This window comes from Providencia sp. 2024EL-00732 (assembly GCF_044006275.1).
Lineage (GTDB): Bacteria > Pseudomonadota > Gammaproteobacteria > Enterobacterales > Enterobacteriaceae > Providencia > Providencia huashanensis.
In genome coordinates, this window is record NZ_JBIPDG010000017.1 from 1 (window position 1) to 57,671 (window position 57,671).

Annotated in this window: 62 protein-coding genes (1 of these 62 running past the window's edge); 34 read left to right on the plus strand and 28 right to left on the minus strand. The window is 37.0% G+C overall.

Translation table 11 applies throughout. The features are described 5' to 3' along the window. Positions 1-52 precede the first annotated feature (52 nt). The 3 genes from ACHB7C_RS18860 to ACHB7C_RS18870 all read right to left on the minus strand — a co-directional run bounded on the left by ACHB7C_RS18860 (position 53) and on the right by ACHB7C_RS18870 (position 4,532). On the minus strand, positions 53-454 hold the full coding sequence (locus ACHB7C_RS18860; RefSeq protein WP_210855359.1) for a hypothetical protein: 402 nt from the start codon (positions 452-454) through the stop codon (positions 53-55). Between the two features lie 1,030 nt (positions 455-1,484). Continuing rightward, complete coding sequence (locus tag ACHB7C_RS18865; protein ID WP_042848593.1) at positions 1,485-1,682, minus strand: hypothetical protein; 198 nt, start codon at positions 1,680-1,682, stop codon at positions 1,485-1,487. Between the two features lie 462 nt (positions 1,683-2,144). Further along, the gene (locus ACHB7C_RS18870; protein WP_395348193.1) at positions 2,145-4,532 is read right to left on the minus strand and encodes a hypothetical protein; all 2,388 of its coding nucleotides are present in this window, start codon (positions 4,530-4,532) and stop codon (positions 2,145-2,147) included. A 515-nt stretch (positions 4,533-5,047) separates the two neighbouring features. Here ACHB7C_RS18870 and ACHB7C_RS18875 point away from each other — a divergent pair. The 5 genes from ACHB7C_RS18875 to ACHB7C_RS18895 are packed head-to-tail and all read left to right on the plus strand — an operon-like array spanning position 5,048 to position 8,784. Further along, positions 5,048-5,419 carry a hypothetical protein gene (locus ACHB7C_RS18875; RefSeq protein WP_042848594.1) on the plus strand — a complete coding sequence of 124 codons (372 nt, stop codon included), beginning with the start codon at positions 5,048-5,050 and terminating at the stop codon, positions 5,417-5,419. Between the two features lie 10 nt (positions 5,420-5,429). Beyond that, positions 5,430-6,923, plus strand: coding sequence for an EscC/YscC/HrcC family type III secretion system outer membrane ring protein (locus tag ACHB7C_RS18880; RefSeq protein WP_129467240.1), 1,494 nt, complete (start codon positions 5,430-5,432; stop codon positions 6,921-6,923). Next, positions 6,920-8,134, plus strand: coding sequence for a type III secretion system inner membrane ring subunit SctD (gene sctD / locus ACHB7C_RS18885; RefSeq protein ID WP_395348196.1), 1,215 nt, complete (start codon positions 6,920-6,922; stop codon positions 8,132-8,134). Before ACHB7C_RS18880 ends, sctD begins: the two co-directional genes overlap by 4 nt. A 10-nt stretch (positions 8,135-8,144) precedes the next feature. Next, positions 8,145-8,384 (plus strand): EscE/YscE/SsaE family type III secretion system needle protein co-chaperone, encoded by a 240-nt coding sequence (locus tag ACHB7C_RS18890; RefSeq protein ID WP_210855395.1) that lies wholly within the window; start codon positions 8,145-8,147, stop codon positions 8,382-8,384. Continuing rightward, positions 8,374-8,784 carry a hypothetical protein gene (locus ACHB7C_RS18895; protein WP_048605565.1) on the plus strand — a complete coding sequence of 137 codons (411 nt, stop codon included), beginning with the start codon at positions 8,374-8,376 and terminating at the stop codon, positions 8,782-8,784. The genes ACHB7C_RS18890 and ACHB7C_RS18895 overlap by 11 nt, the downstream gene beginning before the upstream one ends. Positions 8,785-8,920: 136 nt before the next feature. Here the strand turns inward: ACHB7C_RS18895 and ACHB7C_RS18900 are convergent, their stop codons facing one another. Beyond that, a complete protein-coding gene (locus ACHB7C_RS18900) occupies positions 8,921-10,492 on the minus strand; it encodes an ATP-binding protein (RefSeq protein ID WP_042848598.1) in 1,572 nt (523 codons plus the stop codon). 680 nt (positions 10,493-11,172) lie between these two features. Here ACHB7C_RS18900 and sctR point away from each other — a divergent pair. The 5 genes from sctR to ACHB7C_RS18925 are packed head-to-tail and all read left to right on the plus strand — an operon-like array spanning position 11,173 to position 14,411. After that, positions 11,173-11,823 carry a type III secretion system export apparatus subunit SctR gene (gene sctR / locus ACHB7C_RS18905; RefSeq protein ID WP_042848599.1) on the plus strand — a complete coding sequence of 217 codons (651 nt, stop codon included), beginning with the start codon at positions 11,173-11,175 and terminating at the stop codon, positions 11,821-11,823. A gap of 17 nt (positions 11,824-11,840) precedes the next feature. Beyond that, positions 11,841-12,110 carry a type III secretion system export apparatus subunit SctS gene (gene sctS, locus ACHB7C_RS18910; protein WP_042848600.1) on the plus strand — a complete coding sequence of 90 codons (270 nt, stop codon included), beginning with the start codon at positions 11,841-11,843 and terminating at the stop codon, positions 12,108-12,110. Positions 12,111-12,114: 4 nt separating this feature from the next. Further along, a complete protein-coding gene (gene sctT, locus ACHB7C_RS18915) occupies positions 12,115-12,891 on the plus strand; it encodes a type III secretion system export apparatus subunit SctT (protein WP_042848601.1) in 777 nt (258 codons plus the stop codon). Continuing rightward, positions 12,884-13,948 (plus strand): EscU/YscU/HrcU family type III secretion system export apparatus switch protein, encoded by a 1,065-nt coding sequence (locus ACHB7C_RS18920; RefSeq protein ID WP_042848602.1) that lies wholly within the window; start codon positions 12,884-12,886, stop codon positions 13,946-13,948. Before sctT ends, ACHB7C_RS18920 begins: the two co-directional genes overlap by 8 nt. Beyond that, complete coding sequence (locus ACHB7C_RS18925) at positions 13,917-14,411, plus strand: hypothetical protein (RefSeq protein WP_210815649.1); 495 nt, start codon at positions 13,917-13,919, stop codon at positions 14,409-14,411. Before ACHB7C_RS18920 ends, ACHB7C_RS18925 begins: the two co-directional genes overlap by 32 nt. Positions 14,412-14,479: 68 nt before the next feature. Here the strand turns inward: ACHB7C_RS18925 and ACHB7C_RS18930 are convergent, their stop codons facing one another. From ACHB7C_RS18930 to ACHB7C_RS18995, 14 genes are all read right to left on the minus strand, one after another. After that, positions 14,480-15,445, minus strand: a complete 966-nt coding sequence (locus ACHB7C_RS18930) for a FliM/FliN family flagellar motor switch protein (protein ID WP_131680860.1) — start codon at positions 15,443-15,445, stop codon at positions 14,480-14,482. After that, positions 15,432-15,893: a hypothetical protein gene (locus ACHB7C_RS18935; protein ID WP_048605574.1), complete on the minus strand. Its 462-nt coding sequence runs from the start codon at positions 15,891-15,893 to the stop codon at positions 15,432-15,434. Before ACHB7C_RS18935 ends, ACHB7C_RS18930 begins: the two co-directional genes overlap by 14 nt. Positions 15,894-15,896: 3 nt before the next feature. Then, the gene (locus ACHB7C_RS18940; RefSeq protein WP_048605576.1) at positions 15,897-16,277 is read right to left on the minus strand and encodes a hypothetical protein; all 381 of its coding nucleotides are present in this window, start codon (positions 16,275-16,277) and stop codon (positions 15,897-15,899) included. Beyond that, entirely contained in the window at positions 16,253-17,587 is a 1,335-nt protein-coding gene (gene sctN, locus ACHB7C_RS18945; RefSeq protein ID WP_395348203.1) for a type III secretion system ATPase SctN, read from the minus strand. Before sctN ends, ACHB7C_RS18940 begins: the two co-directional genes overlap by 25 nt. Further along, positions 17,587-19,629: an EscV/YscV/HrcV family type III secretion system export apparatus protein gene (locus ACHB7C_RS18950; RefSeq protein ID WP_395348205.1), complete on the minus strand. Its 2,043-nt coding sequence runs from the start codon at positions 19,627-19,629 to the stop codon at positions 17,587-17,589. The genes sctN and ACHB7C_RS18950 overlap by 1 nt, the downstream gene beginning before the upstream one ends. After that, on the minus strand, positions 19,629-19,994 hold the full coding sequence (locus tag ACHB7C_RS18955; protein WP_042848609.1) for a hypothetical protein: 366 nt from the start codon (positions 19,992-19,994) through the stop codon (positions 19,629-19,631). Before ACHB7C_RS18955 ends, ACHB7C_RS18950 begins: the two co-directional genes overlap by 1 nt. Before the next feature lie 115 nt (positions 19,995-20,109). Continuing rightward, a complete protein-coding gene (locus ACHB7C_RS18960; protein ID WP_071547571.1) occupies positions 20,110-21,228 on the minus strand; it encodes a TyeA family type III secretion system gatekeeper subunit in 1,119 nt (372 codons plus the stop codon). Next, the gene (locus ACHB7C_RS18965; protein WP_395348208.1) at positions 21,218-21,883 is read right to left on the minus strand and encodes an HrpE/YscL family type III secretion apparatus protein; all 666 of its coding nucleotides are present in this window, start codon (positions 21,881-21,883) and stop codon (positions 21,218-21,220) included. Before ACHB7C_RS18965 ends, ACHB7C_RS18960 begins: the two co-directional genes overlap by 11 nt. Beyond that, positions 21,880-22,470, minus strand: coding sequence for a type III secretion system domain-containing protein (locus ACHB7C_RS18970; RefSeq protein ID WP_131680857.1), 591 nt, complete (start codon positions 22,468-22,470; stop codon positions 21,880-21,882). Before ACHB7C_RS18970 ends, ACHB7C_RS18965 begins: the two co-directional genes overlap by 4 nt. Continuing rightward, on the minus strand, positions 22,467-23,180 hold the full coding sequence (gene sctJ / locus ACHB7C_RS18975; RefSeq protein WP_131680856.1) for a type III secretion system inner membrane ring lipoprotein SctJ: 714 nt from the start codon (positions 23,178-23,180) through the stop codon (positions 22,467-22,469). Before sctJ ends, ACHB7C_RS18970 begins: the two co-directional genes overlap by 4 nt. Next, positions 23,180-23,518, minus strand: a complete 339-nt coding sequence (gene sctI, locus ACHB7C_RS18980) for a type III secretion system inner rod subunit SctI (protein WP_210855384.1) — start codon at positions 23,516-23,518, stop codon at positions 23,180-23,182. Before sctI ends, sctJ begins: the two co-directional genes overlap by 1 nt. A 41-nt stretch (positions 23,519-23,559) precedes the next feature. Continuing rightward, a complete protein-coding gene (locus ACHB7C_RS18985) occupies positions 23,560-23,829 on the minus strand; it encodes an EscG/YscG/SsaH family type III secretion system needle protein co-chaperone (protein ID WP_042848613.1) in 270 nt (89 codons plus the stop codon). After that, positions 23,826-24,041, minus strand: coding sequence for a type III secretion system needle filament subunit SctF (gene sctF / locus ACHB7C_RS18990; RefSeq protein WP_042848614.1), 216 nt, complete (start codon positions 24,039-24,041; stop codon positions 23,826-23,828). The genes ACHB7C_RS18985 and sctF overlap by 4 nt, the downstream gene beginning before the upstream one ends. Positions 24,042-24,043: 2 nt before the next feature. Further along, the gene (locus ACHB7C_RS18995; protein ID WP_042848615.1) at positions 24,044-24,772 is read right to left on the minus strand and encodes a helix-turn-helix domain-containing protein; all 729 of its coding nucleotides are present in this window, start codon (positions 24,770-24,772) and stop codon (positions 24,044-24,046) included. 258 nt (positions 24,773-25,030) lie between these two features. On the opposite strand from ACHB7C_RS18995, the gene ACHB7C_RS19000 reads away from it, so the two are divergent. The 9 genes from ACHB7C_RS19000 to ACHB7C_RS19040 all read left to right on the plus strand — a co-directional run bounded on the left by ACHB7C_RS19000 (position 25,031) and on the right by ACHB7C_RS19040 (position 32,038). Then, positions 25,031-25,675 (plus strand): hypothetical protein, encoded by a 645-nt coding sequence (locus tag ACHB7C_RS19000; RefSeq protein WP_080750936.1) that lies wholly within the window; start codon positions 25,031-25,033, stop codon positions 25,673-25,675. A gap of 55 nt (positions 25,676-25,730) precedes the next feature. Continuing rightward, a complete protein-coding gene (locus ACHB7C_RS19005) occupies positions 25,731-26,087 on the plus strand; it encodes a hypothetical protein (protein WP_048605587.1) in 357 nt (118 codons plus the stop codon). Positions 26,088-26,123: 36 nt separating this feature from the next. After that, positions 26,124-26,609: a SycD/LcrH family type III secretion system chaperone gene (locus ACHB7C_RS19010; RefSeq protein ID WP_210831834.1), complete on the plus strand. Its 486-nt coding sequence runs from the start codon at positions 26,124-26,126 to the stop codon at positions 26,607-26,609. Beyond that, positions 26,606-28,111: a type III secretion system translocon subunit SctE gene (gene sctE / locus ACHB7C_RS19015; protein ID WP_210831833.1), complete on the plus strand. Its 1,506-nt coding sequence runs from the start codon at positions 26,606-26,608 to the stop codon at positions 28,109-28,111. Before ACHB7C_RS19010 ends, sctE begins: the two co-directional genes overlap by 4 nt. Before the next feature lie 4 nt (positions 28,112-28,115). Continuing rightward, a complete protein-coding gene (locus tag ACHB7C_RS19020) occupies positions 28,116-29,012 on the plus strand; it encodes a hypothetical protein (protein ID WP_071547568.1) in 897 nt (298 codons plus the stop codon). 26 nt (positions 29,013-29,038) lie between these two features. Then, positions 29,039-29,644, plus strand: a complete 606-nt coding sequence (locus tag ACHB7C_RS19025; RefSeq protein WP_042848618.1) for a hypothetical protein — start codon at positions 29,039-29,041, stop codon at positions 29,642-29,644. 50 nt (positions 29,645-29,694) lie between these two features. Beyond that, positions 29,695-30,105 (plus strand): hypothetical protein, encoded by a 411-nt coding sequence (locus ACHB7C_RS19030; RefSeq protein WP_349483985.1) that lies wholly within the window; start codon positions 29,695-29,697, stop codon positions 30,103-30,105. A 110-nt stretch (positions 30,106-30,215) separates the two neighbouring features. Then, positions 30,216-30,842 carry a two component system response regulator gene (locus ACHB7C_RS19035; RefSeq protein WP_042848619.1) on the plus strand — a complete coding sequence of 209 codons (627 nt, stop codon included), beginning with the start codon at positions 30,216-30,218 and terminating at the stop codon, positions 30,840-30,842. Between the two features lie 497 nt (positions 30,843-31,339). Continuing rightward, on the plus strand, positions 31,340-32,038 hold the full coding sequence (locus tag ACHB7C_RS19040; RefSeq protein ID WP_048605591.1) for a pirin family protein: 699 nt from the start codon (positions 31,340-31,342) through the stop codon (positions 32,036-32,038). Positions 32,039-32,104: 66 nt separating this feature from the next. On the opposite strand, the gene pckA is transcribed toward ACHB7C_RS19040, so the two are convergent. The 4 genes from pckA to ACHB7C_RS19060 form a co-directional block, all read right to left on the minus strand. After that, positions 32,105-33,724, minus strand: coding sequence for a phosphoenolpyruvate carboxykinase (ATP) (gene pckA / locus ACHB7C_RS19045; RefSeq protein ID WP_129467229.1), 1,620 nt, complete (start codon positions 33,722-33,724; stop codon positions 32,105-32,107). Between the two features lie 203 nt (positions 33,725-33,927). Then, positions 33,928-34,800: an Hsp33 family molecular chaperone HslO gene (gene hslO, locus ACHB7C_RS19050; protein WP_395348216.1), complete on the minus strand. Its 873-nt coding sequence runs from the start codon at positions 34,798-34,800 to the stop codon at positions 33,928-33,930. A 27-nt stretch (positions 34,801-34,827) separates the two neighbouring features. Beyond that, a complete protein-coding gene (hslR, locus tag ACHB7C_RS19055; protein WP_042848623.1) occupies positions 34,828-35,238 on the minus strand; it encodes a ribosome-associated heat shock protein Hsp15 in 411 nt (136 codons plus the stop codon). Between the two features lie 64 nt (positions 35,239-35,302). Beyond that, positions 35,303-37,396: an IgaA/UmoB family intracellular growth attenuator gene (locus tag ACHB7C_RS19060; RefSeq protein WP_395348218.1), complete on the minus strand. Its 2,094-nt coding sequence runs from the start codon at positions 37,394-37,396 to the stop codon at positions 35,303-35,305. 303 nt (positions 37,397-37,699) lie between these two features. On the opposite strand from ACHB7C_RS19060, the gene nudE reads away from it, so the two are divergent. Then, the gene (gene nudE, locus ACHB7C_RS19065) at positions 37,700-38,251 is read left to right on the plus strand and encodes an ADP compounds hydrolase NudE (protein WP_071547565.1); all 552 of its coding nucleotides are present in this window, start codon (positions 37,700-37,702) and stop codon (positions 38,249-38,251) included. Positions 38,252-38,357: 106 nt separating this feature from the next. Here nudE and mrcA read toward each other — a convergent pair whose 3' ends face one another. Next, a complete protein-coding gene (gene mrcA / locus ACHB7C_RS19070; protein WP_071547564.1) occupies positions 38,358-40,874 on the minus strand; it encodes a peptidoglycan glycosyltransferase/peptidoglycan DD-transpeptidase MrcA in 2,517 nt (838 codons plus the stop codon). Positions 40,875-40,990: 116 nt separating this feature from the next. On the opposite strand from mrcA, the gene pilM reads away from it, so the two are divergent. From pilM to ACHB7C_RS19130, 12 genes are all read left to right on the plus strand, one after another. Continuing rightward, the gene (gene pilM, locus ACHB7C_RS19075) at positions 40,991-41,836 is read left to right on the plus strand and encodes a pilus assembly protein PilM (RefSeq protein ID WP_048605594.1); all 846 of its coding nucleotides are present in this window, start codon (positions 40,991-40,993) and stop codon (positions 41,834-41,836) included. 3 nt (positions 41,837-41,839) lie between these two features. Next, positions 41,840-42,391: a PilN domain-containing protein gene (locus tag ACHB7C_RS19080; RefSeq protein WP_042848629.1), complete on the plus strand. Its 552-nt coding sequence runs from the start codon at positions 41,840-41,842 to the stop codon at positions 42,389-42,391. Then, positions 42,384-42,932 (plus strand): hypothetical protein, encoded by a 549-nt coding sequence (locus ACHB7C_RS19085; protein ID WP_042848630.1) that lies wholly within the window; start codon positions 42,384-42,386, stop codon positions 42,930-42,932. The genes ACHB7C_RS19080 and ACHB7C_RS19085 overlap by 8 nt, the downstream gene beginning before the upstream one ends. Then, complete coding sequence (locus ACHB7C_RS19090; protein WP_072065726.1) at positions 42,925-43,986, plus strand: secretin N-terminal domain-containing protein; 1,062 nt, start codon at positions 42,925-42,927, stop codon at positions 43,984-43,986. The genes ACHB7C_RS19085 and ACHB7C_RS19090 overlap by 8 nt, the downstream gene beginning before the upstream one ends. Before the next feature lie 507 nt (positions 43,987-44,493). Beyond that, entirely contained in the window at positions 44,494-45,015 is a 522-nt protein-coding gene (aroK, locus tag ACHB7C_RS19095; RefSeq protein WP_004906592.1) for a shikimate kinase AroK, read from the plus strand. A 49-nt stretch (positions 45,016-45,064) separates the two neighbouring features. Next, entirely contained in the window at positions 45,065-46,153 is a 1,089-nt protein-coding gene (gene aroB / locus ACHB7C_RS19100) for a 3-dehydroquinate synthase (protein ID WP_048605596.1), read from the plus strand. A gap of 291 nt (positions 46,154-46,444) precedes the next feature. Further along, on the plus strand, positions 46,445-47,332 hold the full coding sequence (locus tag ACHB7C_RS19105; protein ID WP_042848632.1) for an SPOR domain-containing protein: 888 nt from the start codon (positions 46,445-46,447) through the stop codon (positions 47,330-47,332). An 82-nt stretch (positions 47,333-47,414) separates the two neighbouring features. Next, a complete protein-coding gene (dam, locus tag ACHB7C_RS19110; RefSeq protein WP_048605600.1) occupies positions 47,415-48,314 on the plus strand; it encodes an adenine-specific DNA-methyltransferase in 900 nt (299 codons plus the stop codon). A gap of 15 nt (positions 48,315-48,329) precedes the next feature. Next, complete coding sequence (gene rpe, locus ACHB7C_RS19115) at positions 48,330-49,004, plus strand: ribulose-phosphate 3-epimerase (protein WP_395348224.1); 675 nt, start codon at positions 48,330-48,332, stop codon at positions 49,002-49,004. Beyond that, a complete protein-coding gene (locus ACHB7C_RS19120) occupies positions 49,001-49,693 on the plus strand; it encodes a phosphoglycolate phosphatase (RefSeq protein ID WP_042848634.1) in 693 nt (230 codons plus the stop codon). Before rpe ends, ACHB7C_RS19120 begins: the two co-directional genes overlap by 4 nt. A 17-nt stretch (positions 49,694-49,710) precedes the next feature. After that, the gene (trpS, locus tag ACHB7C_RS19125; RefSeq protein WP_042848635.1) at positions 49,711-50,748 is read left to right on the plus strand and encodes a tryptophan--tRNA ligase; all 1,038 of its coding nucleotides are present in this window, start codon (positions 49,711-49,713) and stop codon (positions 50,746-50,748) included. A 174-nt stretch (positions 50,749-50,922) separates the two neighbouring features. Then, complete coding sequence (locus tag ACHB7C_RS19130; RefSeq protein ID WP_129467224.1) at positions 50,923-51,660, plus strand: 3-oxoacyl-ACP reductase family protein; 738 nt, start codon at positions 50,923-50,925, stop codon at positions 51,658-51,660. A 73-nt stretch (positions 51,661-51,733) separates the two neighbouring features. On the opposite strand, the gene ACHB7C_RS19135 is transcribed toward ACHB7C_RS19130, so the two are convergent. The 3 genes from ACHB7C_RS19135 to ACHB7C_RS19145 all read right to left on the minus strand — a co-directional run bounded on the left by ACHB7C_RS19135 (position 51,734) and on the right by ACHB7C_RS19145 (position 54,307). Then, positions 51,734-52,942 (minus strand): lactate oxidase, encoded by a 1,209-nt coding sequence (locus tag ACHB7C_RS19135; protein ID WP_129467223.1) that lies wholly within the window; start codon positions 52,940-52,942, stop codon positions 51,734-51,736. 24 nt (positions 52,943-52,966) lie between these two features. Next, positions 52,967-53,533, minus strand: coding sequence for a YceI family protein (locus ACHB7C_RS19140; protein ID WP_042848638.1), 567 nt, complete (start codon positions 53,531-53,533; stop codon positions 52,967-52,969). Between the two features lie 96 nt (positions 53,534-53,629). Then, a complete protein-coding gene (locus tag ACHB7C_RS19145) occupies positions 53,630-54,307 on the minus strand; it encodes a hydrolase (RefSeq protein ID WP_042848639.1) in 678 nt (225 codons plus the stop codon). A gap of 264 nt (positions 54,308-54,571) precedes the next feature. Here ACHB7C_RS19145 and ACHB7C_RS19150 point away from each other — a divergent pair, with 264 nt between their 5' ends. Continuing rightward, entirely contained in the window at positions 54,572-55,447 is an 876-nt protein-coding gene (locus ACHB7C_RS19150) for a pirin family protein (RefSeq protein WP_042848640.1), read from the plus strand. 40 nt (positions 55,448-55,487) lie between these two features. Here ACHB7C_RS19150 and ACHB7C_RS19155 read toward each other — a convergent pair whose 3' ends face one another. Further along, positions 55,488-56,393: a LysR substrate-binding domain-containing protein gene (locus tag ACHB7C_RS19155; protein ID WP_042848667.1), complete on the minus strand. Its 906-nt coding sequence runs from the start codon at positions 56,391-56,393 to the stop codon at positions 55,488-55,490. A 232-nt stretch (positions 56,394-56,625) separates the two neighbouring features. On the opposite strand from ACHB7C_RS19155, the gene ACHB7C_RS19160 reads away from it, so the two are divergent. After that, positions 56,626-57,462, plus strand: a complete 837-nt coding sequence (locus ACHB7C_RS19160) for a PCRF domain-containing protein (protein WP_166697012.1) — start codon at positions 56,626-56,628, stop codon at positions 57,460-57,462. A gap of 79 nt (positions 57,463-57,541) precedes the next feature. Here the strand turns inward: ACHB7C_RS19160 and yiiM are convergent, their stop codons facing one another. Further along, positions 57,542-57,671, minus strand: partial view of a 6-hydroxyaminopurine reductase gene (yiiM, locus tag ACHB7C_RS19165; protein WP_042848643.1) — the end only. The gene runs 551 nt beyond the window's last position; 130 of the gene's 681 nt are visible here — the last part of the coding sequence; the start codon falls outside the window, past its right edge; the stop codon is at positions 57,542-57,544.

Here is a 57,671-nt window from a genome sequence, read left to right on the forward strand (position 1 = left end):
AAAAAATGGAGTATGCCAATTCAAAACTGGAAACAGGCGATGAGTCGTTTTATTATTGAGTTTGGTGACCGCCTAGACGGTCACATTTAATGAAAGGCAAATACACAGAATTATTTACAGGGTCTAGCCATCCAGCTATCGACGTATTCAGCAGCGCTCCACAATTAATGAACCAAATCCAAGCTGGCCGCTTATCGTTTTGAATAATATTTAGTAAGTGAGTTGTATACTGGTCTTCATCTAACTTTAGAAGATCAATATAGGCCGTATCTGCACCCAGTTTGTGATTAATCCGATTGTATCTGTCTTGAAAATCTTTACTACAGTTCATAGACAGTGTGTGCAATCTCATCATACCCAACTGCCAATATCCATGGACTAAGCGCTCAGTCGAGCCTACAGGCCAATTTTCAAAGTTTGGCGCGAACGGTAATGAAGTTGTTTCGTATTTCATATGTAACTACTCAATGTCTATAAGCTACCACTGTAATGACTTTTCTTTGAGAGTAGCAAAAGTAGGTGTCGGCCCTTCATAAAACAATGTATTTAGGCTAACAATCTCAATTTATTATGATATCAGTTGAACTGTGGTAGTGTGATTCGCTGGTCAATGGGGACCATGAGCAGAGCTAGCCTACATCTACAAACTTAATACGAGTAGTGTATAAACTTTATTGTTCCAAAATGGCGTTAGTGTACAAACTATATTGTTCCGATACACTTAAGCTGAACACATAAAAATACGGTCATCCGAATTGGTGAGCGTGATATTGCTCACCATCAACCAAAACAATCTGCTCATTGCTTGATTAAAGCCATCACCGAAAAGTCCCAAGCGCGGCCGAGGTCATGATCGAATTAAAATAAGCAATCTTCTCGGAAGACAGAACCGCCGTACACTTAACCCCCAATTTAAATTTTTCGAAATTGAAATTTATAATTAGATAGCTCTAATAATTCTAAACGCTTTAAGGTGGTTAGGTTACGCCATAGAACTCGGTTTTTTAATTCTCACTATACTCAATCAGCACTGTCTAAGACAGCCAATAAAGCCCTTACTTAACAAAGAACCATATTCATAACTATCCTTGAGATTTTCCCATGAAACTCTTTTTTAACCTTTCATGTTAGGAAGTCATGTAAAAAACCATTATCTATATTATTCCTTTATTATATATAACCTATAGACAGTTCTATAAGTTTAGATATTTTTTTATATTCAAACTTTCGTTCATTACTTGGGTGCTTAACCAGCTTTAAACTCACAGCGGTTGAACTATTAAAAATGTGTATTCTAACATACAGTAAAAAACCATTTACACCCTATTTAAATTATAAATAAGAGTGAGATTGCTAGACATTAACTTATTATCAATAATATTTAGTTAGTTTAAAATATGTTTTTTAGATATTAAATTTATATTTTTTATATTAAATGGCCCCTTTCGGGGCTATCGGTGTCATTATAAAATACTGAGATAGTATTATCGAGTTAGAGTAATTCGAGTACGCGATTTTAACATTTCATTTTGATCCTCTACTTTATTTTCATCAAGTGCTTTTCTAGTCGCCTCAATAATGAAGGAACTAAGAGATAAGGAAGTATATCCGTTTTTTTTAAAGTATTGATATTTTTCTATATATTCAATTGGAATATTGATTAACTTTGCTTTTTTTAACATAAAATCACCATTGCGTTGATTTATAACCTTGTATGTATCTGTGTAGGAATGTAACTAACATCATCTAAATTTAAGGTGAAACAATATAAAACGATTAACAGTTCTAAACAAAAAATAAAAAGTAACAAATATTAAATATCAATATTATTCATACATTTAGGAGAAGCCATCCATCTTCCCTAAAATCAACCGAATAGCTAGATTAGATACACACATTACCATAACTGGCTTTACATCTAACTCACTTTTAAAAATAGACCTCAGCCATTAGCAGCAATCATTAAATTATCTTTCATATCATAAGCGAATAGTTAGTGTGCTTGATTTAATATTATAAATATATTTATAACCACTATAGAAATATTGATTTATATCCGAACCCCTTATCGGATATCAATACCGGTTCATTGCCCGCACGGATAGCCCATTTATCAGGCACAGGCCCTCACAAGGTTCCTGCCTTTAGTGCTCCTTTCTGCGGTTTCCTATCTCTCTTAAGATTTCATTAAAGATACGGTCGAAACTATTTCTCATAGTATTAGTTTTTGACTCACTAACTATCTCACCTTTTGGTAAAAAATCGGCTGAGTCAAAATCTATCACAAAGAACTCGCCATTATTATATATGATATTCCCCTTATTTATGTCGTTATGTGAGATCCCATGACTTTGCAATAAAGAAGATAGTTTCTCAGATGGTTTACTCGTTTTAATTGCCGTCTCTATTTCTTCTAATAACACAGGGTTAGATAAGTCTTTAATACTACTTAATACATACCCATCTATTTTCTTCAATTTCACTGACACCGTTGCAGAACCATCTTTGTATGGAGTAACTCTTACTGTACCTGAACCTTTTCCATAATACCGATTAAATCCTTCTGCATTTTTTTTTGCTGAAGAGAGCCTACTTTTGTGAGTCTTATTAATTCTGCTCTTATAGATTTTGCTAACAAACCCATCCCCTATATCATAAACCTCACTTAAACTTCCTGTACCAATGACAACTGGTTGTATCTTAGATTGGTTTTTTATATGAGACATTGCCACTTTTTCTGGCATGCCAACACTTTCCATCATATTTTCTAGAGGCGTATTTATATAATTAAATCCTCGTTCCCTGCTAAAACAAACAGGGGTTATTTTCTTACTACCAAATATTTTTTTACCCGTAACCATAAACTGTGGCTCATCTATCCAACCCTGTGAGCTAATTAACTTGAAATAAACATTATCGTATTTTAGATAAAGTGTCCCTTTTTCTGACTCATATAATCCAGGATTAGTTTCAGATGGTTTAATCCCTCGGATTCGTCTTTCGGGGACCCCATTATTCCTGTTCTCATTAAGCTTGCTTATCAGCCCGTCAGAAAAATGTAAGCACGAAGAACCCGGTGATCGCCCCAGTCGACATGGTGAGTAGTTTACGGATAATTTCTTCTTTTCATTGACAATGAAATATCTTTTACCGAACCGAGACACCTTTATGTCAGCACTGTCAGTTTTTATAACACCACTTAAACTCGCACTCCTTCCATTTTCTGGGATGTAACGATAGAACTCATAACCAATTTTTATTGCATGAAAGGATCTTGCAGATGTTTGACTTGTTACGGTATAGATACCATGCTGATTTGGGCTTATTGAAACCAGTGTTTTTTTGTCTATGCTCCCATTTAATAGTTTACCTATCCTAAATGGGAAGTAAACTTTTTCACCTGATGTTTTAATGTACTTGGGAGTTCTTACCCATTGCTTATTTTTCAAAGAGTAAGATATTCTTCGGTGCTTACCATCAATATTAGTAAAATATCTACCATTTTTAATAATAAACTCTCTGTCAGTCCCTTTAATATTAACTGACAATTTGTTATTTTTAAAAGATAAGCCCTCAGGCACCCTTAACTGACCTTCAATTGTTTGTCCTTTTGAATCTTTTGGGGAGGTAGCTACGATGCTTTTACCCAAAGTAATAAGTTGGTCATTTACTTCAAATAAATCATCCGTATTCAGTTGTTGATTATCGATGCTATCCGCTATCATTCTGAATAGAGCCCCACCCAATCTTTGTGTAACCACAAGTGGCTGACTACCAGGTAGCAATGCTGTAATTGCCGATATCGTTTTGTCTACCTTTGAGGTTATCGATAAAAGATTTACCCTTTCTTCTGGGGTTGGGCATCCGTAATTATTATTATAATAATGAATAACCTGAGATTCCTTTGCAAGTTCACTTACTGGGTTCCTTAAAGTTTCACCAATCTGTCTGAATACATCTGGGCGGGATAAGTTTTGTCTTTTTTCAAAACACGAAGAATCCAACTTTACGGTTTTAACATCATCAGGTTCAGGTGGAGGGGTCGTCGTTTTCTGTTTAAAAACCGCATATCTAGATGACCGATTTTTTATAGGCAGCTTTTTTTCTTTATCTTGATATCCTGCTGCAGGTAATACACTGGCCTCTTGGATGGTCTCCCAGAAGTGATTACTGTTAGCCGATTGCTCAACATTTTCAGACATTGGAGGTTTCATTTCGCTCTCGGATACCGTTGTTGGGCTAGTTGCAACAACAGGGGTATAGGTTAACTGAACTTCGGTTAGCAACATTAGCAGTGGGGCTGCTATACCCTGTCGCGGATTTGTAGTCTGGTACGATGATCTGCTCAACTGTTCATGAGAATTGACAACTCTGCTAATACTTCGTCCTAAAAGGTGTATTTCATCCGGAATGGCTGAATGGTCAGAGTTTATGCCTCGAGTCTGTTCTATAGAGTTCATCCTAAAACTATTGTGCAGCTTATTCTGATAAGCTCCTGCTGTAACTCTGTACTGCAACGCTGATATTGGCATAATTAGTCCTTTTAATTAAAACGGCGTGCTTATCGGTATTTACGATTTTTGATTGCAGCCCCAAGACATACGTTTTTAATATCCTTTGAGAAATTTATAGGTAGCATGACGATTACAGATTGGTGAATAATAGACATCTACTGTCTCCCTATTTTTATCAATCACACGGTAAAGATAAAAGCATTTATCCGTTAACTTTCATATAGGTTTTATTAAGTTGCCATAAAAAGACAGCACAAATAAATTGATATGTTTTGATGATATCGTTCCAATCACATATTTAATCTAAAACTTATCATGAAAGCCAGTGGAATATCTATAGACCCTATATATTTAAGATAATAATTTATAGTGAAATATTTTTTGCTAATCAGAAAGTTAATTAATATTATATTTTTATACTAAAAAATAAAACTGGCTGAAATATAAATAAATATAATTCAGGGTATTACCTTATATCTTAAATTCTAAAACGCTTCAAAATACGCTTCTATTTTTATCATTGTAGAGGTTATATGAAACTCCCAGCTCCATTCATAGCCCAAGAAAACATAAAACAGATAACTTCACTAACCGATAGAGTGCTCCTTGATATTAATGGTACCCCAGCGTGGGTGGGGAACTATGCTTATGGTATGTGCTTAGCGATAGATACTGGCTTACAAAATATAAATACAAAATGGCTAATGCATGTTTGTTTATGGCTGGCATCTAAGTGCAGTTTTACTGATGATAGCCTTATTTTAGAATCTAACCGTTTATATTTACTACGTCATTACAGCAAAGAACTAAATCATCAGCAGTATAAAAAGCTAATATATCAACAGACTAAACTAGTTAAATGGCTATTTAAACACTATACAAACACGATATTAACCGATAATTAGAACTAATATAATGATAAGAATATTATTTGTTTTTATAACAATAGCTGCCTTACATTGCTATGGGGCTTTAGCATCGACAATACCATGGAAAAATGACTCACTTTTTTTTATTTCGAGTAGAGGAAATAAGCTTTCAGAAGTCCTACGTGATTTCGGAGCAAATTATAATATTCCTGTAATTGTGAGTAATCAAATAGATGATATTTTTGTCGGGACCATCCCTAAAATGCTCCCTGAATTAGCATTAAATAAGATTTCTCGTATGCATAAGCTCGCTTGGTACTATGATGGACAAGCACTTTATTTCTACAAAGCTCAAGAAGTAAGCTCCGAACTTATAGCTCCAACTTATTTAAATATAAATACTTTTATTCAGCAATTAAAAAACAGTAATATATTAGGTCAACCTTACTGCCAAGCTAGTATTATTTCTGCATCTAATACCCTACAAATACAAGGTGTTCCCATATGTATTCAACGCATTGAGGCAATGGCAACCCGTATTGATGCACAAAAATTAAATCAAGACCAAAACCAAGAAGAGATCCGTGTATTTCCTCTCAAGTACGCTAATGCAGCGGATGGAAATTATGAATATCGAGGCCAAAAAATTATTGTCCCCGGCATTATTAGTGTCCTAAAAGATATGGCTCAGGGCCGAACATTACCATTATTACAAAACCAAGGGCAACCATCTCCAACAGATAGCAATCTTCCTATGTTTTCTGTAGATCAAAGACAAAATGCAATTATTATTCGTGATAGAAAACTAACAATGCCACGCTATGCCTCACTCATAACTCAATTAGATAAAAAACCAGTTATTATCGAAATATCAGTGCTCATTGTTGATGTTAATGCCGAAGACTTAAGTACATTGGGCATTGATTGGTCAGCATCCGCCCAAATTGGCGGTGGAAATATAAGCTTAAATAATAACGGAATACCTGATACCAGCAGCTTCTCTTCTATCGTTTCTAATACTAGTAATTTTATGATTAAACTCAATGCACTTCAGCAAAATGCTAAAGCACAAATATTATCTCGCCCTTCAATTGTAACATTAGATAATAACCAAGCTGTTCTAGATAGGAGTATCACATTCCATACAAAACTCATAGCTGACAATACAGCAAAATTGGACTCGATATCAACAGGCTCATTATTACGGGTAACACCTCGGCTAATTGAAGAGCAGGGAAAAAAAGAAATCATGCTAACCCTATCAATTCAAGATGGTAGGCAAATCCATTCAACTAGTGAATTAGAACCACTACCTCAAACACTAAGTTCTGAAGTTTCTACCCAAACTCTTTTGCAAGCTGGGCAAAGCTTATTATTAGGTGGTTTTGTACAAGATGAGCATAGTGAGGGTGAACGCAGAATCCCATTGCTTAGTGATATTCCTATTATTGGAGGTTTATTTAACTCTTCTCAAAAAAATAATCGTAGCACAATACGCTTGTTTCTTATTAAAGCACAGCCAGCCAACCTATACCAATGATGAAACCTCTTTATAAATTAAAATGGCTAAGTGGAATATTAGCGGGTCGAGAATTAGCACTCCCACTCGGTGAAATTCGCTTAGGGGGAGAAACACCTGATATCGCCTTACCACTAGAGTTAAATGCGGAAACACTATTGATCGTGAATGAACAAGGCATTCGCTTGTCTCAGCCTGTTCCCCTTTGGGTAGATGGGTTGCCTTGGGAAACTAATGAGCTATTGCCTCAAAAAAGAGTGATAGACCTCGCTGGATTAGTCTTTATATTTGGAGATATAGAACAACCATTACCAACATTAGCAATTCCGCTAAGAAGAAATAAAAATAAAACTCACGTTGTTACACTAACAATAGCCATCATTTTTTTATTCTTAGTACTCCTTGCTATAGGGATCTCAACTGACATATCTCCAGAAAATGAGGAGCCATTTGATAAAGTTATTTGGTTAGAGCAACAAATGAAACAACCAGATCACCTAGGTTTGCAAGCAAGCTTTGATAATAATGGCATAATTCATCTCAGCGGCGTATCAGTTTCAAAAAATACGATTTATCAACTACAAGAGCAATTCGCCCAATTTGGTTTCTCCTTTTATAATAAAAGCATCGATGTTAGCACACTACATAACCTAGTTCGTCAAACACTAGAAATGAATGGTTATCATGATATTGATATTACTCAAGGTAATAGCTTAGATAGCGTGAAAATTTATGGTGATATTCAATTTGATAATCATTGGCAGCAAACACAAGCTCAAATAAATCAAATTAGTTTATTAAAAAGTTGGGTTGTCATTAATGACCGCTCAGAAGAATTTAAAAAAACACTTCATTTTCTTGATTCAGAATCACTTTTAGAGGGACTGAATATTTCAATTGAAAATAATAAATTATTAGTTAGCGGAAAAGTTCCAGATAAAGATTTAGAAAAATTAAATATTATCATTAGTGATTTCAATAAGTCACAAAAAACAAGAATGAAAATAAACTATCAAAATATTCCTAACAAAAATATTATTGATAAATTTTTACCTGGGAAAATTATAAGTATTGGAGGTAATGATGAATATATTTACCTACAACTATCTAACAATATTAGACTATATAAAGGAAGTATTTTACCAAATGGCTATAAGGTGTATTCTCTCAGTATGAATACTCTAATGTTAATATATAAACAAAATTTTTTATCAATTCCAATTAACCTTTAAATATAAAAAAATGTCACAGTTAACAAGTTTAGAACGTAAATTAAAACAAGATAAATCAGGTAGTTATCGTGATGGCTTATTATTCAGAATCAATGCTTCTAAAGAAGACCTGACTAATAGACTGAATGAAACAAACAATTCAATATTGAGAGAGAAAATATACCATATCTTAAACTCTCATTACCAAGTAGAAGAAATCATTGTCATAATATGGAAACGTTATCATCCGGAGGTACTGAATGTATATTGATTTAGCTGAATTAGTTACTAGTGCAATTAGCCATATAGGGCGTGAAGATATACTTCAAAATAATAAAATTGATAACCACTCTGCAATCACTATTAGTTTACATGAGATGCCTGACATTAATATATTCACGGTAGATGAGATGCCCATGATATGGTCAGTATTAAGCCCCAAAGATGAGCTGAATACTGCTTTACATAGTGAAATAATATTGTCAAAATTAATGGATAATACTAACCAATATTTTTACTTTGGGCAGCCTGCCTTATTAAATATTAATGACTATATAGAATTGAGAGCTGTTTTTTCACCTTTTGCTTTAAAAAATGGAGAATCCGCAGCAGATGCAATAAATACTTTCGTCTCTTTCATGAGTAAAATTATTAATTTATGTAAACAGTAAAACAAAATAGAAATTTCATTATAACTTCGCCCGTTTTTTTATATTTAAAATATAAAAATACATTTAAAATGATAAATGATTAGTCGATAAATCATTTATCATTTATCATTTACATATTAATTTAAATAAATAAAAATTAGCAATAAAGAGATATTTGCTCTAATAAAATATGCTTATCTTTCTCAGACCATTCACCAATTTTAACTTTGCTCTCTAAGTACTGGCAAGCATCATAAATACCATTTATACCTGTCAACGCTGCGCAGCCTTTTATTGAATGCAATACTGCTAAAAATTTATTTCCCTGTTTTTCATGCCATGCAATTTCAATTTGCGTTGAAAACTGTTCAAATGTTGATTTAAACCTAGACCTCAAATCATCACATTCATTGATATTAATTATGGCATCATTTTTTCTTTTATTTTGAGCTAATTCAATCCCCCTTCCCAACTGAATCATAATAACTTTTTCAATAAGATCAGACAATCTATCAATATTAAATGGCTTCAATAAACAATCATTAAACTTCACATTTGTATTATCATTATACTGTATACCTCTATCCCCCGCTGTTGTGGCAATAATAGGAGTGTCATTGTCTAATATTTCATTTTCTAATGTTCTCCAACGTAAAAGCGTTTCAAACCCATTTTGCATTGGCATATTCAAATCCATTAGAACCATGTCATAAATGTTTTTTTTGCCTAAATCAATAGCTATAGAACCAGAACTTGCTAAATCTACTTGATGCCCCATATTTTCCAATATTATTTTTATTATATTTTGATTCAGGGAAACATCATCAACAACCAAAATTTTTAATGACCATAAAGTAGAAGACGCTAAGTTATGTTGCTTCCCTTTATGTTTCCTATTAAATCCAGATGAATTATTACAAAAAAAGCCAGATGGGACATTAAAATCTGAATAGTCTAATAACTTGCTCTTTCCTAAGTTTAGATTAATTTCCCATAAACGTAATTGTTGACCAAAGCCAATATATTTTATAGCTGATGAATTAAACACTTTCCTTAAACACTCATCGCTTTTCATTGGAATATATAATTTAAAATGAGTTCCTTTCCCTAACTGACTTTGTATTTTTATTTTACCATTCATTAGCTTAATAAGATTTGCTGATATGCTTAACCCTAACCCACTGCCATTTTCATTTAAATTCACCTTAAAGAATGGTTTAAATATTTTATTTTGTTGGCTGATATCAATACCTATTCCAGTATCAATAATATCGAAAACTAAATTAGATTTATCTATACCTACTTTAATCTTTATAGAACCTTCAGTTGTAAATTTAATCGCATTTCCAATTAGATTAATAAGTATTTGCATTAAACTTATTTGGCTTACCCTTACCTTTTTAGGAGTATCTGGATAAATATACGTTGATAACGCTAATCCTTTTCTTTTTGCCTCAAAACTAACAATGACCATGACCTTATCAATAAGCTCAAATAAATCAACCAATTCATAACCTAAGTTATAGTTTATCTCTTTAAAATTGAATGAATTATTAATAACATCTAGCATATAATCAGCAGATGTACGCATGATTGCTAATAAATTTTGTTGCTGATGTGTTGGTGATGTCTGTTGCAATAACTCTAAAGCACCAATAATACCATTCATCGGGGTTCTTATTTCATGAATAATACTTTCGCTTATTTCAGCCATATGATCTTTTTTCATTGGTTTACCTATAATTTTACAGACAGAGATTATAAAAATATCATCTAATAATCTATAGCCCTGAGATATTCAGTCAGAATTAATTTTTCTCCCATACATTTTTGGTATAATACAAAACAATAAATCATTCACAAATACAAATAGTAACAAAACAAAATTAAATAATATGTCACCCGCCAGATAATTTTCTTGATAAATATCATTCCTTGTGAAAAAATGAAATTATCAATAAGTATACAACATGAATTTTAATTATGATTAAATTTTAAAAAGCAACAAAAAAAGTAATATTTGAATATACTTGAAATATCACTAATATAACTTATCAATATAGAAATGATAAAATTAATTTTGTAATTACTTTATTGAAACACACAAAACAATTACTATATTTAACTGTTAACTATAATTACATTCACCTCATAAATATTTTAATCAGGATAATATCACAAATAAAACATGGAATTATTTCTAGCATAAATAAAAATACGATATTTATATTAATATACAGTTACACTTTAGCGTAACCAACCATATAAATTAACAACTTATCCATAAAAAATAAACATTGAACAATGGTGAGGGAACTAAAAGCCTTATAAACTCAGGCTTTTACCTTATACTCAAAAACAGCATCCAACTTCATAATATCATTCACATGATATTTCTGGAATTTTTAGATGCCTTTATTAGACCAGCCATTACAATTGATTCTTATATTATTTATGCTATCTATTTTTCCTTTAGCTCTCGTATTAGGTTCGTCATTCCTAAAAATAGCGATTGTATTTTCTTTACTGCGTAATGCATTAGGTATCCAGCAAACACCACCAAATATCGCAATCTATGGCTTAGCACTCGTCTTAACCTTATTTACAATGGCCCCTATTATTCTTGCTATCCAAAGTAATTTAATTAATGAGCCTATAGAAATAGAATCACCGCTATTTATTCAGAAAGTTGAGAGAAATATATTATTACCTTATAGAGAGTTTCTTAAAAAAAATACAGACCCTGAACAACAATTTTTTTTTGCCAATATCGGTCATCAAATTTGGCCTGAAAAGTATCATGATAAAATTCCAGATGAATCTTTACTTATCCTACTCCCCGCTTTTACCGTTAGCCAACTTATTGAAGCCTTTAAAATAGGTCTGTTGTTATTCCTACCGTTCATTGCAATCGACTTAATTGTTTCCAATGTATTACTCGCAATGGGAATGATGATGGTTTCGCCGATGACAATATCTATGCCCTTAAAACTATTAATTTTTGTATTGATGGGGGGCTGGGAAAAATTACTTAGGCAACTGATTCTTTCATTTTCGTAACACTAAGGCCATAAATAATGAGTGAAACTATGGTAATCCAATTAGCAAAACAAATGATGTGGCTTGTTTTACTTTTATCTTTACCTGTCGTCGTCGTCGCATCATGTGTGGGAATTTTAATTAGTTTGTTACAAGCATTAACCCAAATACAAGAACAGACAATTCAATTTCTTGTCAAGTTAATTGCTGTTTCTATTACACTTGCAATCAGCTATCGCTGGATGGGTGACGTAATTCTTACTTATGCAGATCAAGTTTTTGACATGATACTTCATATGAGGGAGTAAGCTCTTGACCATCTGGATTGAATACCTACCCATCCTTGGACTAAGCATGTTACGCTGCTTAGGTGTTTTTCTTCTTGTTCCTTTGCTGAATAGCTCTAACCTAGGCGGTACTTTAGTTAGGAACTCACTACTTTTAGTGATTATATTACCTATTGCTTATATGTACCCCAATTGGACCCAATCTAACCTTAATATTAGTGGATACTTATGGTTAATTATTAGTGAGGTGAGCATTGGGTTAATACTCGGTTTTTGTGCTGCAATTCCCTTTTGGGCAATGGATGCAGCAGGAACAATAATAGATACCATGCGCGGTTCTTCAATGGCAAGTATCATTAACCCATTATTAGGGCAACAATCCTCGCTATTTGGAGTGTTATTTAGCCAAGTATTTAATGTTATTTTTCTTATTAGTGGAGGTTTTAACCAACTAATAGCGGCTATCTATAATTCCTATATTTCTATCCCACCGGCCAGTACATTAAATTATCATATTGATGCTTTTTCTTTTATCTCCAGTTTATGGCAACTCATGTATGAACTAGGTATTCGCTTTGCAATGCCAGCCATAGTCGTCATCGTCTTAGTTGATATGGCTTTAGGGTTAATTAACCGCTCAGCGCAACAACTTAATGTTTTCTTCTTAGCGATGCCAATCAAAAGTGCATTCTCCTTATTAATGCTGATTATCTGCTTCAGTTTTGCGTTCCAACATTTATTGGCCTATAGCCTAGACTATTTGAATATCAGCCTAAATTTATGGGACTTTTTCAATGAGTGAGAAAACAGAAAAGCCCACATCGAAGAAAATCAAAGATGCGCGAAAAAAAGGCCAAGTAGCGAAAAGTAATGAAATAACCAGCGGTATGCAGCTAGTCATTTTACTGACTTATTTTAGTTTTGAAGGCCCTGAACTTTGGAATGCCTTAAAATTGATGATTAATACTAATATTAATTTTATTAACAATGATAGTCATTTAGCGATTGGCCAGTGGCTAAATACTTTCTCTTCTATCGTGATCCGTTTTACTGGTGGTTTAGCCGGCGTTATCATATTGACGTCTGTTTTTACCATAATGGCTCAAGTTGGGCCATTATTGGCAACAGAAGCGTTAACACCATCATTTAAAAAACTCAATATATTATCTAATTCAAAACAGATGTTCTCAATGCAGAATCTATTTGAATTTGTTAAATCTATATTTAAAACAGTAACACTAGCACTTATTTTTTACTTGTTACTAGCTCAAAACACTAATTCAATACAGTTTTTACCTTTGAACCCTGTTATTAATGGCGTTATTTTATGTATTCATTTACTTTACTGGATGATTTTAACTCTAATTGGATTCTATATTATATTTGGTATTGCTGACTTCGCATTTCAGAGATATAACAACACCAAGAAATTGATGATGTCTATTGATGAAATTAAAAAAGAATATAAAAATAGTGAAGGTAACCCTGAATTAAAAAGCAAACGGAAAGCAATACACCGAGAAATTCAAAGTGGGAGCTTATCTAAAAATGTCGCTAAATCAACGGTCGTGATTAAGAACCCAACACATGTTGCAGTATGTCTGTATTATAAAATTAATGAAACACCATTACCGAAAGTCATTGAAGTCGGCTTTAATAGCCGAGCCTTAAATATTATTAGGTTTGCAGAGAAATCAGGAGTACCTATTGTAGAGAGTATTGATTTAGCCCGTGCATTAGCAAAGAAAACCTCAGTAGGTCATTATATTCACCCAAGCTTATTTGAACCTGTCGCTAATATTTTGCGTATGGTTATGAATTTAAGCTATGAAAAAGAAAACCCCAAAAATGAAGATTAAACTCATTCTTTTAATAATACCGTGTATGGCGCTAATCGCTTGTACTACCGTAAAAAAAGAGCCTAATAATGAGCGTCCATTAATCAATAGTAACACATTGAATTTAAACAATAAAAATACGGAAAACACTTTAACCTGGAGTGAGTTTTTTGACGAAATCTCTTCCAACTCCGAATTGAAAATTATGGAGTCAAATTTAGATGAATATAATAATAGCCTTGAAAATAAAATAAACAACACATTGATCAATAAAGAAAAAAATATCGACAATATAAATCTAAATAAGGTTTCAGAGGAGAGAAATGATATATATAAATTTAATGAAGATGACGAAGCAGATGAATTACTTGATATTGAACCAATATCAGAAAATAACACTAATATAGCAAATAAATTAATTTCATTATTTTTATCATCACCGCCCACAGACAATCATCATTTATCACCTGATGATGAAATTTAATTTATTGACTGCTTGTTAGCCTATTGCCTCAACAAGCAGTCAAGCTTAACCTGCCACAATAAAATCAATTAGCATAATGTATCTATTCTAACCGCTAATCGTTCCCCTATGCGTAATAGTGTACCAAAAGCAAAAATACGATGACCAACTTTTAATGAAACAGGTGTATTATAATGTTTTTCACTTTCAAATAAGTACCCCGGCCGGATCTGGCTTAGCTCATTAATTGAAATATTCAAATTAGCAACTTCCACTGAAACAGGAATCAATGTATTTGAAATTTGATTATCTGTATTGGCTAAGCTATCTGTAGGTATATCAATCCAGTCATCAAAAGTATCCATTAATGTCTCCACGCTAAATATGCCTGACTCGCCATCTTGACAAACAATGGCAAGTGGCCGATGAGTAAAAAGAAAAAACTCCCCACGAGTAATCTCTGCTTGCTGTTGAAGCACCAGCGCATTACCTTCTTGTATAGAATATATTTGCTGACTATTTAATAAACACCAACCCGCCACTAACTTTGCCCCAATCATAATTGGCGAGCTTATTTCTTGTTCATCAGTTATCGAACCGTTCTCTATGAGTACCTCTAACCAGCTATCAGGGGCTTCAATAACGTGAAAATTAAGTATTCTATTATGATGTTTCGCACACAACTGCCACCCCACGCCTTGCGGTAAAGAGCCCGTGCTTATCTGTTTAACTGTTGGCCACTGAAAATCATCAATATCAATGCATGCCTTGAGAGTATCTATTGTCCATATCGCGAGTACGTCCTTAAACTCATCAGAAACCATAGAAAATGATGGAATAGCAAGTACTGGACTAACCCATTGACACCATTCATTTTCATCTACCCAAAAATCAATAGAATTACCATTTATACAAGTTGTCAGTAACAAACCGATTGCCAAATTCCGATGCTCAAATGTTAAAGATAGAGTTCCTTCATCGCCGATTAATTGACAACCTGTACCTACTGCACGAATAAGTTTTGCTGTTCTATTATTAATTTCAGGTATCGGCATGATTAACCTTTAAAAAAATCGAGCAATTAAATTTTATCGAAAGCCCCCTTTTTATTTGCTCAATAATTTTATTCAACTCTTGATTATATAAAGAAGTATTCAAATAAAGACAAATAGATATACCTACCTCATTATAATCAGCCTCAATAATCATCCCTGCTAATGGGCCATTTGTTAAACACCACTTTAATTGATTATTTTGATTGTTAGAACAATTCAACGATAATTTTTTCAGTAACTGCTCACATAATTCAGCGCTATTTGACACATCTATATAACTTAAACACTTTCGTTCTTGTGTTATATCATTATTATTGACCCCTCCTTTTATTGGAATAGTCAATAATTCTTCAAACTGATGTTGAGCATCTTGGTGAGATGCCGTATCGTCCATACCATTATTTAATATAATAACATTGCGGCGTGATGACATTACTTTAGTACACATAGTTTATTCCATTAGGAGTTTTAGTTTTTCTTGCTCGATTATATTTTCTTGTAATAAACTTAATTGTTGTTCTTTTTCTATCTGTAATTCACTGTATATTCTTTTAGCCATGCTACTTTTTTGTAGAATTGCCTGATCTTGCAGGTAATAATTTGTCAACGTAGTGCGATACTCTCTAATAGCACTGGGTGTCAGTAATTGTTCATGTGAACCATAATGTTTCCATTGCTCACAGAGTTCCTCTCTGAGTTTCATCAAACTTTCATTAACCTGAATTTGCTCACTTATCTGTTGATTTAATTGCGTTAAAATAGAACGAAGTCGCGTTTCACGGCGCTTTTTTAAAGCAAATAAAGCCGTTAAGGTTGTTTGATAATTTTGCATAACATATCCAGTGTATCTTGGAACTTAACCCGCTCATCGGTTGGTTGGCAAAGAAACTCCCTGATTATTGGCCTTTTCATTAATGCTTCATCGGATTCAGGGTCTTGCCCTGTTTGATACTCACCAACACGGACTAACAGTTCAATGTCTTTCCAAGCAGCTTGTAATTTTCTCAATTTCCCTGCATTTTTACGGTGCTGCTCACTGGTAACCTGCTCCATAACTCGGCTAATACTCGCATTGATGTCAATCGCAGGGTAATGATTTTCCTGCGCTAGTTTTCGTGAAAGAACTATATGTCCATCTAGAATTGAACGAACCTCATCTGAAACGGGTTCATTCATGTTATCGCCCTCAACAAGGACAGTATAAATAGCGGTAATACTTCCTGATTCAGCTCGCCCAGCTCGCTCTAATAGACGGGGTAATTGAGCATAAAAACTGGGGGGATATCCACCCGATGTAGCACACTCCCCCGCAGCAAGCCCTATTTCCCTTGATGCGCGGGCAAAACGTGTTAATGAATCCATCATTAACAACACATTTTTCCCTTGGTCGCGAAAATATTCAGCGATTGTTGTTGCCGTATATGCAGCTTTCAAACGCTCTAGCGCAGATCTATCAGAGGTCGCAATAACTATCACACAACGCTTCAATGCTTGCGGGGTTAAAGTGTGCTCTAAAAACTCACGAACTTCTCGTCCCCTTTCACCAATCAAAGCCAATACAATAATGTCAGACTCACACCCTTCACTAATCATGCCTAACAAGGTACTTTTGCCACACCCTGCCGCCGCAAAAATACCTATTCGCTGCCCTATCCCACAAGTCAATAACCCGTCAATCGCACGCACACCTAATGGCAAGTGCGTGTCAATAATTTGCCGAAGGAGAGGATTGGGTACATCAGCGTTCAGAGTTCGATACTCTCCATATTGAGGTAGATTGGAGTGATCAAGCGGTCGACCTAAACCATCAAGTACACGGCCAAGCAAAAAGTCACCAACACAAATTTGGTAACAATGCCCTGTAGGAATAACATCCGACCCAACGGTAACTCCCAGAGGCTCAGAAAAAGGGGATAACAATGCATAATCACCATCAATAGAAACGACCTCAGCATCAATACCGCTAGGTTTTAAGTGGCAAAACTCAGCAAGGCTGACACCTGGTAATGATGCACGTAACAATGTTGGGCCAATTTTAACGATTTTCCCCGTTAGTCGAACACTTAAGCTTTCGATATTTACAGGGAACTTTAAACGTTCAAACAATGTATTATAAATAATATTATAATCGGGCTGACGCATTACTCATGTTCCCCAATAAGATCAATATTACCAATAATACGTAGTTCAGCATCTTCACCAATCTCTTGGAATGAGAGTACCTTTAACCCATAAAACTCCCGTTCAATAACTTTACGGAGGAAACGCCTCACATCAATTGTCGTTATTAGCACATTTTGAGTTTGATAATTATTCTGAGTCACCTCTTTAATCTTTTCTATTAGCCTTTCACTAAAGTTAGGCTCTAATGAAGAATAAGAACCTGAAGCAGTTTGCCGAATAGCTTCACGAATATGATTCTCAATATTATCACCAATAACCCAACCACTGATCCACGGCTGCCCTATACTATGTCTAGCGATAATATGCCTACGTAAGCCAATTCGCACATACTCAGTTATCATGACAGGGTCTTTTTCTCGAGGGCTCCACTCAATCAATGACTCAAAGATTGTGCGTAGATCACGAATAGATATATTTTCTAAAACTAAACGCTGAAGTATATCTGCAATACGCCCAATAGGTAATTGCCTCTGTATTTCCTTAACTAAATCAGCATATTTCCCTTCCATTGCATCCATCAGAAAACGTGTTTCCTGCACGCCTATAAATTCTTTTGCATTGCGGTCGACTACAATTGATAAACAATGAATAATTGTCGCTTCATCTTGATAAAGCGTAATATTCATGGCTGATAATACGTCTTTATTATCAGGTGAAACCCACTGTAATGATTGATTACCACCGAACGATAGTTTATCTCTCTGTTTAGCTTGGGTAATATCTGGTGAACTAATATCGGCTAACATCAGGTCTTTAGGTAAAATGATATCGAGGACAACCTCCTGATATAATAAAATCTTTAAAGAACCAGAGGGTAAATTATTATCTACTTGTAAATTAATCTCCGGCAAAGGGATACCAATTTGCTCAAACTTTTGGAAACGGAAGATATCAATTTGAGAAGCCAATATATTCTTATTGCAACAATCTTTAGCCATCCGGATAATTAATGGGGTTGAACCGGGGCTGATAGTTTGGTTAGCTGAACTACCACTTAAATCTGAATTGATATATTCATCCTGTTCTGTCGCCGTTCTTTTTTTAGTAAAAAATGAAATTGCAAAGACAATAGCTGATAGAATAAAGAAATAAACCGTTGGGAAACCAGGTAAAAAACCAAATACCAGTAAAATAGCACAAGTTAATACGACTGCTTGCGATTGCTTACTTATTTGCATAACCAAATCACCCGCAAGGTTATTTTTTTCTTCTCCAGATATACGGGTCACAATAATCCCAGCAGTAATCGATATTAATAAAGCAGGTATTTGGCTGATCAAACCGTCACCAATAGAAAGAATCGCATAAGTAGAAAATGCAGTACTAGCACTCATATCATGCACCATCACACCAACAGCTGTTCCTCCTAATATATTCACCAATATAATGATAATACCCGCGATAGCATCGCCCTTAACAAATTTCATAGCACCATCCATAGCACCAAAAAGCTGACTTTCTTTTTGGACTAAACCGCGTAACCTCCGTGCCTCATCGGCATCAATAGTACCTGCACGTAAATCACCATCAATACTCATTTGTTTACCTGGCATTGCATCCAATGAAAAACGAGCACTAACTTCTGCAACACGCTCAGAGCCTTTAGTTATCACGATAAACTGCACGATAGTAATGATCATAAAAACAATAAGCCCTACGCCTAAATTACCACCAACAGCAAATTTACCAAATGTATCAATAATATCGCCGGCGTCTGCTTGTAAGAGGATCAGCCTAGTCGTGCTAATTGTTAAAGATAAGCGATACAAAGTGGTAATTAATAACACCGCAGGAAAAGTCGAGAATTCTAATGGGCTTTTAATATAAATGGCCATCATCATTAAGAGAATGGATATCATTAGGTTCAGTGCAATAAGGAAATCAATTAGCCCTGTTGGTAACGGGATAATCATCATAAATATAGCGACTAACAACAAAATAACGAGAAAAATATCTTGTCGGCGAGAAATAACGATTAAAAATTGCCTAATAAATTCCATTATTTTAATCCGATAGCCTCATCAAGTAAGCGTTGCATTGTTTTAAAACAATAAACCCAATGAGAAATAGAGCTCGTTGTATTTAATTTACAACTTAGCATTTGATAACCTCCCCCTACCCAAGGACGTAATAATGTCCCCTTAGTCCTCGCAGGGATGCATTGTGTTAATAATTTCTCTAATATATTTTCTTGATAAACAAGCTCTACCTTTTTACCTACGGTAAGAATGATATTATTGTTGATATATTCAATATAAAAACGATAACATGGATGTAAAAACTCCATTTTTGCAGAAATACCATCACTAGGTAATTCAACCAGCTGCAAAAACCTTTCTAACCACCGTTTTGTTTGTAATTCCATCTACATTCTTAAAAAGAAATTTAAAATAAAGGTATTTTTCATTATGATTAACATATTCTAATAAAACTTAGATAGATATAATCAGGTATTTACCTGATAAAAACGAAAAAAGTCACTATTCTAATTCATTTAATTGTTGTAAGTATTCAATAAATACACTAATAACCATTTCTCGTTGATCGTAATCCGAAAAGCAGTCATCCGGTAATAATTTGATTAACTCCATTAATCCTCTAGCATATTTATACTGTTTTTCTGATGTCTGTAAACTAATTTTACTTTCTAGCCAATCAGAATATAACCAAGATTGTTGTACTATTTCCAATAATAAGCAGGTCACATGCTTATCTGTTATATTTGGTAAATCTAGGGAGTTTGCTAAATGTTTGCTTTGTACTTCGATAGTTAAAAACTGCAATAACCATTTTAAATCAGTAATCACTGCCGCTAGGCGAATATCCGTTGCCTTATAACCTGCTGAGAGCTCAAAAGATAAAGTACGAATAAGTGTTCTTAGCTGTTGTTGACTACCTTCAAATTGACTAAATTGTTTAAACCAATAAAGCAATTCAGGTTGGTTACTTGTTGCTTGCTGATATAAAAAACGTAATTCACCTAATGCTTGTGGGGTAACAGCACCGCACTCTAAATGCGTAAATAGTTTTAAAACCCACTCATTATCTCCTGCCATCACTTTTTCTAGTGTTTGTTTCAGTACATGGCTAGAGGATTGATCATTTTCTTTTTCATTTAACATACTAGCAAGTAGCAAAATACATTCGGCAGTATCTAAATGATGCCGTTGAAAACTATTCAGAAGGTCGTCAATCTCTTCAACCTTAGTTACTCCGCCAATTCGATGGCGCAACTCTCCCACACTTGTAGGGTCTGAATCCTCTAAGTTTTTGGCTAGACGCTGCAACATGCTGCGGGTTGGACGTTCAGATACTCTAGGGTTATGACCACCTCTCATTCGCACAAAGTTGCCAATGGCTAACCCAATGTTCCCTTGGGTTTCTTGTATCAAATAACCATCAGAGAGATAACTATCAAGTTCAGGAACTTCTGTATTCAATTGATTTTGCGCTATTTCAAGAGCTGATTGTGCAGGGATGACTTGCGTCACTAATTTTCTTTGTTCATTTTGGCGCGTCAACTCAATATTTTGTTGGGCCAATTGCTGGTTTTTCACTAAAGAGAGTCGCGGGTCTATAGATTCTACTTTAACAGACATTACATGTTTCCTCTTCAGCTAATAACAAATGTGCACAAATTGATTCTAATTGTTCTTTCAGATTAATATGGAGATTAAATAAAGATGATGAAAGCAATGCCTCATCTTTGTCTTTCGTCTCATCAACTTGAATATGTAGCCACGGGTAACCAGAAAAAAGCTTTATTAATTTATTGTACTGACTAGGATGAATATAAAGCGTTGCTGACTTTTCATTCTTTATTTCCTCTAGTTTAGCGCGAAGCTGATTGAACAATAACCCAGTACTATCATTTTCAATAAAAAACATATCAAGCACGCTAACTAGCACTTCCCTTAAACGTGGTTCCAAGCACATTAAAATGTTTTGTTCTAGTTGATGTTCTGACACTAACCACTCAATAGACTCAGTAGCAATCTTCTGCCTAATCAATGGAGCTTCCTCTTCCAATAAAGCCATGCCTTCTTGATAAGCTAGTTCTCGTAAGCTCTGACATTCCTGTTTTTTTTCATCTAGATATTTTTGAGACTCTTGATAGATAATTTGAGCTTTTTGTTGGGCTATTTCTATAATATTGTTTGCAGAAAAACAGTTTATTAACTCCTCTGTCGGAATAATAGGCCCAAATACAGGTAAGTCAGGCAATGAAATTACAGGAACTGAAATCACCTTCATAAAAAACGCCCAATACGTAATAGCCAAGGAAAAATACTACCAAGACGGGGGGCTTCTTGGGGCGGGTAATTTGGAAAGGTTGTTTTCAACGCGTGATAGACCACACAATCGGTTTTCTCTGCATACCACCAACTTAGTCCTATCCCTTGGGCTTTCTCGATGAAATCCTCTTCAGAATAAATAACCTGAGAAGGAGAATGATAGAAGGTCCCTATTGCCAATAGCTGCTCACAACCCTGCTCACCGAAAATATCCGTCAAACGGCAACGATATCGACGAAGTACCAGATAATCAGGGCAAGCTAATACCAGAATCCCCATCGCAAGAAACAACTTCATTAAACGTGTTTCTAATGCCAAAATTTGATACTGACGTGGTTCAAGCTGCTTTAATATAGGAGAAAAAGATAAGTCTTTGCGGCGAAGAATCATGTTATCTATTGCGCCTTGGCAAGATGGAGATTGCTGATACACCTGTTGCCATTGAGATAACTCGAATGTTCTCCACCAAGATGCATGCATCCATTTACCTGGACGCCATACCAACTCATGTAATCGTTGTTGTTCAACCTCAATAATATTATTCATATATTAGGTCTATTTCTTAATACAATTAATAATACAATAGCACTGGTCATTATGGCTGCCACAACTATCCAGGGAAGATACTTTCGCCATCCCCAGCCATTTTTGGTCTTATCCAGAAACTTCGCCTGTTTATGTCGATAATCAGCCATTTGCATAACGATACTGATATTTTCTACTGTTAAATTTGAGATAGATTTTTGGACCATTCTACGAATTTCTGGCTCTCTACTTTGCATATTGATACCCGGCGCATGCTTAATAAATATTGAAGCGGTAGGCGGCGGTATTTCACGACGATTTACATTGGTACTTTCCGATATAGCAACTTGAGCAATAATAACCCCATCCATACTCAGTAGCATTTTTTCTATATTTTGTTCTTTTAAATAAGTTATTTTTGCCTGTTCTTGTGCTGGAGAAGTGACTAACTGCCCCGGAGGAAATAAATCAGCAATATTTTCTGTTCGTTTATTAGGTAGACCTTGCTGGCGTAATACTTCAACTGCATTGGCAAAATCATCTTTTTCTACATTAATAGTAACGCCGCTTCCCTTAATAATGCTTTTTTCTGCATCAATATTTCTCAGCATCAATAAAGCAATCATCTGATTTGCTTCTTCTTCAGATAAGTCACTATAAAGCTCAACTTTACAACCCGTTAAAAAAAATAAAATTAACACGATAGAACTAAAACGAATAAAAAACTTCATTATTGCATACTTACCAGTTTATTAATTCCTTGAGATAGCTGCCCTGTCACTTTTGCAATTAAATCCACTTCCACCATAGCATTTTTAAGAAAAGATTGTGCCGTTAACATAGTTGCCGGGTTATTCAGAACATCGACAGTTGCTCGTGCATTATTAATTGTATTTGAAATTGACAATGATTTATCTTGTAATGAAGCGATTATCATCTCTTCCGGGTTAAGTGTGGGTTGTTCAAAAAGCATATTTGTAAATAAATCGACATCCTCAGCTCGTTCAATGGAGGGGAGTTTTTCTGTTAATGTTTGCATACCGGCAGTAGATACAGATGTAATATCCATCGTATTAATATCCTATTTTTAATATATTATGAGTATAACAATCAATTATTGCTTATTGTTATATATTCAATAAATTGCTTTAGTAGCTCTGCTTCTGGAGACTTATCACTCTGTAATTTTTCTTCGGCAAGATATAAATTATTCATTCCAATAAGTATGGTTGCATCAATAATATTACAGGCACTTTCATTTTCCGTCAGATATGGTAATACATGACGAATAGCTTCAGCTTGAATATAAAGCCCATTATTTACAGCCGCTAATCCACTTTCAATAATAAGTTGCCTCATACTGAAATCTAATAAATTCATATCTTCTGAATTATCCCTGACAACATATCTTTCACTGCCCGCATAATCGCACTTTCATAACTCACAAAAACAGAATATTGTTGTATCGCAAATTGTGCCTGTAACATCCTTGCTGGGTCATTAAGGTCAGCTGCAGTCACCTTTGATTGCACTTCATTACCCGCTTTATCAACGAGTTGCGAAAGTTGGTTAGTAATCGCTTCTATGTCCATAGTTACTCCCTCGTGTTATAGCTGTTTATTTGAAGCGAACGATTGCGAAATTGCTTTGGACTACAATTTATATAACGACGGAATCTATCCGTAAAATGGGCATGACTTGAAAACCCGCATTCTATGGCAATATCAATGACTCTCATGGATGTTGTACTTAACAGTTTCTTTGCATGTTTTATCCGTCGCTCCAACAACCAGCGTTTAGCTGTTTGACCATATGTACATAAAAATAACTCATTAAACTTACGCACAGGTAAATCAAATTCCTGAGCTAAGCGAACAACGGACCACTGACGCATAAAATGGTTTTCAATAAAACTACAAAAGTCTTTATTACCTGAAATATATTTATAAAGTAGAGAGGAAAAATATACGTTATCTAACCCTAAACAATAAGTATAAGCAAAGTGTAAAAAATTATCCTCTGAAAGCTGCAATAGATAGGTAAAAACATCCAATACATTCCTTTCTGCTCGAATAATTCTAATGGGTTCAATTGAATAAGTTATTTTTTCTTGAGGAAGCAATAGGTTAATTATTTCAGGGTAAACCTTATGTAAACTGCTCGAATCAAAGTCTACAGATAATAGCTGATTCTTTAATATCGACTCTACTATAATTGCCTCATCATTGGTAATGACTAAACAATTTTCTGGGAATGTATAGGTTTTTCCATTCAAAGATAACTGACCTGAGTTTTTGCTGATAATAAACTTTATCGCAGACATACATTACCCTTATTAATAAAAAGACATTCGTTTATTTTCTAGTAAAAACGCATGAGAAAATATAAGGTATTAACCTGACATCATTGTTCCTCATTAAAACAATAATTAAGCATATAAATTACATATAACATCATAATTGTAAAATCAAAAATGATAGTTTCCATGTAAATTTGAAAAAATTCAAAATTAAAATATTTATTATCTAACCTCTAAATTAAGAAATTTTTATATTTTAACTTTAACAAAAAGGGTAATAACATGGTTTATATAGATTTCGATCAAAACGGGTATTATGAAGGTCAAAATAGCTATTATACACCAACCACTCCCTCAACAGGTGATGTGATAGTAAATAATGGTGATAATGGCATTCAAAATAATAACAATAACAGTATTCAAAATAATAATTATCGAAGTGCCATGACAAATCATTCTCTTATGGGAACAGCCATGGTCACAATGGAAAACATTATGTTGTTATTTACTGAATTAGCAAATTCTAAATTTGAAGCCATGTCAAAGAAAACAGAAGTTTCTCGTGATGCACAAGATATGGCGAATCGAGTTGACCGTATTATTGCTGATTTAGATAAACCAGACTCTACTGGAGAACTTCCACCTGATGTCATTCATTATATGCGCGTTAACAATATCATGATTGATGGCAACCAAAATATTGATGACTTTATGCAAGGAAAAAATGGCAAATTAGATAAAGGTGACCTCACTGCCGTTAAATCAGCTTTAGAATCAGCTTCCGGTCGTGCTTCTGATTTTGTTCAACAAAGCCAACTTAAACTACAGCAACTCATGCAAAACTTTAATACCGCAGTCACAATGGCAAACAGTATCCAAAGCATGAATGCTGAATCAACTAAATCAATCGCTCAATCTATTCGTTAACAGCCTAAAAATAAATTGATAGCTATCTATAAAACCAAATATCGTAGGATTAAAGATGCAACAATTAGATCAATTTCAAAGCATGCTTAACGAACTGCAACGTTGCAGAATAAATGTTAAAAAGCAAATTAATGAATTCAAAGTACTACAGAATGAAATTAGCGAGTTACATAAAAAAGCAGATAAGGACCCAATTGCTTTACGTAAGTTAGCGAAATTTAATGATGTAATGCAAAGTGATATTGGAGCAGAAAAAATCATTAAAAAATCAGAAGAAGTAAAACTGATTTTTAATCAATTAAGCAAACAATTTAAACAACTTTCTGTTGAAAATACGGGTCAAAACAGAGACCTTTTTTCACCAGAAAAAAACAAAAGTGTAGTTAAAAAACAGTATCGTACTTTCGTCTAATTAACGTTTTGATACTTTTATCATCATGAGATTTATATGCCAAAAACAGTTAGCACTCTGTCACAAAATGAAAATAGCGACAATTTGCAGCATTTTTTAGCGCGTGGTGGTTCTTTAAAACTAATTGCTGGCTTAGATAACCAGCAATTAGAACGACTCTATGCATATGCCAACCAATTGTTTAATGCCAATGATTTTTCCGCTGCACGCAATATTTATTATCTATTAACTTGTTTAGAACAATGGAACCCCGAAAATTTACTTGCTCTAGGGTTATGCCATCAACGTTTAGGTGAACATGAAAATGCCATAAATAACTTCGTACGTGCAGGGACGATTAAAATAGATGACCCTCGCCCCGCCTTTTTTACAGGCCTCAGTTATCACTTGCTGGGTAATACTGAATACGCAAATAAAGCATTTCATGCTGCCATTCGCTGGTGTAATGACTTAAAAGAGTATCAAGAAATCAAACAAAGTGCTCAAAAAATGCTAAATCCAATATCGGAGATATCACAATGACAATGCTTCTTGAGCGTTCTCTTTATCGAACAGATATATCTACAGAAAATAGGTTACATGATATATCGACCACTTTACCTAAAAGTACTCATCAGACAACCCCTTTGCAATTTGGTGAGTTAAATAATGTTGCTACAGCGCAAAATACACCAATGATAAAACTGGCAACTCCACGAGCCAGTAAAGAAGAGGTTTCTCAAACACAAGCTGCTTCTGATCTAGAAGAAGTATTCCAAACATTACAGCAGCTCTCTCCTGATAATGAAAGAAATAATACATCTAACCCTATGCTAAATATGTCTTTAGCCAAAATTGAAGGGTTACCAATGAACTCAATGTTTGCCGCATCATTACTACTCGTTGGTCAGGTTTTAGGGGACATTGCCTCAACTAAAGGGGAAATGCTTGAAATTCTGACTAAAAAACAAGACATGCTACGAATGGAAGAAGTCAAAAATATTCGCGAGCAAATGGAAAAAGCCGTTGAACAACAAGATAAAGCCAGAAAAGCCGGTGTTTTTGGTGTTATTTTTGACTGGGTTATTGCCGCAGTAGAAGTTGTCGTCGGTGTGACCAAAATGGTTGGTGGCTTCTTATCAGGTAATGCCATGATGGCTGCAAGTGGAAGCATGGACTTCATGGCTGGGCTTGCAGGTATTGGCAAAGCGGTAGCCAATACCATGGCGCTGATAGACCCCAATAACGCTGAAAAATATCATGCTGCGGCCAACAAGTTTGCTATCACACAGATGTCATTTGAACTTATGGGGGCGGCTATTGATATTACCAGTGCAGTGCGTAATGCAATCGCGACTAAAATTGTTCCAAAAGTGGCAACTCAAGTCTTAAAAGAAGGAGCAGGAGAAGCACTAAATGTGGCAATAAAAGAAGGCAGTCAAACAGCCATTAAAGGGATAGCTAAATCAGTTGGCCAAGAAGTCAGTACGCAAATTGGTAATCAAATTATCAATCAACTAGGGAAGCAAGCTGCTGAAAAAGCAGGAAAAACAATATTTAATAAAATGATTGATTCATTTTCACAAAAAGCAATAGAAGAACTTGTCACTAAATCCGTTGAAAAAGCGGCAAAGAAAGCAGCTAAAAAAGTGGCTAAAGATGGAATAGAACTAACCACAGAGCAATTGATTAGCAATACTACCAGACAAATACAAAAAGATGTTTTAAAAGCCGTCAGTAAAGCATCAGTATCTCGCGTTGATATGTTTTTGCAAACATCCCGAGGTGTGATATCAGGCGCACAGCAAGTAACGATGGGGTCTTTAGAAATCCAAAAGGCAAAATTACAAAAACAAATTGACCAATTAATGCTAGATCAAACTTGGCTGCAAAATATGTTTGAATTCTTTGAAAGAGAAAAAGAAGAAACCGTAAAAAAAGTACGCTCATTGCAAGAAGACAAAGCCGCTGTAGTTCAAGATGGTACTAAATTACTAAGTACGATAGCATCAACCCAAGCACATATCGCTTCTTCAATGGTTTAATGCTATGCATACCACTTCAATAACTCATGAGCACCCGAATAGTGAATTTATTGATTATTTTTCAACGAAAAGAGAGGAAAATCAATCAAACGCAATATTCGTTTCTAACGGGAGCTTATTAGCACCTTTACTTAGAAACTTAAGCGAAAAACCATTAAGTTCAGAACTTATCGAGGTGGCACTGAGTGAAGTCGCTATTGCATTAAATACTGTCAGAAACAACCTTCCCCAACAGCAAATATTATTATCTCAATTAGAAGAGGCAGCTCCCGGTAGTTTTTCCAACTGTATACCCGAAAATGCAGATTGGAACGATGCCATTAAACCAATAAATTCACATTGTAATAAAACAAGGTTTACAGATATCACTTCATTATTAATTGAATTAATAGGAAAAGTTGGTGAAAGTATGCGCAAAAGAGGAGAGCAAGTGCTACCTCTTTTATGTACTGTATATATGGTAAATTATACATTAGGCCATATGAGTGCCGAGTTAATTAACCAGAGTACAATAAATTCCAGTAAACAAGTATTTACTGATGCACTAAAACAAATATCAACCTCAGGAGTGAATTATCATTACTCCCCAGAAAATAAAAACCATCCAACAGTGACTATTCCAGAAATAAATAAAACGACTTCATGCAAAAGTGAAGTTTTAAATGAGGGGGTGAGTTCCATACAACAAGTATTCGCCCAACAATTAAATGACTATACTGAATTAGGTAATCAAATTACCAACATCAGTCATTCCATACTAGACTCGTTAGAGTCTATTGACTCTAATACAATTAAGTCATTAATTAATGACACAAGCTGTTTTATTAACATAGATGACGGGTTAATTGCATCGGCAATTAGCAATAATGATAACGCTTATTTAAATTTCTCTAGAAAATAACTAATTACCTTAAATAAGGATTAAAAATGAATAACATCAACTCAAATACAATAGATATAGAACAAATATGTCCAAATCAATCTGATATAAAAAACGCTTCGATATCCTCATCAACGAATGTTTATGCCATGATGGATGCCATCATTTCAATGCTACAAAAAATGAATAGTGACATTCGCGATATGCAACGTGACTTCTTTGCATCTCAACAAAGCACCGCATTCAAAAAAGAGCTCACGGCAATATCGACCAAACAGGATTCAATACAACTTAATTATAAAGCAGCTTTATCCAACGCTATTGCAAAAACAACTTCAGGCGTCGTCAGTATCGGTGGTGCAGGCTTCGGCATGGCTAAGGGGGCAAGTCTAGGTGGTGAGTTTATTTCCGCAGGGACTAACGGGATTGGAAAAATGGTAGAAGGGTCGGTATCAGTAAGTATGGCGAGTACAACTCGTGATGCACAAAAAAAACAATTATTAGGCGATTTTCAGTCTAACTCAGCGATTGAGTACCATAAATTGCTCTCAAATACAGCCGATAAAGCCTCTGAAGCGTCAAAACGTATGTTAGATATAACACGCGAAATTATATCATTACAAGAAAGAATTACATCCTCTGTAAGAATGTAAATATTGCAAATAGAATAATGACTATACTAAATTAAGAAAGAATACAAAATATGGCTCAATTAGATGCAGTCACCGAGTATTTATATAGAAAAGGGAAGCAGCCTCAAAAAGCTTTCTTTAATAATAGCAGTTTTTTTATTGGTTGGAAGGTTGAGTTCACTCATTTTGAATTAACTTATAGGTTAAATGATAAAGAACTAATAATTTGTGACTTTTCCTCCACAGCACATTCAAAAAATAAAAGAATGGCAACCATTTCATTTATTAAATTTATTCACGAATTAGAATCTTGCTGTTTTGATTTTAATTCCATTCGTGGGTTACTGTTAGCTAGCCCGAACCCTGAAGTTACGGAACTCAGAGAGCGGTTAGCTCAATCACTTTTATCCCAAGGTGCAACGTGGGAGATGATTAATGGTGATAATTGGCTAGTATATTTATTAAATAAAAATAGAATATAAATTAAATATTTTATTTATATATATTAATTTAAATAAAAAATATTATTTGACATCCATAGCTATTTATCGATAAAAATGTAATCAATAATAATTGAATCTATAATTTTAATATGAAGAAAAAAGTTTTATTAGTCGAAGACCATGAACTATTAAGTGCTGGTATTAAGCATTTTCTTTCATATCTTCCTGAGTATGAAGTTATCGGTGTTGTCTGTAATGGCTTACAGGTCTATGAAACCTGTCAGAAATTAAATCCCGATCTTGTTATATTAGACTTAGGCTTACCTGGCATGGATGGTATTGACGTCATTTGTCGGCTAAAACAACGTTGGCATGACCTCAATATTATTGTACTGACAGCAGATCGGGTGGAGCATCGGGCCTGTTCTGCACTGAATGCGGGCGCTATGGGGTATGTTTTAAAGAATAGCTCTCAGCAAACCTTATTATCAGCCTTGCAATCTGTTGTCTTTATGAATCGAGTTTTTATTGACCCTTCTTTAAGTGAAGCTCAAATATTTGAGTTAACCCAAACTAAAGAACCAGTACGACTAACAACTCGGGAAAGGCAAATATTAAAGCTAATCTCAGAAGAACGCCGTAACCGCGATATTGCAGAAGATTTAAAAATCACCATAAAAACAGTTGAAACACACCGTCTTAACTTAATGAGAAAACTAGGTACACACAGCTCCGTGGGGCTCGTCAAATGGGCATATCGATTAGGTATTTGCTAATTCAAGATATTTTAAATAGAAAATTATTTTTTACGACTAATACTAATATACTTAATCCATTGAAAAATAATGGTTAATATTTAATTTCATACAAATCATATAATTACAGATTTAATTATAATATATATTATTTTGGTTAAAAATAATGCTTTACAAACGATAGTGATAACTATTATCATTATCATCACCTCCTCAATACGGTTACTTAGTCACCTTTTGTTGGGGGTACGACATTGCTCACATTGCTTCCAGTGTTTACTTTAGCCAGCCTTGCGCTGGCTATTTTTTTACCTGATACAGCAGTTCTGTAATATGTTCACTATCGAATCTTCCTCATCTAACGATTTATCTCATCCAACAATGGCATACTTATTCAAATTATTTGAACTCTATGGTTAATGGTAGCTACTTTTCTCTAAGTGAAAACAGGTTAAACTATCATCAATACATTAAGAGTGAGTTCAACCAAAGTTGAAGTCCGTAAAGGAGATAACACTATGATCTATCTACGTAAAGCAAATGAACGAGGTCATGCTAATCATGGTTGGCTCGATAGTTGGCACACTTTCTCATTCTCTAGTTACTATGATGAAAATTTTATGGGGTTCTCAGCACTAAGGGTGATTAACGAAGACTTTATTGCTGCAGGCCAAGGTTTTGGGACACACCCGCACAAAGATATGGAAATTTTAACCTATGTGCTTAATGGCACGGTGGAACATAAAGACAGCATGGGCAATATGGAGCAAATTCCCGCAGGTGAATTTCAAATTATGAGTGCAGGCACCGGTATTCGTCACTCAGAATATAACCCGGACAATGAAAAAGAACTGCATTTGTACCAAATTTGGATTATCCCTGAAAAAACAGGCATTGAACCACGTTATGAACAAAAGCGTTTTGATTCAAAAGATGGCAAACAACTTGTGCTTTCACCAAATGCGCAAGATGGTTCATTAAAAGTCTATCAAGATATGCAATTATGGCGTTGGGCATTGCCCGCGGATCAAATACAAACTCACAACATTGCAGATAAACGAGTTGTATGGATTCAAGTGGTAAAAGGGACTGTAGAAGTCAATGGGCAACAAGCCACAACTAGCGACGGCTTAGCAATTTGGCAAGAAAACAGCCTAACGATTAAAGCAGATGAAGACAGCGAAATCTTATTATTTGATTTACCTGCCGCTGAATAACACGCCTAAAACAACAAAGGCTCTACCTTAGGTAGAGCCTTTTTCATGAAAATATACATTCAACGATTACAGTTTCGGACCTGCTTTAACTAATGCTTCACCCGCTGGGGTATCCGTATATTTATCGAAATTCTTCACGAAACGCTCAGCTAAATCTTTGGCTTTTTCATCCCACTGTGCTCTGTCTGCATAAGTATTACGAGGGTCAAGGATATTAGTATCCACACCAGGTAATGCTGTTGGGACTTCTAAATCGAAGACTGGCAATTTAATCATGTCAGATTTTTCAATATCACCGCTTAAAATAGCATCAATGATTGCACGGGTATCTTTAATTGAAATACGTTTACCCGTACCGTTCCAACCTGTATTCACTAAATATGCTTTCGCACCTGCTGCTTCCATACGTTTAACTAATACTTCTGCATATTGTGTTGGGTGCAACGATAAGAATGCAGCACCAAAACATGCTGAGAAAGTAGGCGTTGGCTCAGTCACACCACGCTCTGTACCCGCGAGTTTGGCGGTAAAACCAGAAAGGAAATGGTATTGAGTTTGTTCTGGCGTCAAACGAGAAACTGGTGGTAAAACCCCAAATGCATCCGCCGTCAGGAAGATAACTTTTGTCGCATGGCCTGCTTTAGAAACAGGTTTTACAATGTTATCAATGTGGTAAATCGGGTAAGAAACACGGGTGTTTTCTGTTTTTGAACCATCATTGAAATCAACCGTACCATCTGCTAACACCATGACGTTTTCAAGCAGTGCATCTCGTTTGATAGCACCATAGATATCTGGCTCTGCTTCTTTAGACAGATTGATAGTTTTCGCGTAGCAACCGCCTTCGAAGTTGAATACGCCGTCATCATCCCAGCCGTGCTCATCATCACCGATTAACTTACGTTTTGGATCAGTCGACAGTGTGGTTTTACCTGTTCCTGATAAACCGAAGAAAATAGCAACATCGCCTTTTTCGCCGACGTTAGCAGAGCAGTGCATAGAAGCAATACCTTTCAACGGCAGAAGGTAGTTCATCATTGAGAACATCCCTTTTTTCATTTCGCCGCCGTACCAAGAGCCGCCGATCAACTGCATACGCTCAGTCAGGTTGAACGCTACAAAGTTTTCAGAGTTTAGCCCCTGCTCTTTCCAGTTAGGGTTAGTACATTTAGCACCGTTCATCACAATGAAGTCAGGCTCAAAACCTACTAACTCTTCATCTGATGGGCGAATGAACATGTTTTTAACGAAGTGTGCCTGCCAAGCAACTTCAGTGATGAAACGGACTTTTAGACGAGTGTCGGCATTAGCGCCACAGAATGCATCAATGATAAACAAACGTTTACCTGACAGCTGTTCTGTCACGATATGCTTGAGATCCGCCCAAACTTCTTGTGACATTGGCTTATTGTCGTTTTTACCTTTACCTTGGTCTGCCCACCACACTGTATCGCGAGTCACATCATCACGAACAATGTACTTATCTTTTGGTGAACGACCGGTAAAAATACCTGTATCAACCGCAACTGCACCTAAGGTGGTCACAGTACCGCGCTCATAACCTTCTAGCCCGGGCTTAGTTTCTTCCGTGAATAATAGCTCGTAACTTGGGTTATAAACCACTTCAGCCACATCATGAATACCGTACTTTTCAAGTTCCTTCAGGGTAATGCTTTTAGCGCTCATTATATTGCTCCTGGTAAACATAATTAATCTGCGGATGATCATAATTCTTTACGACTAATTAACAGCGATTGCTATCAAAGAATTGAAAATGTATAATTTTTTTTAATTCATAATGAGACTTAGAGCACGTAATAATGCTTTAAAATTATAAAAAAAAGGTGCAGAATTGCACCCTTGTCACATAATTAGGTTGCTAAATCGTATCAGTGAAGTTGCTGATTTAGCTCATTATTTAACCCTTGAATATCGGATTCAATAAATACATAGTGTGAGCCACAAAATTCACACTCCATATCAATTTTCCCATCTTTTTGCAAAATATCCTTAACATCTTCCTTTGGTAAAGTTGCTAATGTACTTTCGCAACGCTCCCTTGAACATGTACAACGAAACTCCACAGTTTGAGGGTCATACAAGGTGACATCTTCTTCATGATAAAGACGATGTAAAACCTCTTTCACATCTAATGTGCTGAGCTCTTGACCTTTAATTGTCGCAGTGAGTTGCACAAGATGGTCAAAAATATCATGGCTGGTTTCGTCAGCCGCGGGTAAAACTTGCAACAACATCCCACCAACAGTCGCTTTACCGTCTACCTCACCTACACGAATAAATAAACGAGTCGGTAGCTGTTCAGATTGGCGGAAATAAGCATCAATACTTTCCTCAATAGAGTCGCCTTCAATCGCAACAATACCTTGATAACGCTCACCTTGGGTCGGTGTAATGGTGATCACAATAAACCCGTTGCCAACCATTTGCTTCAGTGTGCTACCAGCAACAACAGGGCCATCAATACGGGCAACGCCACGCATTTGCTGTAAGTTATTACCGTTGATAACCGCTAGCTTAACTGGCCCATCACCTTGGATTTGAACAGTAATATCACCATCAAACTTTAATGTTGCTGTTAATAAGCTAGTTGCAACGAGTAATTCACCTAATAAGCCTTTTACTGCGGCAGGATAGTCATGATTTTCTAAAATACGTTCAAAAGTGTCATCGACACTGATCATTTCCCCACGAACAGAATGTTGTTCAAATAGAAAACGATGGAGTAAATCTTGCTTTGCCATAATATCTCTCTATTACTCTGGCCATCATTAAGACGGCTCATGAGAATTTGTATGTTTAAACTTTAACAGAGTGCGCCGTTCTTTTTTATCCGGGCGCCGATCTGGGTGTGGCATCGTCAGCGCATTCATTTTCCGCGCTTGCGTTAATTTTTCCCGTTGAGCAATACTTTCTGTTGTTTCACAGTAAAGTCGCTGTGCGTCCGGAGCTCCTCGGCGCTGACTGCTAATTTCAATAATTTCAACTATTCGCTCATCATTACCTTGCCTAAGCTTAATTAACGCTCGCAGTTCAACAATTTTGCCAGGTTTTGTTCTCTGCCCATTGTAATGTACTTTGCCGCCTTCAATCATCTCTCGAGCAATTGCACGGGTTTTATAAAATCGCGCAGCCCACAGCCATTTATCGAGGCGTACAGGTTCTACAGAAGGTTGATTCATAGTGCCTCCTCAAAATCAGTCTGAATCAAACTAAGTTGAGGCTCCCACTATTTTCGGGATAACACTATCGACGATAGGAAGGATTATTAGCCTCAAAGCACTTATCATAATATTGTGTAATATTACGCAAACGCTTCTTATTATTCAAAATACGCAGCACAATCAGTGAGCCATTGAGCAATGCACAAGCCATCAAAAACAGTACAAAAAGCGAGCTACATACATACTGGGATACCACAGCTGCATTTGGCTCCTCATGTAAAGTAATGTGCAATGTGCCATTAGCATCCGTAGACAGATTGGTAATTATACCTTCAATATTAAAAGGTGTATTACTCAGAAGGCTCGATAACCTCTGTAGTTCATACCAACGCTGCAACGGTGACAGTTCATTAAAAGAAGCCCCTGATATCAAATCAACTAAAGGCTTATTCTCATCGCTAATCAATAACACGCCTCCAGGTGGCGGACTATTAATTTTCCGTACTTCTCTGTCTATTTCTGCCTTAATAAATTCATATGTGGTGTCTTCTACGATGTTTTCCAAGGCCTCTGCACTTCCTGCGCGTAATAAAACATGCGCTCCGTTCAATTTTCCAGCAGAAGCTTTACTCACCAGAGTTGGCCAATCCTCAGTGCTTCCAAGATTCATTAAGGCACTTTTTAGCTTTAGGCAGCGATTAGAAGTATGACACAGCTGTTCGGTATTCAGAATAATGGCAGAGAAATCAAAGATAATATTCATACCTGATTTCATGATATCACGCTGTAATCTAGGGTTAACACCAACGGCGTTTTTATCCGGGTGTAATTGGCTTTTAACCGTATTGAGTAATAAAATTGACTGTTCAACCACCTCAGACTGGGGCTCTGTTAGTAAACGGACATCGCTCCAATAAAGACCTGAACAATCAAACGGCACAAACTGTGCTTGGTTTTCTTTATTCAAATTAGGAGGTCGGTAACACATCCCTTTCCCTTGAGCCACTAACGTATCCCCAATTTTAAGTTGGCGGGAAGCGAGGTCACTTGGGTTTTCAACGGTAATTTTTTCTGTGCCGCCAAACCAAGCAAAACCTAGTTTTATAGGTAAACTCATTGATTGATATGAAAAAACTAATACTATGGCAAACAAGGCACCTATTAGCATCAACACATTTTTTTTGAATCGTTTGTAAGGGTAATAACGTTCTTCTTCATGCAAAGAAAGGTATTTTCCATGTCTGACAACCTCACCCGATGCATAAAAATCAATATTAACAGGTTGATTTGATTCAAATTTTAAATAATTTTCCCAATGAGCTGGATAATGTAAATCAATACCGCCAATTGAGGTGTTCGTAGAATATTTTTTATCTAACTCACCATAGAGTTCCCAACGCTTTGGCTCCCCGTGAATACACTGAATATCTTGGTATTTACGAGGAAACATTCTTGAGCGAAATAAGACCAGCAGCCCGCTAACAAAACAAATAATCGTAATCACCAAGCCCCACTCCTGTAACAAAGGAATAGAAATCAGCGTTAAATAGCCAAACAAAAAGCTTAAACAAACAATCGCGGCACCAAGCCAGCCTGTAGAATTATGAAGTCGATGCTCTTCAACTGTTTCCTTACGAACCCGTAGCCGCTCGATATTTTGTTGACCACGTTCTTGAATAGCTGCCTCAGGCCAGTCTGAACCCAAACTTTGTTCTTCCTGCCACTCGTGACTAAAATCCCTTAAGGAATGACTATTGATGGAGATAATTAACGGTAAATGATCGGTCTCCACAATTTCCATAACATTTTGACGTTGTAAGAAAGGTTCGAGCTGTGAAGGTAACTGAACCTCAATCGTATCAATAAAATAGCGCCAACTATTCCCTTGCTCTTGGCGTAAATTAAAACGCGTCAGTGAATGGCAAACGGTCGCAATAATCGAGTTTTTTTTGATTTGCCACGGAAGTTGAGAGGGAGTCATTGATACAGATAAACAATAATTTAAGTACTGGGATATTATCTGGTAGTCTGAATCAATCATTTTTCTGAAGGAAGGAGCTGCTACTGAAGGTATTTGATAGACAGCAGAACGCCGCCCCCGCCTGAAATAAAGGAAGGAAGCCATTATAGTTAGGCTAATAACAATTATAGCCGTTATAATGACATGGTTTAGCATTGTTTCCCCAATGAAAAATGAATAAGAAAAGCATAGCAACCCTGCTGCTTTCTCAAAATAAGCCAATTCCTATTCTATTTATGGTTTTTGTTTTAAATTACAATATGTTGTAAAAAAATATTTTATTTATTTATCTGTGCTATGTTTATGCGATGGTTATACTAGCAGCATTTTATCTACTCGATAATATCTATCATTTTTTTTTGATATAGGTCATAGTTAGAGTACTAGGTAAATGTGCCACATAAATAAATGAAATACGCTTTTAGCAATAGATTTCACTCATCCTGTTCGGAAATCGTTATGACAGAGTTAAAAAAACCTAAAATCTTGAATATTCAAGATGTTGCTCAATCAAAATTATTCAGCATCCAGTCAGTTGATCTCGAATTTAGCAACGGTGAAAAACGAGTCTATGAAAGAATGCGCCCAGCAAAACGCGAAGCTGTTCTTATTATTCCTATTATGGGTGATAACCTAATCCTAATCCGCGAATACGCAGTCGGGATTGAAAACTATGAATTAGGGTTCCCTAAAGGCGCTATAGACCCCGGCGAAGTCGCTCTAGAAGCTGCACAGCGTGAGCTTAAAGAAGAAATTGGTTATGGTGCTAATAATATTATTCAGCTAGCCAAGCTCACCATGTCCCCCTCTTACTTTTCAAGTAAAATGAATATCCTCGTAGCTGAAAACTTATACCACGAAAAACTCGAAGGTGACGAGCCGGAACCACTACAACAAATAATCTGGCCTATATCACGCATGATGGAGTTGCTAGAGCACCCTGACTTCAACGAGGCAAGGAATATTAGCGCACTTTTCTACCTTGAGCGTTACTTAAAAAGTAGTAAGTAATAATACATACATTCTGTATTTTTTTCATGCCTACCTTAACTTTCATGATAAAAAAACACCCCATGTTCTTAGTCAACAATGGGGTGCGTTAAACAAGGCAATAACCCTAAAATAACTCTTGAGTAGAGCCACTTTCTGTTGAAATTGTTGTTCCAACTTCTTGTATTGCATGTTCTTTCGGTTCGGTTCCTTCAATAAAGTATTCTCTACGGGAAGAGCCTAATTTACCTGTACGACTATCAATCGATACCGAAATCACACCTTTAGGTGGCTTCATTGTTTTCACTGGCACCCCCTCTAAGATGGATTTCATAAAATCATCCCACATCGGCTGAGCACTTTTCGCCCCTGCCTCACCGCGACCGAGTGTTCGTTTATTATCATCAAAACCAATCCACGTCGATGCGACTACATCCGGGCCATAACCAGAGAACCAAGCATCTTTTGAGCTATTGGTTGTTCCTGTTTTCCCACCAATATCACGGCGACCACCTAAATCTCTTGCCGCACGCCAGCCAGTTCCAGACCAGCCAGGTTCCCCATAGATATTCGTCATCATCGCATCCCTAATTAAGAAAGCGAGAGGCGTATTTATCACATGCGGTGCATACCGGTCATCAGAATTTGCGTCAGTATTCCCAGCTGTCGCCAGCTCCATTGTAGGCTCTTGTACCACTGCGTTATTACCGGATTGTGTCACTTCCTCTGTTGATTCATCATCAATGCCTTTAATCGCAATCGTACGTTCTGTATCACCATAAATAACTGGAATATGAGTGCAATCTGGGCAAGCTAATTTTGGTTTCGCTTCAAAGATGACTTCATCATTATGATTTTCGATCTTCAAAATATAATATGGGTCAATAAGGTAACCCCCATTCACCATAACAGCATAACCACGTACCATTTGCATTGGCGTAAATGAAGGTGCACCTAATGCCAACGCTTCTGTACGGTTAATATTCTCAGGTGGGAAACCAAAGCGAGTCAAATAATCGGCTGCATAATCAACGCCCATAGCCCTCATTGCTCGCACCATAACTACGTTTTTAGATTGCCCTAACCCTTGACGCAAACGGATAGGACCATCATAACGAGCAGGGGAATTTTTTGGACGCCAATCTGAGCCCGCACCCGCATCCCAACGGCTAATCGGCACATCATTTAATAATGATGATAACGTCAAGCCTTTATCCATTGCTGCGGTATAAAGAAACGGCTTAATATTTGAACCAACTTGGCGTAAAGATTGAGTAACGCGGTTAAATTCACTCATATTAAAATCAAACCCACCAACAAGGGCAATAATAGCCCCATCGTTAGGGTTCAATGCAACAAATGCGGCATTAACATCTGGTACTTGCCCTAACCACCAGTTGTCTTTAACTTTACGCACCCAAATTTGTTCGCCAGCTTGTACCACTGCATTAACGGCTCTTGGTGAGGCGCCTTGTTGCGTATCCGATATAAACTTACGAGCCCAACGTACACCAGCCATCGTAATTGAAATTTGCGAACCATCAGCCAACATGACCTGAGCTTCAGACCCTGTTGCCGATACAACAACCCCTGGCATCAAAGGGCCATAGACTGGCATCTTTTTCAATTTTTCAATAATTTTATCTGATGCCCAAGCTGTTTCTGTTGGTTTCCATAACACATCAGCAGGGCCACGATAACCATGGCGAGTATCATAATCGATCAAGTTATTACGTACCGCGGTTGTTGCCGCTTCCTGATCTTTACGGATCACCGTGGTATATACTTTATACCCGTCAGTGTAGGCGTCTTCACCGTATTTATCATACAGTGTTTGGCGAGCCATCTCGGCTAAATAAGGTGCGGAAAAATCTATTTTTGGTGCATGATAAGAAGCAACTATTTTCTCATTTTTCGCTTGTTCATACTGATCTCGCGTAATATATTTTTCTTCAAACATACGAGAAAGTACGACATTACGGCGGTTTACCGCGCGATCATACGAATAAAGAGGGTTAAACGTTGATGGTGCTTTAGGCAAACCTGCAATCATTGCAATCTCACTGAGCGTCAACTCATCAACAGTTTTACCAAAATACACATAAGCAGCAGCCCCAACACCATAAGCGCGGTTACCCAAATAAATTTTATTTAGGTATAGCTCCATAATTTCATCTTTAGTAAAAAGCTGCTCAATACGAATCGCCAAGAAAGCCTCTTTAGCTTTACGCATAAGGGTTTTTTCAGGGCTTAAATAAAAATTCCTCGCCAGTTGCTGAGTAATCGTACTCGCCCCTTGAGATGCATGACCCGATGAAGCCATCACCGAAACAGCCCGAAAAATACCAATTGGGTCGATGCCGTGGTGGTCATAAAAACGGCTATCTTCGGTTGCGATGAATGCTTTTACCATCAATGGTGGAATTTCTGTCAGCGGTAATGGAATACGACGTTTTTCACCGTATTGAGCAATCAGTTCATTATCAGCGCTGTATACCTGCATTGGAATTTGCAGACGGATGTCTTTCATTGTTGCTACATCAGGCAACTCACCTTCAACATATTTATACATGCCATATATCGAAGCGGTTCCCAAAAAAATGCAACAGAAAACAAGAATAAAAAAATATTTTACGAACTTCACCTGAAAATTCCCATGCCTGGCAAACAAGAGGGTTTAGATATCACTAACGCATAGTATAAAGCTTATACAGCACAATAGAAAATGTAATTTATTGGTTAATGATAAGGAAATTAACTATGTACACATCAAAATGGAACATTGGAATCGACCTATATCAAAGCAAAATTCAGCTAGTTGCCGCTAAACGTCGCAAGAAACACTGGTCTTTGTGTGAATGCTGGCAACAACAACTTCCCTTCGAAATTGCTGACAAATCAGACCATGAACAATACAAGATTCTACTGAATATTTTAATACAATGGCGTCAGAAATTACCTAAAAACTGTTCTGTATCTATCGCATTACCTGCAGTTAGGACACTAAAACAACAATTTGCATTACCTAGCCAAATTAATCTACAGCAACCAGAATTAGGTTGGTACCTACAACTGCAAGCTGAAAAACGTTTTCCTATGCATGCTCAAGAACTGGCAATGGATTATAGAGTAATCAATCAACACGTTTATTTTAATGGGGCTCGAAAATCAGAAATTAACTTTTGGCAAAAATTATTAGCAGAAAGCGGATTCAATCTACTGGCAATTGATGTCGCCCCCGTTGCTCTGCGTTATGTTGCTCGCCATGCGGGCTTACCCGATGAAAGCTGGCTAGTTCACTATAGGCAAGGTGAGTGGCTGTGGTCTGGCCCTATTAGTCAACCCGCCAACTATAACCATCTACCCGACACCGAAACCCCGACGCTATCTGCATTATTGTCTTTACTCAACCAAGAAGAGTCATCACCGATATTACCCATTTACCTCATTACCGACCATCAAAACATTCATGATAAACATAGCATTGAAGCAATACATAGCTGGGAGTTACGCCAAGCTTTTCAGCATAACAATCTTAAAATCCCCCATCAGTTAGGGGATTTTGTGATAGCAGCAGGGCTAGCATTACGGCATGGAGATATTTAACTCATGGGGTTATCAAAACTATATCAAGTTAACTTTCTGCCTTGGCGGCAGCAGCAAATTGTGAAGAAACAACGGTTATTTATTATTTTTTCTCTGGTTGCTGGTTGCTCAGTGCTTATCACTTGTTGCTTTTTAGTCTTTTTTCACCAATTGGAAATTGAAAAGCAACAAAAAATAAAATATCACCATCAACAACAATATGAGCAAACGCAACAGTTAGCACAACGAGTATCTCTCCAGAAAAAACAACTCCTCGAATTGATTAACCAAAAAAACAGATTGGATGAGGTTATGAACAATAACCAGTTTTTACTCAAATTATTACAAGACTTGCCATTAATCACACCATTAAAAAGTTGGCTTACTACCGTCCAATTAGTTGATAATAAAATAGAAATAAAAGCCCGCAGTTATGACTTCCAAAATGTTAGCTTACTAAGCCCTAAGCTTAAAGAGCGAGGGCTAAACCACATCCAATTAAAAAAGCTCAGCCGTACAAACCAAGTACACCGGTTACATTTAACCGCTATACGCCAAGGAGAAGCTAATGAGTGAATCACTTCATGCTTTTTGGTATCGCCCTTTTTGGCAGCAAACCATACCCATTTGGCTATTTATCAGTTTATTTTTATTTGCAGGCTATTTTTTATACTGGAAAGAAAATGAAATACTACGTCTTGAATTAGAATCGGAAAACAATAGTTTAATTGAAAAAATAACAAAAGAAACCAGACAATTACAGCACTTTCCGCCCTTACATCTATTAGAACAGCAAGCAGATGTTCTAAAGCAAATTGTCGATGCTAAAGGTGAACCACTAGAACTACTTTCACAACTTAATACATTACTGAACCATTCAACTGTCATATTAAACCAACTACAACCAACGAGTAGCCATGGCTATTTCCTCGAAGTTCAAGGGGATTTCATCAGTGTCTATCGCTTTATAGAGCAACTTCTCACTTTGCCTAATACTCAACGATACCGTTACTCAGATATAAAATTAACTTCAAAGCAAGGTGCCATACTCGCATCAGTCACTTTTTCATCAATTAACCACACTTTCGCTATCAAGGATGATAATAGTAATGAATAGAAAGTTAATTAACACACCGATACTCGTAGCTATCATAGGGTGTTTCTTTTTGCCTGCTTTTTGGCTATCAGCTCAAGAAATACGAGACCCATTTGCGCCTTTACATCCCGTAGAGGAACAAACACAGTCTAGTCCAGTGATGGCTACGAGCCTATCTTCTCAACATACAGACCCTTTAATTGAAAAAATTTTTCAATTAATTTCAATCGATGCTCTAGAAATACGCACTCAACTAGAGCACCCCAAAACTTTATTGTTATCAAAAAATGCATCTATTCATCATGACCACACCACAAATAGTGTGATAGTCAAAGATAATCAACAGCGAATAGCCTTACTAGAAGAGTGGATAAAACAAAAAGATAAACCCAATAAACAAGTTCAAATAACAGCGCATATTATTAGTAGTAGCCGAACCGCATTACAAGAATTAGGGCTTGAGTGGGGAATATTAGCGGGGAATACAGCCAACAGTCATCTTAACCGTTATAACCGTTATCATTCCGCACCGGGGCAATTTTCGTTTAATGTGTTAAAACTAAGCGATGGGTTACTTGAATTAAAATTAAACGCTTTAGAAAAAGAAAATTTACTCTCCATTATTGCTAGCCCTCGGTTAATCGCCTCACACCAACAACCTGCGAGTATTCAACAAGGTACAGAAATACCCTATGTCACAAGCAATGAAAAGAAAACTCACGTACAATTTAAAGATGCTGTACTAGGTATGGATGTCACCCCGACCATTATCCGCAATGAAAAAGTAGAGTTGAACCTAAAAATTAGCCATAACTCGCCAGATACCGCACTAACCAGTAGCCAAAGTCACCATTTAGCAATAAATAAGCAAGAAATATCAACATCCGTCACTATTAAAAATAATGAAACCCTAATATTAGGTGGCATTTTTCAGCAAAAACAAGAAAAAACAGAGACAGGTTTACCATTTATCTCTCAAATTCCTCTCTTAGGGTCATTATTTACAAATACTGCGGAACATATAGATAGAAGGGTTCTTATTGTTTTTATAACGCCAAAACTTATCAATATTTAACGCGAATAAAATAACACATATACTTCAATGAGTTGAATAAACAATAAGCCAAAGATTAGTCAAAAAAAATATTTTTATGCTATAAACCTACCGGATAAATTTGACGCTGGCGTCGTTTTAGCATACAAGGTTATCCATTGAGTGTTCTAACTATCCGTAGATTAAAGAACAAGCTGTCAGTCGCTTATAAAACAGCCACAACAATTTTGCTCTAAAAATAACAGAAATCATGCGCTACTACCTATAGGCAAAACCTGTTAAAACTATGCTAAACAATGCATTAGGCAATATAGACGGCTCAAACATTGAGACCTGTAATTTTAAATGTGGCACTTTGTTCGCTTAGTGCCGCATTTATATAGTTGCAATTCGGGTTGATGTATTGAGATAATTTTCTTATCTGATCTCACATCATCACTAATGAGGTTTCAGTTTATAGGTCCCGCCGCTAATTCGATTGGCGGGGCGGGTGATCATTAACGAATAATCGTAGTAATACCAAAAAACATGGCAGAGAAACGCAATATCTTTCTGGTTGGACCGATGGGTGCTGGCAAAAGCACTATTGGCCGTCAGTTGGCTCAACAGCTTAATATGGAGTTTTTCGACTCTGATCACGAGATAGAAAAACGTACTGGCGCAGATGTAGGCTGGGTATTCGACCTTGAGGGTGAAGAAGGCTTTCGCGATCGCGAAGAAAAAATCATCAATGAGCTCACTGAGAAACAAGGCATCGTATTAGCAACGGGTGGCGGTTCTGTTAAGTCCAAAGAAACCCGTAATCGCTTGTCCGCTCGTGGAGTCGTTGTCTATCTTGAAACGACCATTGAGAAACAATTATCCCGTACACAACGTGACAAAAAGCGTCCTCTATTACAAGTTGACGAACCGGCACGTGAAGTACTGGAAAAACTGGCTGACGAGCGCAATCCTATGTATGAAGAAATTGCTGATATTACCATTCATACTGATGAACAAAGCGCTAAAGTTGTCGCAAGCCAAATCATTGAGCTATTAGAGAAAAACTAATTAATCATGGTGTTATTTTCATAAAATAATGAACTCAAGGTAAAGCAAGATGGAAAAAGTCACTGTTACTCTGGGCGAACGTAGTTATCCAATCAATATCGCGCCAAGTTTATATAACGAACCTGGGGCATTTTGGCCATTAACTACTGGGCAACGCGCAATGATAGTGACAAATGAAACGCTTGCACCAATTTATCTTGAAAAGGTAAAACACGCTCTTGAATCTTCTGGCGTAAAGGTTGACAGCATCATTCTTCCTGATGGCGAACAATACAAATCGCTATTCATCATGAACGATGTTTTTACCGCACTACTTGAAAAGCACCATAACCGAGATACTACCCTCATCGCTCTTGGTGGGGGGGTTATCGGTGACCTTACGGGTTTCGCTGCTGCTAGCTATCAGCGCGGAGTACGTTTTATCCAAATTCCTACCACCTTATTATCTCAAGTGGACTCTTCTGTTGGCGGTAAAACCGCAGTAAACCATCCTCTAGGGAAAAATATGATTGGGGCATTTTACCAACCTGCCTCGGTAGTTATTGACCTTGATTGTTTAAAAACCTTACCCAAAAGGGAATTAGCCTCCGGCTTAGCAGAAGTGATTAAGTATGGAATAATTCTTGATGGTGACTTTTTTACATGGTTAGAAAACAATATTGATGCTCTGGTCGCGCTAGATAACCAAGCGATGGCCTACTGCATACGTCGTTGTTGCGAATTGAAAGCACAAGTCGTTGCTGCTGATGAAAAAGAAACCAGTGGGTTACGTGCGCTTCTCAATTTAGGTCACACCTTTGGGCATGCCATTGAAGCTCATATGGGCTATGGTGTCTGGTTACATGGTGAAGCCGTTGCAGCAGGTATCGTTATGGCAGCAAGAACTGCTGAATTGATAGGCCAATTTACACCGGAGCAAACCCAACGGGTGATAGCACTTTTAGAACGTGCATCACTTCCTGTCAAAGGCCCTTCACAAATGAAGCCAGATGATTATCTACCGCATATGATGCGCGATAAAAAAGTAATGGGTGGAAAACTGCATTTAATTTTACCTACCACTATCGGGCATTCAGAAATGCGCGCGGACATCGATGCGCAAACTGTCATTGCAGCGATATCTTCCTGCATGCCATAAAAATATGACAAAATGGTCAGATACGTTACCAAAAACAGAGAAAACCCTGAATTTTTACAAGCGTTTTAAAATGTTACTGGTAGATGTACGCTAAAGTCGTTAAATTATAAGGTATGCCTACGCCTAGATACAATAATCTGGAAATGCACAATACCAATATGGCTAGCACGGTATTACGAAAGCATATATGCTTTAAAAATAAGCATCGATATTCTGCTTGGTCGCTAACAGGTTGTACTGATAAGAGACATTTTATCTCTACTATAGGCAAATTTTATTCGGGAGAGGAAGATGGACGAATTTAAACCAGATAATCAAGGCCAAAATGATCTTAGGCCAGATACATCAGATAGACCGACAGGGCGTTCACGCCAATCCGCTGCTACAAAGCCTAAATTAGCACTCTCACGCCAACATATTATGATTGGTGTCGGTGTTTTAGTTTTATTACTACTCATTATTGCGATCAGTTCTGCGTTAAAAGCGCCTACTGAGCATGAAAAGTTGCAAACAACCGGCACTAACAACCAACAAAATATTGATTTGTCTAACTCATCCTCTTTGACAAACTCACAAGAGCAAGCTCAGACGGGTCAGGCACAAGAAATCTCAGGATCTCAAATCACACCGACACCAACTCAAGGTGAGCCAAAAACTCAACCTAATGGCTTGGGTGAGCGGATCGAAATCCCAGGTGATGTGGTAGATGCTTTAAATCAAGGCCAAACACCAACCGCTGGAACAACACAACCACAAAATGTAACACCGCCAGCAATCAAACCTGCAGAACAGCAACCTGTGGCACCGCCAACAGCACCTGAAAAAACCCCTGCGAAAGTGGTTGAGCCAAAACATCCGGTACAACCTAAGCAACCGACTAAGGCTGCGGCCAATAACCATGGCAGCAATGTCATGTCAGCTCCTGCGGGTACCTACACTCTGCAACTTAGTAGTGCAAGCCGTTCAGATACGCTGGAAGCATTTGCTAAAGAAAACAAACTTGCCAATTACAAGGTCTACAAAACTATTCGTAATGGGCAAACTTGGTATGTTCTCATTCACGGTAATTATAATTCAGTCACTGACGCAAAAAATGCAATAGCAACTCTACCTTCTGCTGTTCAAGCGAAAAAGCCGTGGGTTAGAAATATGAAACAAGTCAAACAGGATCAAAAATAACAACGTTTTTCCCCGGGCGCATTGTGTTGTCCTGACAGAGTATGAATGTTTTTACTCTAAACGATTGTAATAATAAGACGGCATGAAAAAAAAACGCGCTTTTTTAAAATGGGCTGGGGGTAAATACCCCCTTGTGGAAGAAATAAAAAAACATCTTCCACAAGGTGATTGCTTAATTGAGCCTTTTGTTGGTGCAGGGTCAGTGTTTTTAAATACTAGCTATGATTCTTACATGCTGGCAGATATCAACAGTGACCTCATCAACCTCTATAATACTGTTAAAGACCATGCTGATTCTTTTATCGAAGAGGCCCAGCAAATCTTCACACCTGAATATAATACTTCAGAACAATACTATTTAATGCGTGAAGCCTTTAACCAATCCAATGACACTGAAAGACGTAGTATCCTTTTTTTATACTTAAATCGTCACTGTTATAATGGGTTATGCCGTTATAATTCACGCGGTGAGTTCAACGTGCCTTTTGGTCGCTACAAAAAGCCCTATTTCCCTAAAGAAGAATTACTGTGGTTCGCTGAAAAATCGCAAAAAGCAACATTTATTACCCAGCACTATGGCGAGACCTTGCTCAATGCTAAAGAAGGTGCCGTCATTTACTGTGACCCGCCTTATGCTCCTTTATCTGATACTGCCAATTTTACGGCTTATCATACCAATTCCTTTAATGCGAGCGAGCAACAAAATTTAGCGATTTTGGCACAGAAGTTATCAACGGAAAACAGGATCCCAGTGCTGATATCGAATCATGATACCCCGTTAACCAGAGAGTGGTATCATCAAGCTCAATTACATATTGTAAAAGTACGTCGTACCATTAGTAGAAATATATTAAACCGTAGCAAAGTCAATGAATTACTGGCTTTATATACGGGGGAACCTAATAGCCTTTCTCCTAGAAAAACTGACAAAAAAATGCAAAGCCTTGTGACTAGTGCTGAATGGCTCTCAGATAACGATTAATAATCGGAGACGATAATGAAAAACTTTCTCATTGCCCCATCTATTTTATCTGCTGACTTTGCTCGTTTAGGCGAAGATACCGCCAATGTTCTTGCAGCTGGTGCTGATATCGTGCATTTTGACGTAATGGATAATCATTATGTTCCTAACCTAACTTTTGGTGCTCCAATTTGTAAAGCCCTGCGTGACTGCGGTATTACTGCGCCGATTGATGTCCACCTCATGGTAAAACCTGTTGATAGGATTATCCCTGACTTCGCCAAAGCAGGTGCAACTCATATAAGCTTCCATCCTGAAGCCAGTGAACATGTTGATCGTTCATTACAACTCATCAGAGAACATGGCTGTACCGCGGGGTTGGTATTTAACCCAGCAACACCACTGAGTTACCTTGATTATGTAATGGATAAAGTGGATATGATTTTACTGATGTCAGTTAATCCAGGCTTTGGTGGTCAATCCTTTATCCCACAAACCCTCAATAAATTGCGCCAAGTCCGCAAACTTATTGATGAAAGTGGCTATGATATTCGTTTGGAAGTCGATGGCGGTGTGAAAGTGAACAATATTGCAGAAATCGCGGCGGCTGGAGCGGATACCTTTGTTGCAGGCTCAGCCATCTTCGATCAACCAGACTATAAAACAGTCATCGATGCGATGCGTAACGAACTACAAAAGGTATCTCAATGACTCAAGTTGTATTAGAAGATATTAAAGCGATTGCCTTTGATTTAGATGGTACTCTCGTTGACAGTGCTGGTGGCTTAGCTGAAGCCATCGATAATATGCTCAAAGAGTTTGGTTTTCCTCCAGCAGGTAAAGAGCGCGTCTCTATTTGGGTAGGTAACGGGGTTGATGTTCTCGTTGAACGCGCGCTTTCTTGGGCAGGAGCCGACATCACAGCTGAATTACAAAAAAAAGCTCGAGCCAGTTTTGATAAATTCTATGCAGTTTCTGTCACAACAGGTAGTCAGCTATTCCCTGAAGTAAAAGAAACCTTAGAACAATTAGCAAAACACAACATACCGATGGGGATCGTCACAAATAAAGCTACGCCGTTTATTGCTCCACTACTAAAAAAATTAGGCATTGATAGCTATTTTTCTCTTGTATTGGGTAGTGACGATGTAAAAGCCCTAAAACCGCACCCTGCTCCCCTTTACTTAACAATGGGCACATTCGGTTTACGTAAAGAAGAATTGCTTTTTGTCGGCGATTCCCGTAATGATATTATTGCAGCACAAAGCGCGGGATGCCCGAGTGTCGGGCTGACATATGGCTATAACTACGGTGAATCTATTGCTTTGAGCGAACCTGACTGTGTCTTGACACACTTTGCAGGCTTGTTACCCACAATTGGTTTATCTGAAATAAAATAAGCAAGGACATAACAAACATGAGCACTCCCACTGAAAATTTACAGCAACCCCAAAAACCTATCGTATTCAGCGGCGCACAGCCTTCCGGTGAATTAACCATCGGTAACTATATGGGTGCATTACGTCAGTGGGTACAAATGCAAGACGACTATGACTGCATTTACTGTATCGTTGACCAACATGCTATCACTGTTCGCCAAGACCCTGTCGAACTGCGTAAAAGAACCCTCGATACACTTGCGCTCTATTTAGCCTGTGGGATTGACCCGAAAAAAAGCACCATTTTTGTACAGTCTCATGTCCCACAGCATGCACAATTAAGTTGGGCATTAAACTGCTATACCTATTTCGGCGAATTAAGCCGTATGACCCAATTTAAAGATAAATCAGCGCGTCACGCAGAAAATATCAACGCAGGCCTGTTTGACTACCCCGTTTTGATGGTTGCTGATATCTTGCTTTATCAAACTAATCAGGTTCCTGTTGGGATTGACCAAAAACAGCATCTTGAACTAAGCCGTGACATAGCCCAACGCTTCAATGCAATTTATGGTGATATATTTACTGTTCCTGACCCTTTCATCCCTACAGGTGGCGGTGCACGAATTATGGCACTGCAAGACCCAACCAAGAAAATGTCTAAGTCTGATGACAACCGCAATAACGTCATTGCTCTACTCGAAGACCCAAAATCGGTTGTGAAGAAAATCAAACGGGCCATGACGGACTCAGAAGAGCCACCACGCATTCGTTATGATTTAGAAAACAAACCTGGCGTTTCTAACCTGTTAGATATTATGTCAGGTGTCACTGGTAAAAAAATTGCAGAGCTAGAAGCTGAGTTTGAAGGCCAAATGTACGGTCACCTTAAAGGTGCTGTTGCAGAATCCGTCTCTGGCATGTTGACTGACTTACAGACTCGTTATCATGAATTCCGCGATAATGAAGCGCTTCTGAATCAAATCATGGATGAAGGAGCGACTAAAGCGTCTGCTCGTGCACAACAAACTTTAGATAAAGTGTATGAAGCTATTGGTTTTGTAAAACGCCCATAACGCTAATCAAATAAAAAGCGCTTACTCATCAATGGGTGAGCGCTTTCTTTCATTAACACATAGCCAACTATTTTCACAAACTCCTTCTACTTTTCTATCTGGAGTCTATCCTCTTTTATCTATTAAATACCTTATTTAGTGATTTTTAAATTATTTAACTAATAAGGTCATTCTATGTTATTCAAAAATAAACATGCTATTGTCCAAGGCGGATCACGTGGTATTGGCGCTGCTATAGTAAAAAAACTAGCCAAAGAAGGTGCAAATGTTGCTTTCACCTACGCCTCATCAGATAAAAATGCAAAATTGTTGATCACTGAAACAGCCCAGTATTCCGGTACAGTCATGGCAATAAAAGCCAATAGTGCAAATGAATATGAAATTACAGCTGCAATCAAACAATCATTTGATAAATTTGGTTCTATTGATATTTTAATTAACAGTCTTGGTATTCTTGAATTTGGCTCAGTAGAAACTCTCCCTCTAGAATCATTTGATCGCTCCTATTCCCTAAATGTACGCAGCTTATTTATTGCTAGCCAATCAGCCCTAACTGTTATGAATAATAATGGACGAATAATTCACATTGGTAGTGTTAACTCAGAACGGGTTCCATTCGAAGGTGGAGCTGCCTACGCAATGAGTAAATCAGCTATTATTGGCTTAACAAAAGGTATGGCTCGAGATGTAGCTGCTAGAGGGATCACTGTCAACAATGTTCAGCCAGGTCCTGTAAACACTGATATGAATCCAGAACAAGGCGAGTTCGCAGATAGTCTAAAACAAATAATGGCTTTAAAACGCTATGCTAGCGCTGATGAGATTGCTGATTTTGTATTGTACCTAGCTAGCCCAGCTGCTGCTTATATAACGGGAGCAAATTTAAATATCGATGGCGGGTTTACAGCTTAAATATTGGTTTATTAATGAATAAAAAAACGGGAAAATTTTCCCGTTTTTTATTAACCAATGAGTTTGACTTTAATTATTGAAAATCTTTGTCGGTATACAACTTCGTCGCTTTAACTCCTTCAATATTTTTGGCCCCGCCTAGCATCATATTGATAGAAAGTTCTTTATTCAGTTGCTGGATCACCGAGTTTACGCCTTCAGCACCACCTAAATTTAAGCCATATAAAATAGGACGGCCTACAGCCACAACATCTGCCCCACTTGCTAAGGCTTTAAATACGTGTGAACCGCGACGCACACCACTGTCAAATACAATTGGAACACGTTTATTAACGACCTTAGCAATTGACGGCAATACATCAAAAGACGCGGGACCACTGTCTAACTGGCGACCACCATGATTAGAGACCCAAATCGCATCAGCACCTGCTTTGATCACAACATCAGCATCTTCGGGCGATTGAATACCTTTAACTATTACTGGCAATCCTGATAACTTTTTCACGTATTGAATATCTGCGGGTGTAAAAGCTTGTTTTGCTTGCGCATAAATTTCACCGATCCCTGCACCTTTACCTGTTTTTGAACCATCACTATTTTGCTTAGCAAATAGCTCTAAGTTGGCAAAGCCTAGCGGGAACTGGAAGTTATTACGAATATCATCTTCACGATACCCACCAACTGGAGAGTCAACGGTTAAAATAATCGCTTTAGCACCACTTTCTTTGGCTCTCTTCAACGTAAATTCGTTAAAAGCATTATTTTTACTCATATAAAGCTGGAAAAAGAACGGGTTTTCCCCTGAAACTTCAGCAACTTCTTCAATTGTTTTATTACCATAGGTACTTAACGAGAAAATAGAACCCGCTTTAGCCATACCTTTTGCTGTCGCAATTTCCCCGTCTTTATGTGCTAATCCTTGGGCCGCCATCGGCGCTTGAATAATAGGGGTTTTTAGTTTAATTCCTAAAAAATCAGTTGAAAGGTCGATATCTGAAATTTCAATTCCCTGCATCACTCTTGGTATAATATATTTATTATCAAAATGTTGCGTATTTTTCTTCAGATTCAATTCATCTTCAGCACCACCACGAATATAACCAAAAGCACCTTTATCCATACTTTTGGCAACTTGGCTTTCTAATTCATCCAAGTTCACAATTTTAATTGGGCCTTCTTTATCGCTAGCTTTATATTCTGCCGCCTGTGCGGTACCAAGAGTCAGTGCAACAGCAAATAATGTCGATGTCACAAACGTATTTTTTCGTGTAAAACTCAACATAATAAATCTTTAACTCCCCATCAATTACTGTTTAATAGCCTCGGCTTGAATTTGGATAGTGACATTTTTGGCCATGCCATCCTTCACTAGGAAATCAACCCCCCATTGCGTACGGTCAATAGTGGTTTCGAAATCACCACCACACACATCAGCATTAAAAATTGGACTGAAATAGCAACCGAATTTGGTAGTTTTTAACTGAACTGGATGTGATTGGCCTTTCATAGTCAACACACCATCAATAGAAACAGGTTTGTTGTCTGCAAAATTCCATTTAGTCGATTTGAACTCAATGGTCGGATATTTTGCAACATCTAACATATCTTCACTTTTAATATGATTATCAAATGCTGATAACCCAGTATTTAAGGTCTCCGCTGGAATTTTTACACTGACGCTACCAGTTTGTTTTTCCGGAGAATAACTCATATCTCCGGTGATATTGTGAAAACCGCCACTATTGGTAGAAGTATTAAAGTGGTCAATATAAAACACGGCTTTAGTATGAGTTGCATCTAATTTATAGTCTGCGGCCTGTGCTGTACCAAGCGCAAACAAAGAAACCAGCAAAGGTAATGTAAGCTTTTTCATCATATTTCCTTAAAATTCAATTACAAATAGGCAGCTTTATCAGTCATTAAGCTGCCTGAATTAATTTCGTAAGTTAAATGTGGGGGTTATCGCGAATTAACGTTCAGAATCTAATTGCTCATTATTTTTCAGAACATCTTGCGCTTTGCTGTAGCTTTCAATTAATAATTGATAAGCAGGGAAAATTTGCGTGTAGGCCATTGCCCATTCAGCAGCGTCTTCACGGTTCCAAGTGCCTTGTAACTCAGAAGCAACCGCGGCTGTATCCATAGGGACAACCCCTGCTTGAACCACACGAGCCAAGGTAATTTCTTGTGCCATCTTGCTATAAGTACCTGATGCATCGATAACAACAAATACTTGGTAACCATCCATCACCGCACTAATCGCAGGGAAAGCCATACAAACACTAGTAATGGTACCTGCAATAATCAGTTGTTTTTTGCCTGTCGCTTTTACCGCTGCCACAAACTCAGGGTTATCCCATGCATTAATTTCGCCACGACGTGCAATATATTGTGCATGTGGTGCATTTTGGTGAATTTCTGGGATCAACGGACCATTGGGGCCTTGAGGTACAGAAGCCGTAGTGATCACTGGGATTTTTGCCAGTGAAGCCATTTTAGCCAGTACAGATGCGCGAGCACGCAATTCAGTCATTGGCATATCACCTACAGTTTGGAAAAGCCCACTTTGGTGATCAATTAATAACATCACAGCATCGTTTGGGTTAATAACAGGGCGCTGGCCATTAAAGTTTGCTGGAATACTCATGATAAAGCCTCTCAATCGATGAAGTCAGAAATTTATTTAGAATCAAAAATAGAACGATAACCGCTCCGTTTTCGTGTTATTTAGATTAATTCATCAGTTTTAAGCTGAGTAGTCTGGATTTTGATAAACTCTGTTCTATAAATAGGATAATAACCTTAACCTTGATTGTTCTTTTATTGGAACAATGAAACCTATTTTTGCCCCTACTGCCGAATGATTTGCTCCTTTATTATTCAGTCATCAAAACAGTTTAGGAGCAAAACCATGAAAAAAATTATTGGTATCTATCAATCTCCTCGTAGCCATTGGGTAGGAGACGGCTTTCCTGTCCGTTCAATGTTTACTTACGATAACCATGGGAAATACCTCAACCCATTCTTATTACTCGATAGAGCAGGTCCTTTCAATTTCCCCAGCTCAGAAGCAAAGAATCGAGGAGTTGGTGAGCACCCTCATCGTGGGTTTGAAACCGTTACGATAGTGTATGATGGGGAAGTAGCTCATCATGATTCTACTGGTGAAGGCGGTGTGATAGGCCCAGGCGATGTTCAGTGGATGACTGCGGCATCGGGTATTTTGCATCAAGAATATCAGTCTGATGCCTTTATGAAAAAAGGTGGCACTCTTGATATGGTGCAACTGTGGGTCAATTTGCCTGCAAAAGACAAATCAGCGGCACCCGGCTACCAGTTATTGGAAAGCCAAACTATGCCAAAAGTCACACTGCCGAACGAAGCAGGCACACTGCGTGTGATTGCAGGAGATTATTTAGGCCACAAAGGGGCAGCCAAAACCTATACCCCGTTAGATGTTTGGGATTTACAACTCAATCAGGGAAAAACTGTTGGCATACAGACAAAATCAGGTCGTAACGTAGGGTTAGTCATGCTACGCGGTTCAATATTTGTTGATGGGCGTTCTGCCTTAAATGAAGGTGAACTGATGATCCTTGATAATACAGAAAGCAACATTGTGCTAGAAGCAACAGAAGATGCCTTAGTATTACTGCTAAGCGGTGACCCGATTGACGAACCGGTTGTTGGTTACGGCCCATTTGTTATGAATAGCATGGACGAAATTAATAAAGCTGTAAATGACTTCAACAGCGGCAAATTTGGCCGTATTCCTGAAACACAATAAATAATGTATGACCCCTCGATAACCTTAGGCTATTGGGGGGTTATTTTACTGACGGTGAAATGTTATCTGCTAAATAATTCAATAATAATTGTACTGATGGTAACAACCCTTTGCGAGATGGATAAACCGCATGAATAATATCTTCAGGGAAACGCCATTCAGGTAATACCTCCACCAAGTCCCCTGAGGCAATTTCCTTTTCCACCACGCCATAAGGCAACCTTGCAATGCCAATCCCTTTAAGTGCCGCGCGGTATAACGTTAACACATCAGTTGTGGCTAATTTAGGGGTGAAATGCTGTGTAAAACTCAGGTCATCGCTATTTTTCAGTGTTAACGTATAGTTTTGCGAGTGCTCTGTATTCGCTAACATCGGGTAATCCACCAGCTTTTCAGGCTCAATAAGTGCCCCTCGTTCTACAAATAACTGCGGACTTGCAACCAATATCCTGCGAGAATACCCCAGCACTTTCATCATTAGACCGGAGTCATCAAGAGGTAAAGAACGCACCCTAATTGCCAAATCCAGCCCTTCACTGATCACATCAACAGGGCGATTAACTGCCAATATCTGAATATCGATATCTGGGTATTGCGCCATAAAATCAACAAGTAATTCATTAAGATACACTTGCAACAATGCAACAGGACAAGACAGTTTTATCGTACCTTTCGGGTGAGACTGAACAGAACAAATCAATTCGTGAGCAATTTCGGCTTCATCCACCACATTTTTACATTGCTGATAAAAAACCTGCCCTACATCTGTGACATGAAATTGGCGAGTTGAACGATAAATTAAAGAAACATTTAGCTTTTTCTCTAAATCTGCAATACGTCGGCTTAACTTAGATTTAGGAACCCCAAGAGCTAAACCCGCTTGGGAAAAACCACCATGCTCAACGACTTTCACATAGTAATAGAGATCATTTAAATCATATTGCAGCATACGTTTTTACCAACCTTTGTGCTTGGAGGTTTGAAATCGTTATCTTACTCAAAATTCAAAAAATGTCCTCTTCGATATTTATTCTTTCGCACCTATATTCAGCTTTATCGTACGAGCCAACAAAGACCCTATTATAAAAAACAGATAATTTTGGGGTATTAATGAAAGCCTTTTTTAATAATTTTATGTAAACATGAAAATTATCCTCTACCGTTAAAATGAGAATATCATGCGTACAGAATTACCACAGACTCCATCAACTTCATCACTTGAGTGTTTTTTTGAAACCGCTGTTAACCAAGCGGATAAAAAAGGAAAAATCAGCCATTCTGATATAAAAAAACTCCTAAAGAACATCTCCAATTCATCTGAAAAACTTACCGTTAACAATTACTATAATATCCAAGAGTCTGTTAGTAGACTAAATAAAACCTTAACACTTCAGCACTCTAACGTTATTGAAAACAAGTCTCTCTGTATCCATAAGGCATACACAATGGCATTTAATAAATTATCTGATGCCTCTATTCATGAGATCAGACGCAATGCGCCACAAAGAGCCAATACGCTCAATATCATTGAACTAATGACCAAAAATAAAACGATAAAGCAAAAAAGAGTTATTGAACTTAAGGAAAACACCCAGAATATAAAAGCTAAAGTTGATATATTTATTAATGACTTATATAAAGAACCGTATTGGAGACCAAATGATAAAGAATATTCAGGGCTAATGGCTAACCTATCGAAATTAAAAAGTGATATAGAAAAGTCGAGAAATAATATACTCAGTTCAAGTTATCAACATAACCCAAATAAATTTAAAGCATTAACTCAGTTAAAATCGCAATTAACACAGCTTACAGAGAAATTACAAAACGATTATGACAAGCTAATCCGTGGTAGTACCTCAAATAATCAGCGTATCTTGAGCGATAATGAAATGCCTTCAATCTATAAATTAGAGCTAGCTCATTTAAAAAGGGCAATACCTATAATTGAATCAGAATTAGCACAATTACAAAACGAACTACAAAGTAAACGTAGTGAATTGAGTAAACAATAAAGTAAAAAGTTAACGAAACGCCAAAAAAGAAAAACGCCTAATTAAAAATTAGGCATGTCTAACTTTGAGATACGGCAACCTAGCCCCGTTTTCCAAACAAACGGTGGCTAAATTCTTCAATCTGGTGGTGTTCTAAGCGATTTTGCATGGTTAAACTCCAGCTTGCGGATAACCCAGCTGCACTTAGCAACCGCTGATAGAGTTGTTCA

Excerpts from the sequence above, each read along its gene's own strand:
- ACHB7C_RS19090 (WP_072065726.1), top strand. The coding sequence starts at position 42,925 with ATGAATAGAAAGTTAATTAACACACCGATACTCGTAGCTATCATAGGG.
- ACHB7C_RS18995 (WP_042848615.1), bottom strand. The coding sequence starts at position 24,772 with ATGTCTGCGATAAAGTTTATTATCAGCAAAAACTCAGGTCAGTTATCT.
- ACHB7C_RS18870 (WP_395348193.1), bottom strand. The coding sequence starts at position 4,532 with ATGCCAATATCAGCGTTGCAGTACAGAGTTACAGCAGGAGCTTATCAG.
- ACHB7C_RS19085 (WP_042848630.1), top strand. The coding sequence starts at position 42,384 with ATGAGTGAATCACTTCATGCTTTTTGGTATCGCCCTTTTTGGCAGCAA.
- sctD (WP_395348196.1), top strand. The coding sequence starts at position 6,920 with ATGATGAAACCTCTTTATAAATTAAAATGGCTAAGTGGAATATTAGCG.
- sctR (WP_042848599.1), top strand. The coding sequence starts at position 11,173 with ATGCCTTTATTAGACCAGCCATTACAATTGATTCTTATATTATTTATG.
- ACHB7C_RS18950 (WP_395348205.1), bottom strand. The coding sequence starts at position 19,629 with ATGGAATTTATTAGGCAATTTTTAATCGTTATTTCTCGCCGACAAGAT.
- ACHB7C_RS18955 (WP_042848609.1), bottom strand. The coding sequence starts at position 19,994 with ATGGAATTACAAACAAAACGGTGGTTAGAAAGGTTTTTGCAGCTGGTT.
- ACHB7C_RS18875 (WP_042848594.1), top strand. The coding sequence starts at position 5,048 with ATGAAACTCCCAGCTCCATTCATAGCCCAAGAAAACATAAAACAGATA.
- ACHB7C_RS19145 (WP_042848639.1), bottom strand. The coding sequence starts at position 54,307 with ATGAGTATTCCAGCAAACTTTAATGGCCAGCGCCCTGTTATTAACCCA.
- sctJ (WP_131680856.1), bottom strand. The coding sequence starts at position 23,180 with ATGAAGTTTTTTATTCGTTTTAGTTCTATCGTGTTAATTTTATTTTTT.
- ACHB7C_RS18965 (WP_395348208.1), bottom strand. The coding sequence starts at position 21,883 with ATGAAGGTGATTTCAGTTCCTGTAATTTCATTGCCTGACTTACCTGTA.
- sctE (WP_210831833.1), top strand. The coding sequence starts at position 26,606 with ATGACAATGCTTCTTGAGCGTTCTCTTTATCGAACAGATATATCTACA.
- ACHB7C_RS19020 (WP_071547568.1), top strand. The coding sequence starts at position 28,116 with ATGCATACCACTTCAATAACTCATGAGCACCCGAATAGTGAATTTATT.
- ACHB7C_RS18960 (WP_071547571.1), bottom strand. The coding sequence starts at position 21,228 with ATGTCTGTTAAAGTAGAATCTATAGACCCGCGACTCTCTTTAGTGAAA.
- ACHB7C_RS19060 (WP_395348218.1), bottom strand. The coding sequence starts at position 37,396 with ATGCTAAACCATGTCATTATAACGGCTATAATTGTTATTAGCCTAACT.
- ACHB7C_RS18970 (WP_131680857.1), bottom strand. The coding sequence starts at position 22,470 with ATGAATAATATTATTGAGGTTGAACAACAACGATTACATGAGTTGGTA.
- aroK (WP_004906592.1), top strand. The coding sequence starts at position 44,494 with ATGGCAGAGAAACGCAATATCTTTCTGGTTGGACCGATGGGTGCTGGC.
- ACHB7C_RS18985 (WP_042848613.1), bottom strand. The coding sequence starts at position 23,829 with ATGAATTTATTAGATTTCAGTATGAGGCAACTTATTATTGAAAGTGGA.
- ACHB7C_RS18880 (WP_129467240.1), top strand. The coding sequence starts at position 5,430 with ATGATAAGAATATTATTTGTTTTTATAACAATAGCTGCCTTACATTGC.
- ACHB7C_RS18935 (WP_048605574.1), bottom strand. The coding sequence starts at position 15,893 with ATGTGTACTAAAGTAATGTCATCACGCCGCAATGTTATTATATTAAAT.
- nudE (WP_071547565.1), top strand. The coding sequence starts at position 37,700 with ATGACAGAGTTAAAAAAACCTAAAATCTTGAATATTCAAGATGTTGCT.
- trpS (WP_042848635.1), top strand. The coding sequence starts at position 49,711 with ATGAGCACTCCCACTGAAAATTTACAGCAACCCCAAAAACCTATCGTA.
- ACHB7C_RS19120 (WP_042848634.1), top strand. The coding sequence starts at position 49,001 with ATGACTCAAGTTGTATTAGAAGATATTAAAGCGATTGCCTTTGATTTA.
- hslR (WP_042848623.1), bottom strand. The coding sequence starts at position 35,238 with ATGAATCAACCTTCTGTAGAACCTGTACGCCTCGATAAATGGCTGTGG.
- ACHB7C_RS19130 (WP_129467224.1), top strand. The coding sequence starts at position 50,923 with ATGTTATTCAAAAATAAACATGCTATTGTCCAAGGCGGATCACGTGGT.
- pilM (WP_048605594.1), top strand. The coding sequence starts at position 40,991 with ATGTACACATCAAAATGGAACATTGGAATCGACCTATATCAAAGCAAA.
- ACHB7C_RS19160 (WP_166697012.1), top strand. The coding sequence starts at position 56,626 with ATGCGTACAGAATTACCACAGACTCCATCAACTTCATCACTTGAGTGT.
- ACHB7C_RS19005 (WP_048605587.1), top strand. The coding sequence starts at position 25,731 with ATGCAACAATTAGATCAATTTCAAAGCATGCTTAACGAACTGCAACGT.
- ACHB7C_RS18900 (WP_042848598.1), bottom strand. The coding sequence starts at position 10,492 with ATGAAAAAAGATCATATGGCTGAAATAAGCGAAAGTATTATTCATGAA.
- dam (WP_048605600.1), top strand. The coding sequence starts at position 47,415 with ATGAAAAAAAAACGCGCTTTTTTAAAATGGGCTGGGGGTAAATACCCC.
- ACHB7C_RS19035 (WP_042848619.1), top strand. The coding sequence starts at position 30,216 with ATGAAGAAAAAAGTTTTATTAGTCGAAGACCATGAACTATTAAGTGCT.
- sctN (WP_395348203.1), bottom strand. The coding sequence starts at position 17,587 with ATGCGTCAGCCCGATTATAATATTATTTATAATACATTGTTTGAACGT.
- ACHB7C_RS18865 (WP_042848593.1), bottom strand. The coding sequence starts at position 1,682 with ATGTTAAAAAAAGCAAAGTTAATCAATATTCCAATTGAATATATAGAA.
- ACHB7C_RS18930 (WP_131680860.1), bottom strand. The coding sequence starts at position 15,445 with ATGCCGATACCTGAAATTAATAATAGAACAGCAAAACTTATTCGTGCA.
- sctS (WP_042848600.1), top strand. The coding sequence starts at position 11,841 with ATGAGTGAAACTATGGTAATCCAATTAGCAAAACAAATGATGTGGCTT.
- rpe (WP_395348224.1), top strand. The coding sequence starts at position 48,330 with ATGAAAAACTTTCTCATTGCCCCATCTATTTTATCTGCTGACTTTGCT.
- ACHB7C_RS18860 (WP_210855359.1), bottom strand. The coding sequence starts at position 454 with ATGAAATACGAAACAACTTCATTACCGTTCGCGCCAAACTTTGAAAAT.
- ACHB7C_RS18895 (WP_048605565.1), top strand. The coding sequence starts at position 8,374 with ATGTATATTGATTTAGCTGAATTAGTTACTAGTGCAATTAGCCATATA.
- ACHB7C_RS18940 (WP_048605576.1), bottom strand. The coding sequence starts at position 16,277 with ATGCAAAATTATCAAACAACCTTAACGGCTTTATTTGCTTTAAAAAAG.
- ACHB7C_RS18925 (WP_210815649.1), top strand. The coding sequence starts at position 13,917 with ATGAAAAAGAAAACCCCAAAAATGAAGATTAAACTCATTCTTTTAATA.
- ACHB7C_RS19010 (WP_210831834.1), top strand. The coding sequence starts at position 26,124 with ATGCCAAAAACAGTTAGCACTCTGTCACAAAATGAAAATAGCGACAAT.
- ACHB7C_RS19140 (WP_042848638.1), bottom strand. The coding sequence starts at position 53,533 with ATGAAAAAGCTTACATTACCTTTGCTGGTTTCTTTGTTTGCGCTTGGT.
- ACHB7C_RS18890 (WP_210855395.1), top strand. The coding sequence starts at position 8,145 with ATGTCACAGTTAACAAGTTTAGAACGTAAATTAAAACAAGATAAATCA.
- ACHB7C_RS19080 (WP_042848629.1), top strand. The coding sequence starts at position 41,840 with ATGGGGTTATCAAAACTATATCAAGTTAACTTTCTGCCTTGGCGGCAG.
- ACHB7C_RS19150 (WP_042848640.1), top strand. The coding sequence starts at position 54,572 with ATGAAAAAAATTATTGGTATCTATCAATCTCCTCGTAGCCATTGGGTA.
- ACHB7C_RS19040 (WP_048605591.1), top strand. The coding sequence starts at position 31,340 with ATGATCTATCTACGTAAAGCAAATGAACGAGGTCATGCTAATCATGGT.
- sctF (WP_042848614.1), bottom strand. The coding sequence starts at position 24,041 with ATGGACATAGAAGCGATTACTAACCAACTTTCGCAACTCGTTGATAAA.
- ACHB7C_RS19025 (WP_042848618.1), top strand. The coding sequence starts at position 29,039 with ATGAATAACATCAACTCAAATACAATAGATATAGAACAAATATGTCCA.
- pckA (WP_129467229.1), bottom strand. The coding sequence starts at position 33,724 with ATGAGCGCTAAAAGCATTACCCTGAAGGAACTTGAAAAGTACGGTATT.
- aroB (WP_048605596.1), top strand. The coding sequence starts at position 45,065 with ATGGAAAAAGTCACTGTTACTCTGGGCGAACGTAGTTATCCAATCAAT.
- ACHB7C_RS19030 (WP_349483985.1), top strand. The coding sequence starts at position 29,695 with ATGGCTCAATTAGATGCAGTCACCGAGTATTTATATAGAAAAGGGAAG.
- sctI (WP_210855384.1), bottom strand. The coding sequence starts at position 23,518 with ATGGATATTACATCTGTATCTACTGCCGGTATGCAAACATTAACAGAA.
- ACHB7C_RS19135 (WP_129467223.1), bottom strand. The coding sequence starts at position 52,942 with ATGTTGAGTTTTACACGAAAAAATACGTTTGTGACATCGACATTATTT.
- ACHB7C_RS19000 (WP_080750936.1), top strand. The coding sequence starts at position 25,031 with ATGGTTTATATAGATTTCGATCAAAACGGGTATTATGAAGGTCAAAAT.
- ACHB7C_RS18920 (WP_042848602.1), top strand. The coding sequence starts at position 12,884 with ATGAGTGAGAAAACAGAAAAGCCCACATCGAAGAAAATCAAAGATGCG.
- ACHB7C_RS19105 (WP_042848632.1), top strand. The coding sequence starts at position 46,445 with ATGGACGAATTTAAACCAGATAATCAAGGCCAAAATGATCTTAGGCCA.
- hslO (WP_395348216.1), bottom strand. The coding sequence starts at position 34,800 with ATGGCAAAGCAAGATTTACTCCATCGTTTTCTATTTGAACAACATTCT.